56 protein-coding genes and 1 tRNA gene (1 of these 57 running past the window's edge) are annotated in these 55,805 nt (G+C 69.7%); 27 read left to right on the top strand and 30 right to left on the bottom strand.

All coding sequences use genetic code 11. The features are described from left to right. On the top strand, positions 1-770 hold the 3' portion of the coding sequence (locus WYM_RS08840; protein ID WP_019180472.1) for a TIGR03943 family putative permease subunit. 112 nt of this gene lie to the left of the window's left edge; only the last 770 of its 882 coding nucleotides appear in the window; its start codon lies beyond the left edge, outside the window; it ends in the stop codon at positions 768-770. Continuing rightward, complete coding sequence (locus WYM_RS08835) at positions 760-2,196, top strand: hypothetical protein (RefSeq protein ID WP_019180471.1); 1,437 nt, start codon at positions 760-762, stop codon at positions 2,194-2,196. The genes WYM_RS08840 and WYM_RS08835 overlap by 11 nt, the downstream gene beginning before the upstream one ends. On the opposite strand, the gene WYM_RS08830 is transcribed toward WYM_RS08835, so the two are convergent. Further along, positions 2,153-3,871, bottom strand: coding sequence for an MFS transporter (locus WYM_RS08830; protein WP_019180470.1), 1,719 nt, complete (start codon positions 3,869-3,871; stop codon positions 2,153-2,155). The two genes, WYM_RS08835 and WYM_RS08830, sit on opposite strands and share 44 nt — an antisense overlap. 75 nt (positions 3,872-3,946) lie before the next feature. On the opposite strand from WYM_RS08830, the gene WYM_RS08825 reads away from it, so the two are divergent. The 4 genes from WYM_RS08825 (at position 3,947) to rpsN (ending at position 5,704) form a co-directional block, all read left to right on the top strand. After that, complete coding sequence (locus WYM_RS08825) at positions 3,947-4,633, top strand: DNA-3-methyladenine glycosylase (RefSeq protein ID WP_019180469.1); 687 nt, start codon at positions 3,947-3,949, stop codon at positions 4,631-4,633. Between the two features lie 354 nt (positions 4,634-4,987). After that, positions 4,988-5,224 carry a 50S ribosomal protein L28 gene (gene rpmB, locus WYM_RS08820; protein WP_019180468.1) on the top strand — a complete coding sequence of 79 codons (237 nt, stop codon included), beginning with the start codon at positions 4,988-4,990 and terminating at the stop codon, positions 5,222-5,224. Further along, a complete protein-coding gene (gene rpmG / locus WYM_RS08815; protein WP_005051772.1) occupies positions 5,224-5,394 on the top strand; it encodes a 50S ribosomal protein L33 in 171 nt (56 codons plus the stop codon). The genes rpmB and rpmG overlap by 1 nt, the downstream gene beginning before the upstream one ends. Before the next feature lie 4 nt (positions 5,395-5,398). Continuing rightward, positions 5,399-5,704: a 30S ribosomal protein S14 gene (rpsN, locus tag WYM_RS08810; RefSeq protein WP_019180467.1), complete on the top strand. Its 306-nt coding sequence runs from the start codon at positions 5,399-5,401 to the stop codon at positions 5,702-5,704. 109 nt (positions 5,705-5,813) lie between these two features. On the opposite strand, the gene WYM_RS19745 is transcribed toward rpsN, so the two are convergent. Further along, on the bottom strand, positions 5,814-6,707 hold the full coding sequence (locus WYM_RS19745; protein ID WP_019180466.1) for a potassium channel family protein: 894 nt from the start codon (positions 6,705-6,707) through the stop codon (positions 5,814-5,816). Between the two features lie 162 nt (positions 6,708-6,869). Between WYM_RS19745 and WYM_RS08795 the strand changes: the two genes are divergently transcribed. After that, entirely contained in the window at positions 6,870-8,003 is a 1,134-nt protein-coding gene (locus WYM_RS08795; protein WP_019180465.1) for an alpha/beta hydrolase, read from the top strand. Positions 8,004-8,346: 343 nt separating this feature from the next. Here WYM_RS08795 and WYM_RS08790 read toward each other — a convergent pair whose 3' ends face one another. Beyond that, positions 8,347-9,183 (bottom strand): alpha/beta hydrolase, encoded by an 837-nt coding sequence (locus tag WYM_RS08790; protein WP_019180464.1) that lies wholly within the window; start codon positions 9,181-9,183, stop codon positions 8,347-8,349. A 143-nt stretch (positions 9,184-9,326) separates the two neighbouring features. On the opposite strand from WYM_RS08790, the gene WYM_RS08785 reads away from it, so the two are divergent. The 3 genes from WYM_RS08785 (at position 9,327) to WYM_RS08775 (ending at position 12,589) form a co-directional block, all read left to right on the top strand. Next, on the top strand, positions 9,327-9,923 hold the full coding sequence (locus WYM_RS08785) for a TetR/AcrR family transcriptional regulator (protein ID WP_019180463.1): 597 nt from the start codon (positions 9,327-9,329) through the stop codon (positions 9,921-9,923). A 208-nt stretch (positions 9,924-10,131) separates the two neighbouring features. Beyond that, entirely contained in the window at positions 10,132-10,419 is a 288-nt protein-coding gene (locus tag WYM_RS08780; RefSeq protein ID WP_019180462.1) for an HU family DNA-binding protein, read from the top strand. A 226-nt stretch (positions 10,420-10,645) separates the two neighbouring features. Next, positions 10,646-12,589: a cytochrome c oxidase assembly protein gene (locus WYM_RS08775; RefSeq protein WP_019180461.1), complete on the top strand. Its 1,944-nt coding sequence runs from the start codon at positions 10,646-10,648 to the stop codon at positions 12,587-12,589. A gap of 48 nt (positions 12,590-12,637) precedes the next feature. On the opposite strand, the gene WYM_RS08770 is transcribed toward WYM_RS08775, so the two are convergent. Then, on the bottom strand, positions 12,638-13,786 hold the full coding sequence (locus WYM_RS08770) for a hypothetical protein (protein WP_337479531.1): 1,149 nt from the start codon (positions 13,784-13,786) through the stop codon (positions 12,638-12,640). A 128-nt stretch (positions 13,787-13,914) separates the two neighbouring features. On the opposite strand from WYM_RS08770, the gene WYM_RS08765 reads away from it, so the two are divergent. Then, entirely contained in the window at positions 13,915-15,294 is a 1,380-nt protein-coding gene (locus tag WYM_RS08765) for an ATP-dependent DNA helicase (protein WP_019180459.1), read from the top strand. Positions 15,295-15,300: 6 nt separating this feature from the next. On the opposite strand, the gene WYM_RS08760 is transcribed toward WYM_RS08765, so the two are convergent. Both WYM_RS08760 and WYM_RS08755 read right to left on the bottom strand, forming a co-directional pair. Further along, the gene (locus tag WYM_RS08760) at positions 15,301-15,954 is read right to left on the bottom strand and encodes a heme oxygenase (biliverdin-producing) (protein WP_019180458.1); all 654 of its coding nucleotides are present in this window, start codon (positions 15,952-15,954) and stop codon (positions 15,301-15,303) included. Between the two features lie 50 nt (positions 15,955-16,004). Then, complete coding sequence (locus WYM_RS08755; RefSeq protein ID WP_019180457.1) at positions 16,005-16,352, bottom strand: DUF2470 domain-containing protein; 348 nt, start codon at positions 16,350-16,352, stop codon at positions 16,005-16,007. Between the two features lie 80 nt (positions 16,353-16,432). On the opposite strand from WYM_RS08755, the gene WYM_RS08750 reads away from it, so the two are divergent. From WYM_RS08750 to WYM_RS08725, 6 genes are all read left to right on the top strand, one after another. Beyond that, positions 16,433-17,701 (top strand): serine hydrolase domain-containing protein, encoded by a 1,269-nt coding sequence (locus tag WYM_RS08750; protein ID WP_019180456.1) that lies wholly within the window; start codon positions 16,433-16,435, stop codon positions 17,699-17,701. A 53-nt stretch (positions 17,702-17,754) separates the two neighbouring features. Beyond that, positions 17,755-18,201 (top strand): SRPBCC family protein, encoded by a 447-nt coding sequence (locus WYM_RS08745; protein WP_019180455.1) that lies wholly within the window; start codon positions 17,755-17,757, stop codon positions 18,199-18,201. Positions 18,202-18,271: 70 nt separating this feature from the next. After that, positions 18,272-19,255 carry a Gfo/Idh/MocA family protein gene (locus tag WYM_RS08740; protein ID WP_040569207.1) on the top strand — a complete coding sequence of 328 codons (984 nt, stop codon included), beginning with the start codon at positions 18,272-18,274 and terminating at the stop codon, positions 19,253-19,255. Positions 19,256-19,293: 38 nt separating this feature from the next. Further along, positions 19,294-20,193: a sugar kinase gene (locus tag WYM_RS19740; protein WP_019180453.1), complete on the top strand. Its 900-nt coding sequence runs from the start codon at positions 19,294-19,296 to the stop codon at positions 20,191-20,193. Beyond that, positions 20,190-20,813, top strand: coding sequence for a bifunctional 4-hydroxy-2-oxoglutarate aldolase/2-dehydro-3-deoxy-phosphogluconate aldolase (locus tag WYM_RS08730; protein WP_019180452.1), 624 nt, complete (start codon positions 20,190-20,192; stop codon positions 20,811-20,813). Before WYM_RS19740 ends, WYM_RS08730 begins: the two co-directional genes overlap by 4 nt. Positions 20,814-21,294: 481 nt before the next feature. Then, positions 21,295-23,424, top strand: a complete 2,130-nt coding sequence (locus tag WYM_RS08725) for a hypothetical protein (protein WP_237739365.1) — start codon at positions 21,295-21,297, stop codon at positions 23,422-23,424. Positions 23,425-23,524: 100 nt separating this feature from the next. Here WYM_RS08725 and WYM_RS08720 read toward each other — a convergent pair. The 7 genes from WYM_RS08720 to WYM_RS08690 form a co-directional block, all read right to left on the bottom strand. Continuing rightward, positions 23,525-23,598, bottom strand: a tRNA-Gly gene (locus WYM_RS08720). 98 nt (positions 23,599-23,696) lie between these two features. Further along, positions 23,697-24,425 carry an urease accessory protein UreD gene (locus WYM_RS19735; protein ID WP_157525027.1) on the bottom strand — a complete coding sequence of 243 codons (729 nt, stop codon included), beginning with the start codon at positions 24,423-24,425 and terminating at the stop codon, positions 23,697-23,699. A 4-nt stretch (positions 24,426-24,429) separates the two neighbouring features. Then, on the bottom strand, positions 24,430-25,218 hold the full coding sequence (gene ureG, locus WYM_RS08710) for an urease accessory protein UreG (RefSeq protein ID WP_019180449.1): 789 nt from the start codon (positions 25,216-25,218) through the stop codon (positions 24,430-24,432). Continuing rightward, positions 25,211-25,885, bottom strand: coding sequence for an urease accessory protein UreF (locus tag WYM_RS08705; RefSeq protein WP_019180448.1), 675 nt, complete (start codon positions 25,883-25,885; stop codon positions 25,211-25,213). The genes ureG and WYM_RS08705 overlap by 8 nt, the downstream gene beginning before the upstream one ends. Before the next feature lie 9 nt (positions 25,886-25,894). After that, positions 25,895-27,592: an urease subunit alpha gene (locus tag WYM_RS08700; protein ID WP_019180447.1), complete on the bottom strand. Its 1,698-nt coding sequence runs from the start codon at positions 27,590-27,592 to the stop codon at positions 25,895-25,897. Continuing rightward, entirely contained in the window at positions 27,579-27,929 is a 351-nt protein-coding gene (gene ureB, locus WYM_RS08695) for an urease subunit beta (RefSeq protein WP_019180446.1), read from the bottom strand. The genes WYM_RS08700 and ureB overlap by 14 nt, the downstream gene beginning before the upstream one ends. A gap of 9 nt (positions 27,930-27,938) precedes the next feature. Beyond that, positions 27,939-28,241: an urease subunit gamma gene (locus WYM_RS08690; protein WP_019180445.1), complete on the bottom strand. Its 303-nt coding sequence runs from the start codon at positions 28,239-28,241 to the stop codon at positions 27,939-27,941. Between the two features lie 441 nt (positions 28,242-28,682). On the opposite strand from WYM_RS08690, the gene urtA reads away from it, so the two are divergent. From urtA to WYM_RS08650, 8 genes are all read left to right on the top strand, one after another. After that, a complete protein-coding gene (urtA, locus tag WYM_RS08685) occupies positions 28,683-29,990 on the top strand; it encodes an urea ABC transporter substrate-binding protein (RefSeq protein ID WP_019180444.1) in 1,308 nt (435 codons plus the stop codon). 81 nt (positions 29,991-30,071) lie between these two features. Continuing rightward, positions 30,072-30,956, top strand: coding sequence for an urea ABC transporter permease subunit UrtB (urtB, locus tag WYM_RS08680; RefSeq protein WP_019180443.1), 885 nt, complete (start codon positions 30,072-30,074; stop codon positions 30,954-30,956). Continuing rightward, the gene (urtC, locus tag WYM_RS08675) at positions 30,953-32,062 is read left to right on the top strand and encodes an urea ABC transporter permease subunit UrtC (RefSeq protein WP_019180442.1); all 1,110 of its coding nucleotides are present in this window, start codon (positions 30,953-30,955) and stop codon (positions 32,060-32,062) included. The genes urtB and urtC overlap by 4 nt, the downstream gene beginning before the upstream one ends. Further along, complete coding sequence (urtD, locus tag WYM_RS08670) at positions 32,059-32,907, top strand: urea ABC transporter ATP-binding protein UrtD (protein WP_019180441.1); 849 nt, start codon at positions 32,059-32,061, stop codon at positions 32,905-32,907. Before urtC ends, urtD begins: the two co-directional genes overlap by 4 nt. Next, entirely contained in the window at positions 32,870-33,595 is a 726-nt protein-coding gene (locus WYM_RS08665) for an ATP-binding cassette domain-containing protein (RefSeq protein WP_237739364.1), read from the top strand. The genes urtD and WYM_RS08665 overlap by 38 nt, the downstream gene beginning before the upstream one ends. Positions 33,596-33,733: 138 nt before the next feature. Next, positions 33,734-35,440 carry a purine-cytosine permease family protein gene (locus tag WYM_RS08660; protein ID WP_192813730.1) on the top strand — a complete coding sequence of 569 codons (1,707 nt, stop codon included), beginning with the start codon at positions 33,734-33,736 and terminating at the stop codon, positions 35,438-35,440. After that, on the top strand, positions 35,440-36,033 hold the full coding sequence (locus WYM_RS08655) for a TetR/AcrR family transcriptional regulator (RefSeq protein ID WP_019180438.1): 594 nt from the start codon (positions 35,440-35,442) through the stop codon (positions 36,031-36,033). The genes WYM_RS08660 and WYM_RS08655 overlap by 1 nt, the downstream gene beginning before the upstream one ends. Positions 36,034-36,041: 8 nt before the next feature. Next, on the top strand, positions 36,042-36,620 hold the full coding sequence (locus WYM_RS08650; protein WP_157525024.1) for a TetR/AcrR family transcriptional regulator: 579 nt from the start codon (positions 36,042-36,044) through the stop codon (positions 36,618-36,620). Here WYM_RS08650 and WYM_RS08645 read toward each other — a convergent pair. Then, positions 36,606-38,219, bottom strand: coding sequence for a cytochrome b (locus WYM_RS08645; protein ID WP_237739362.1), 1,614 nt, complete (start codon positions 38,217-38,219; stop codon positions 36,606-36,608). The genes WYM_RS08650 and WYM_RS08645 overlap by 15 nt on opposite strands. Positions 38,220-38,345: 126 nt before the next feature. Here WYM_RS08645 and dcd point away from each other — a divergent pair, with 126 nt between their 5' ends. Then, the gene (gene dcd, locus WYM_RS08640; protein ID WP_019180435.1) at positions 38,346-38,951 is read left to right on the top strand and encodes a dCTP deaminase; all 606 of its coding nucleotides are present in this window, start codon (positions 38,346-38,348) and stop codon (positions 38,949-38,951) included. 55 nt (positions 38,952-39,006) lie between these two features. Here dcd and WYM_RS21085 read toward each other — a convergent pair whose 3' ends face one another. From WYM_RS21085 to WYM_RS08625, 3 genes are read right to left on the bottom strand one after another with little or no spacing between them, the layout of a single operon-like run. Then, positions 39,007-39,927 carry a hypothetical protein gene (locus WYM_RS21085; RefSeq protein WP_019180434.1) on the bottom strand — a complete coding sequence of 307 codons (921 nt, stop codon included), beginning with the start codon at positions 39,925-39,927 and terminating at the stop codon, positions 39,007-39,009. A 49-nt stretch (positions 39,928-39,976) separates the two neighbouring features. Continuing rightward, a complete protein-coding gene (locus tag WYM_RS08630; RefSeq protein ID WP_019180433.1) occupies positions 39,977-40,975 on the bottom strand; it encodes a magnesium and cobalt transport protein CorA in 999 nt (332 codons plus the stop codon). 52 nt (positions 40,976-41,027) lie between these two features. Continuing rightward, a complete protein-coding gene (locus WYM_RS08625) occupies positions 41,028-41,468 on the bottom strand; it encodes an ester cyclase (RefSeq protein ID WP_040569206.1) in 441 nt (146 codons plus the stop codon). 91 nt (positions 41,469-41,559) lie between these two features. On the opposite strand from WYM_RS08625, the gene WYM_RS08620 reads away from it, so the two are divergent. Next, positions 41,560-42,183: a TetR/AcrR family transcriptional regulator gene (locus WYM_RS08620; RefSeq protein ID WP_019180431.1), complete on the top strand. Its 624-nt coding sequence runs from the start codon at positions 41,560-41,562 to the stop codon at positions 42,181-42,183. 4 nt (positions 42,184-42,187) lie between these two features. On the opposite strand, the gene WYM_RS08615 is transcribed toward WYM_RS08620, so the two are convergent. The 13 genes from WYM_RS08615 to WYM_RS08555 form a co-directional block, all read right to left on the bottom strand. Continuing rightward, on the bottom strand, positions 42,188-43,168 hold the full coding sequence (locus WYM_RS08615; protein ID WP_019180430.1) for an NAD(P)/FAD-dependent oxidoreductase: 981 nt from the start codon (positions 43,166-43,168) through the stop codon (positions 42,188-42,190). Beyond that, a complete protein-coding gene (gene fdxA / locus WYM_RS08610; RefSeq protein WP_019180429.1) occupies positions 43,161-43,490 on the bottom strand; it encodes a ferredoxin in 330 nt (109 codons plus the stop codon). The genes WYM_RS08615 and fdxA overlap by 8 nt, the downstream gene beginning before the upstream one ends. Beyond that, entirely contained in the window at positions 43,487-44,890 is a 1,404-nt protein-coding gene (locus WYM_RS08605) for an FAD-dependent oxidoreductase (RefSeq protein ID WP_019180428.1), read from the bottom strand. Before WYM_RS08605 ends, fdxA begins: the two co-directional genes overlap by 4 nt. Next, entirely contained in the window at positions 44,887-45,840 is a 954-nt protein-coding gene (gene cobA / locus WYM_RS08600) for a uroporphyrinogen-III C-methyltransferase (RefSeq protein WP_019180427.1), read from the bottom strand. The genes WYM_RS08605 and cobA overlap by 4 nt, the downstream gene beginning before the upstream one ends. Next, a complete protein-coding gene (locus WYM_RS08595) occupies positions 45,837-46,784 on the bottom strand; it encodes an ABC transporter permease (RefSeq protein WP_019180426.1) in 948 nt (315 codons plus the stop codon). The genes cobA and WYM_RS08595 overlap by 4 nt, the downstream gene beginning before the upstream one ends. After that, on the bottom strand, positions 46,774-47,625 hold the full coding sequence (locus WYM_RS08590) for an ABC transporter ATP-binding protein (protein WP_019180425.1): 852 nt from the start codon (positions 47,623-47,625) through the stop codon (positions 46,774-46,776). The genes WYM_RS08595 and WYM_RS08590 overlap by 11 nt, the downstream gene beginning before the upstream one ends. 3 nt (positions 47,626-47,628) lie before the next feature. Then, positions 47,629-48,708 (bottom strand): ABC transporter substrate-binding protein, encoded by a 1,080-nt coding sequence (locus WYM_RS08585; RefSeq protein ID WP_019180424.1) that lies wholly within the window; start codon positions 48,706-48,708, stop codon positions 47,629-47,631. 53 nt (positions 48,709-48,761) lie between these two features. Next, positions 48,762-50,168: a sulfate adenylyltransferase subunit 1 gene (locus tag WYM_RS08580; protein ID WP_019180423.1), complete on the bottom strand. Its 1,407-nt coding sequence runs from the start codon at positions 50,166-50,168 to the stop codon at positions 48,762-48,764. Then, positions 50,168-51,154 (bottom strand): sulfate adenylyltransferase subunit CysD, encoded by a 987-nt coding sequence (gene cysD, locus WYM_RS08575; protein ID WP_019180422.1) that lies wholly within the window; start codon positions 51,152-51,154, stop codon positions 50,168-50,170. Before cysD ends, WYM_RS08580 begins: the two co-directional genes overlap by 1 nt. Beyond that, positions 51,151-51,894, bottom strand: coding sequence for a phosphoadenylyl-sulfate reductase (locus WYM_RS08570; RefSeq protein WP_019180421.1), 744 nt, complete (start codon positions 51,892-51,894; stop codon positions 51,151-51,153). The genes cysD and WYM_RS08570 overlap by 4 nt, the downstream gene beginning before the upstream one ends. Next, positions 51,891-53,642, bottom strand: coding sequence for a nitrite/sulfite reductase (locus WYM_RS08565; RefSeq protein WP_019180420.1), 1,752 nt, complete (start codon positions 53,640-53,642; stop codon positions 51,891-51,893). The genes WYM_RS08570 and WYM_RS08565 overlap by 4 nt, the downstream gene beginning before the upstream one ends. A gap of 158 nt (positions 53,643-53,800) precedes the next feature. Beyond that, positions 53,801-54,508, bottom strand: a complete 708-nt coding sequence (locus tag WYM_RS08560) for a CbiX/SirB N-terminal domain-containing protein (protein WP_019180419.1) — start codon at positions 54,506-54,508, stop codon at positions 53,801-53,803. A 182-nt stretch (positions 54,509-54,690) separates the two neighbouring features. Beyond that, a complete protein-coding gene (locus WYM_RS08555; protein ID WP_019180418.1) occupies positions 54,691-55,551 on the bottom strand; it encodes a MarR family winged helix-turn-helix transcriptional regulator in 861 nt (286 codons plus the stop codon). Positions 55,552-55,805 lie beyond the last annotated feature (254 nt).

Raw genomic sequence — 55,805 nt, 5'->3', positions numbered from 1 at the left:
ATCCCGACTCGACCTGGTTCGCCGTGTCGATGGCGGTGCTCGTGCTCGTGGGCACCGTCGCCTCGTTCGCGCTGCCCCTCGGCGCCGAGGCCGACCACGGGCATGACCACGGCCACGACCACGGTGGACAGGCGGACGTCGAGCCGGAAGCTCACAGAGTTCGCAGAATCGCGCCGATCTCGCCCGATTCGCCCGAAGGCCTGCGAGTTTCGCCCCATTCTGCGAAGTCTGTGAACGACCACGATCACGGCCACGAGCACCCGCGCCACCCGGCGGCCGTCCTCGCGACGGTGGTCGGCGGGGTGGCGGCATCCGGAGTCGTCGTCCTCACGCTCGTGCTGCCGCCGGCGTCGCTGTCGGCCGAGCTCGCGATGTCGCGCGACGTCGGCGCGACGCCGTTGTTCGGCGGAGCGGATGTCGTGACCCTGGCCTCGACCGGAGACACCTCGTCGTTCGGTGTGGGCGAGTGGTCCACCGCGTTCGCCACGGCCACCAGTCCCGACGCGTTCGACGGCGACACCGTCGAGCTGACGGGCTTCGTGACCCCGTCGGAGGACGGCGGATTCGACCTGACGCGCCTCGTCATCACGCACTGCGTGATCGATGCCCAGCCCGCGAGCATCCCCGTGGTCGGCGTCGCGCCCGCGCCCGCCACCGGCCAGTGGGTCACGATCACCGGCACGGTGCGCTCGTCGTCGGACGGCCGGCTGGCGATCGACGCCGCGGCGGTGCAGGCGATCTCGGAGCCCGAGGATCCGTATGAGTACTGAGCCTCGGCGCGTCGGCGGGCAGGAGCCGGTCTCGCGGCGCGCCCGCACCCGGCATCGCCGCGGCCGTCTCTTCGTGGCGAGCTTCGCGATCGTCGTAGGCGCGCTCGCCGTGCTCGGTCTCGCCGGCGCGGCGGCGAGCGTGGCTCAGGGGCCCCGGGTGACCGACGTCTCGGTCGATCCGGCCGCGGCGGCGGCGGCATCCGGATCCCGCCTCATCGTCACCACGTCCCAATCGCTGGCCGACGTCGCCCCGTCGCAGGTGACGATCACGCCCGCGACTCCGTTCGACGTCGACACCTCGGGGCGGAGCATCGGGGTGCGCTTCACGCTGCCGCTGTGGGACGACACCGAGTACACCGTCGAGATCGACGAGGTCGCCTCGCTCGGCGGTGGTCCGGACGCGTCATTGGTCGAAACCTTCCGCACGCCGCCGGCCGAGGTGTACCTCCTGCAGCGGGCCACCGACGACGGCGACGTCATCTACCGCACCGACCTCACCGGCGAGAACGCCGAGCCCGTCTTCACGCACCCTCACATCGAGGACTTCCGCGCGACCACGCAGCATCTGGTGGTGTCGGTGCGCACCGACGACGATCGCCCCGGGCTCATCGCCACCGACCTCGACGGCGGAGACGCCCGCGAGCTGCCGCTGCCGGGCGACGGGTTCATCTCGAATCTGCAGAGCGCCGACAGCGGCGAGCTCGTCGGGTACACGTTCTCGGATGCCGAGCTGACCGCGGAATCGGGACGTGAGAGCCGCCTCTACACCGCGTCGCTGAAGGACCCGGATGCCGCACCCGCCGAGATCTCGATCGAAGGCGCCGATCCGCGCGTGGCCGAATGGCGCTTCGTTCCCGACACCGACAGCCTGCTGCTGCTGCCCTTCGACGGCTCGCTGCTGCTGACCGGCTCGGGCGGCGACGGCGCCACCGCGCTGGGCGCCGCCATGACGATCGAGGGCATCGCCCGGGGGTCGAGCGAGGCGGTCGTCGACCGCGTCGAGCAGACGTCGACGATCGACCTCACCGACGCGAGCGAGGCTCCGCTCGTCGTCCCCGACACCGATCTCGGAGGCGTGAGCTCGGTGACTCCTCTGCCGGACGGCTCGACCATCCGCACCGCCGCGGTGCTGGAGGGCGACCTGCCGACCGGCCGCACGTCGGTCTCCCTCGTCGGCAGCGACGGCGAGACGCGGCTGCTCACTGAGATCGCCGACACCGATGCGGTGCTCCAGGTGTGCGTGTCGCCCAGCGCCCGCTACGCCGCGGTACTGGTCGCCCCCGACGCCGTGACGAACACCTACGACACGTATCAGCTGCCGCTGCCGGAGCAGCCGGAGACTCGCGTGCTTCAGATCTCGGACGGCGAGCCCGTCGTGGCGCTCACCGGCGCCGCGATCTCCTGGTGCCAGGTTCCCCCGAACTGACCGCACCCCCAGCCGGGGAGGAGTCGGGCGCGGCGACTGCGGACGACCCGTGATCCGCCGCGTCCGGGACGCCGGGCTGCGCGTCCGGGTCGGGAAGCCTGGACGGCAGCCCACGCGCAAGGAGCAGACCCAGGATCGTGAGCGCGAAGACGAGGAAGAGGGACTGCTGGAGCGATTCAACCTGCGCGTCGGCGTAGGTCTGGGCGACCTCTTCGGCGGCCGCGGGCGCGGCGCCGGCATCCGTCATCACCTCCTCGACCTGCTGCTGCGACAGGATCGGCGCGCCGGTCGAGGTCGCGAACACGACCTGATCGCGGACGTCGTCGGGGAGCGTCTCGCTCTGCGCGACGGCGGCCGTGAAGCCCGAGGTCAGCATGAGCACGAAGACCGAACCGACCACGGCGGTGCCGAAGGAGGAGCCGAGGTTCTGGAAGGTCCCCTGCAGTCCGCCGACCTCCGACGTGTCGGTGCTGTCCACCGCCGACATGTTGACGTTTCCGAGTTGCGAGGCGAGGAGTCCGAAGCCGGCTCCGACGACGAACATGCCGGTCGCGAATACCCAGCCGACCAGTTCGGGCTGCACCGCCGCGAAGACGATGAACACCCCCGCACCGAGGGTGAGCTGCCCGATGCGGCCGAGATGCCGCGCCGAGCGCACCGTCGCCAGGCGCGACCCGAGCATGGAGAACAGGATCAGGCCCACAGACAGCGGCAGGATCTTCAGACCCGTCTGCAGCGCGTCGTAGCCGAGGATCGTCTGCAGGTAGACCGGGACGACGAAGAACAGCGCCGCGATCGCGAAGTACTGAGCGAGGAACATCGTCAGGCCGCTGCGCAGGGCGGGGATGCGGAGCAAGCCGACCTTCAGCAAGGGGACCGCGCCGATCCGCTCGAGGTACTGCTGGCGTCGGACGAAGAGCCAGAGGACGACCAGCGCGAGAAGGATGAGGTACGCCACCGGGGAGATCCCGAATGGCGCGATCGTCGCCCCGGCGATGACGGGCGGATCCAGCGGGACGATCCACCCCCATGTCTTGCTCTGCAGGATCGAGTAGACGAGGATCGCCAGGCCCGCGGCGGACAGGATCACGCTGAGGAGGTCGATCTTGAGCGCGCGGTCGGCGGAGGTGTCTTTGATGCGGCCCGACAGGAGCAGCACGAGGAGCATGATGACCGCCTCGGCCACGAACACGTACCGCCACGAGGAGTAGGTGGTCAGAAGTCCGCCGATCAGCGGGCCGGCTGCCGCAGCGAACCCTGTGATGGCACCGAGCACCGCGAAGGCGATGACCCTCTCGCGTCCGGTGTAGTTGATCGCGGCGAGTGCGGCGATCGCGGGGATCACGAGGACCGCGCCGAGACCTTCGACGAGCGACCAGCCGACCATGAGCACGGTCAGGTTGGGGCTCAAAGCGGTGGTCAGCGAGCCGAGCCCGTAGATGACCGAGCCGATGCGGAAGGCGCGGCTGCGCCCCCATTTGTCTCCGATCTTTCCGCCGGTCAGCATGAAGGCCGCCATGGTGAGCGCGTAGAAGGTGATCGCCGCCTGCATGCCCGCGATGTCGGTGCCGAGGTCGGCGGCGACGGTCGAGATCGAGACGTTCATGACGGTGCTGTCGAGCACCATCACGAACTGCGAGACGCCGAGCAGGACGAGCACGAACCATCGCTTCATGGGCGAAGGCTACTCGCGCCCGTGCGGCGGCCGCATCGACCTGTTGACATGATCCTGCGTGCGTAAGCTCGCGACATGTCCGGATCCGAGTTCCGCGCTGCGACGCGCGCCGACCTGGCCGGGCTTCCGGCCGAGGTCGCCCCGCGTCTTCTCGGTGCGCATCTGACGACCGTGGTCGGGGGCGAGACCGTCACGGTGCGGCTCACCGAGGTCGAGGCCTATCACGGCCTCGGCACGGGCCCGGTGGCAGATCCCGGCTCGCACGCGCGCATGGGGCCGACCGCGCGCAACGCCACGATGTGGGGCGAACCGGGTCACCTGTACGTGTACCTCAGCCACGGCATCCACTCGTGCGTCAACGTCGTGTGCGGGCCCGCGGGGGTTGCCGGCGGTGTGCTGCTGCGCGGCGGCGAGATCGTCGCCGGAGCGGATGCCGCGGCGCGGCGCCGACCCGCCGCGAAGACGGCGCGCGACCTCGCACGCGGTCCGGGGCGCCTGGGCGACGCGGTGGGGCTGCGGCATCCGGTGCACGACGGCATCGACGCGGTCACCGGAGCGGCGCACCACGGCGCCGTCGCCCGACTCGACCTGCGATCCCAGCCGATCGCCGAGATCGCCGTCGGCCCGCGGGTCGGGGTGGCGGGGATCGCGGGAACCGCGGCTTTTCCCTGGCGGTTCTGGATACCGGGCGATCCCACGGTGTCGGCCTTCCGCTGGGGCCGCGGTGCGGCCCCAGCGGGTCCTATGCACGAGGACGTCTAGGCGCGGACCTCACCACCAGCCCAAGAACCAGTACACCCATCCTGCGAACTCGTTGGCGACGGACTGAAACCAATCCCACATGGTGCCCCCTTCGACGGTCCAGATGACCGTTAAGCGCAGACTCTACGCGCGGGGGCGTGATGTTGTCACTGATCGTCGCTCACGGAGCGGGGGTCGGGTGGCGTTCCCGTGCTAGACTTACTGTTTGTCTGCGCGCACTCCAGCACGCAGTTCGTACTCTCCCTTCACAGCCAGGCCGCTTTCGGGCGGTCCCTGAGTCTGTCGCAGGGCGGGGTGCAGACAAGGGATCTTGGGTGTGGCCGTCCGGTCGCACGGTACTAAGGAGACATCACTATGGCAGCAGTGTGCCAGGTGACTGGAGCAGTTCCCGGCTTCGGTCACAACATCTCGCACTCGCACCGCCGGACGAAGCGCCGCTTCGACCCGAACGTGCAGAAGAAGACCTATTTCGTGCCGTCACTGGGCCGCAACATCAAGCTCAACGTGTCGGCCAAGGGCATCAAGGTGATTGACGCGCGCGGCATCGAGTCCGTCGTCAAGGACCTTCTCGCGAAGGGTGTGAAGCTCTGATGGCGAAGAAGGCTCAGGACGTTCGTCCGATCATCAAGCTGCGTTCCACCGCGGGCACGGGTTACACCTACGTCACGCGCAAGAACCGCCGCAACAACCCCGACCGCATCGTGCTCAAGAAGTACGACCCGGTCATCCGCAAGCACGTCGAATTCCGAGAGGAGCGCTGATCTCATGGCCAAGAAGAGCAAGATCGCGCGCAACGAGCAGCGCAAGGTGATCGTCGATCGCTACGCTGCCAAGCGCGCCGAGCTGAAGAAGGCGCTCGTCTCGCCGACCTCCACCGACGAGGAGCGCGAAGCCGCTCGCGTGGGCCTGCAGAAGCTGCCCCGCAACGCCTCGCCCGTCCGCGTCCGTTCGCGCGACGTCATCGACGGACGCCCCCGCGGTGTCCTCACGAAGTTCGGCATCTCGCGTGTCCGCTTCCGTGACATGGCGCACCGTGGCGAACTGCCCGGCGTGACCAAGTCGTCCTGGTGAGCATTCTCGGTCGCTGACCTTCGACAGGCTCAGGGACCGAGCAGTAGCACGAGCAGGAAGGCCCGGAGTTCCTCGGAACTCCGGGCCTTGTGCTGTTCCGGGGTCGCGACTACTGCGGACGAGACCCGGCGGCAGCGCGCCGGTGATGCGCGTGACCCGTCGCCGCGTTCGCGAACACGTCGGCGGCTGAATCGCCGGCCAGGTGAGGGTACTGACTGCGCAGCACGCGCGCCAGCTCCTCGATCACGTGGGACAGTGCCCGGCCCTCTGCCCGCACATCGGCGCTCTTCGACTCGAGCGCCGATCCTTGCAGCTCCAGCGCGTACTGCAATGCGCGAGGCGCCGAGAGCGTCTCATCCTTCTCGGCGAAGTAGAAGATCTCGGTGTTCTGCACGAGGTCGGCGGTCACCTCGGCGAGCGAGCGGGCTGTCGCGCGCGTGACGGAAGCGGCGCGCTCGGTGGTGAGCGATGCGAGATCGGCGGTGACTCCCGCCTCGTGCAGGCTGGTGAGATCGATGGCGAATGCTCGCCGGCGTGAGAGTGCGGGGTAGAGCTGCATGAACCACGAGACCGAGGCCGAGAGCAGCGCGAAGCCGGTCAGCGCTTCCAACGGTGACAGCACGCGGATCAGCGGATCGACCGGTACGACGTCACCCAGGCCCAGCGTGGTGAGGGCGACGAGCGAGAACGTCAGCGCCTCGGTGAACGGGGGGTAGTCGGCGGGGTCCACATTCGAATAGGCGAATCCCTCGGGGATGTGCGGCAGGTAGATGAGCGCCCATCCGGCGGTCGTCAGCGTGAGCCAGACGGCGATCGTGGTGAGGACGATGAGCGGCCCACTGACATTTCCCAGTCTCGGTCCCGATCGGGTGAATCTCCACACGGTGCGGAAGATCAGGGTGCTCAGCCGTCCCGTCGCCGTCGGTCGCAGCAGCGTCTGGAACACATCGTTGAGGGCGACCAGCACCAGTGCGATGCCCGCGATCGTGCTGACGGCGCCCATGCCGCCACAGTAGCCGTGCCACCGAGGCAGCGGCAGTGCGACATCGCCTGATTGACGCACTGGCCGCGACGCAGCGCTCGCACAAACCTGCCGCGGTGACAAGCGGCACCGGCGCGGGCGGAGGTGCTTCGTAGACTCGAAGCCTCGAGTGGGGGGTGAGCCATGCCGCTGGATCCGATCTTCGAGGAGCGCCTGCGGGTGCACCGGAAGTACCTGATCGACCGGGCGCTGGGCAGCGTCCGCGCGCGCCTGACCGCGCTGTGGCCCTTCGGCCGTCCCGCAGGACCTGCCGAGGTCGCCGAGAAGGCTCCCCCTGCAGCGACGCCGGCCGCCGAGACTTCGCCGGCAGGCGCCGGGCCCGCTCTCGGGCCGCGCGCCCGGGCGCGCGCGAAGCACCGCAAGGCCGCGCTCGCGTGGGATCGGCGGGAACTGAAGACCGTGGGCACGCGTGGCCCTGCCGTCCGCACCGCCGAGCATCGGTTGGAGCCCGACGGCGTGCCGCCTTTTCGCGTGCGGATTTACTACCCCGAGCGGTCCGCTCAGAGTGACGGCGCCACGGAGAACGTCCTCCCGGTGCCGGCGGTGCTGGGCTTCTTCGGCGGTGCATTCCGCATCGGGGGCATCGACTATCCGACGACGGATGCCGCGTACCGGCGTCGTGCGCTCGACGCGGGCGTCGCGATCGTCGCCGTCGACTACGCCCTCGCGCCCGAGCACCGCTTTCCCGTCCCGGTCGAGCAGGCCTACGCCGCACTGGCCTGGCTGTTCGAGCGGGCCGCCGACGTCGGAGTCGATGCGTCACGCATCGGCGTGGCCGGCACATCGGCGGGCGCGAACATCGCCGCCGCCGTCACGCTGCTCAATCGCGACCGCGGGCGGCATCCGCTGCGGCTGCAGCTGCTCGAGGTCCCGGTCGTGGACCTCACCGGCGGGCGCCTGGATCTGAGCGCGACGCGGGCTCTCGGCATCCCGAGCCTCATCGCCCTGCGGGAGCTGCGCTCGGTGGCGAGCACGTACCTGCCGAAGCGGTCCGACGCGCGCGATCCGCTCGCGTCGCCGCTGCGCGCGCGGTCGCACGAGGGGCTCCCTCCGGCCGTGATCCTGACGGCGGAGTACGACCCGCTGCGGGGCGACGGCGACGCGTACGGTGCGGCACTGCGCAAGGGCGGAGTCGAGGCGAGCGTGGTGCGATACCAAGGTGTGACGCACGACACCCCGATCTTCACGGGCGTGCTGCCCGCCGCCCGGCGGTGGCACGACGACGTCGTCACGGCGCTGCGCCGGCTGCACGCCTGACGCTCCGCGCGGCGCCCGCTCCGCCCGGCGGAGTACTACGCCTCGGGCGGAGTCCTGCCCGCTCCGCCCGGCGGAGTACTACGCCTCGGGCGGAGAATGCGGACCGAGTCCTCCGCCATCGTTACGATTCCCCGCCCGGCGGACTCCATCTCCCCGGGCGGAGTGGCGTTCCGCCCCTACAGCCCGAGCACGCGAACGACGAAGGCTCGGAGCCCTCGTGGCTTCCCGGCCCCTGCGTCCACCGCGACACCGGCCGACACCACTCGACCGTCGAGCCATCACGCCGGTGCGTGGTGGCTCGACGGCGAAGTGGTTCCTCGCCGGCGCCGGGCGCGGCATCCGGCTACTTCGCCGCCCCCGTGCCGGCGACCGCGTGGCTGGTCGCCCACTCGAGGGCGTAGTCGGCGATCTCTTCCCAGCCGTCCTGGCTGACCAGGCGGTGCGTGCGGCCGGCGTACTGCTTGTACTCGACGATGGCGGGGCTGCCCGACGCGCGGTACTTCTTGACCAGCGCCCTGCCGATGGCCGGGGGAACGACGTGATCGATCTCGCCGGTGATGACGAGCAGCGGCGCGCGGTCGGTGCGGCCGTAGTCGACGCGGGTGACGCCGCTCTTCTCGTTGAGCACCGACGTGACGCCCTCGAAGAACACCCGGTTGTACGAGTTGACCGCGTACTCGTCCCACAGCCGATCGGACTCGGGGCGGCTCAGGTCGTTGCCGAAGGTGAAGTGGAAGTGGCGCTTGCTGAGGGGCTTGGCGCCGTGGATGCCGAAGGGGTTCGAGAGGATCGGCGTGCCCGTCCAGAGAGTCGACAGCGGCAGGGTGGTGACCCCGGCTGTCTGCCCGGGGGCGACTCCGACGTAGGCGACGCCCAGTCCGCGATCGGCGAGCATCTGGGTGAGGACTCCCCCGAAGGAGTGGCCGATGATGATCGGCTTCTGGGGCAGCGCGCGGATGATGCGCTCGTAGTTGTCGGCGATCTGCTTCAGGCCGATGCCCTTGAGTGCCTCGGGGTTGCGGCGGATGTCGGCGACCTCGCGGTCGTCGATGCCGGGCCACCCCGGGACGATGACGTCGTGGCCGGCGGCGCGGAAGCGCTCGGCCCAGGTGTCCCAGCTCTTCGGAGTCATCCAGAGGCCGTGAATGAGGACGATCGGGGTCTTGGCCGTGGTGTTCATTTCCTTCTCCTTGTGTGGGGTGCTGCGGTGCTGAGGTGCGGTGTATCCTGATAGTAGACCGAACGTTCTATCTATGCAAGAGCATTCCCAAGGATCACGAATTTCTCCAGGGATGCGACGATGGACGAGAAAGGAAACCCCTGATGGCAGTGACCAGCCCAACGACGGATGCCGCGGCCTCCCGCCCCTCACCCGCGCGGCAGCGCCTTCTCCAGGCCGCGACCGATCTCTTCTACAACGAGGGCATCCACTCGGTGGGCGTCGACCGCATCATCGAGGTGGCCGGCGTCACGCGGGCCACGATGTACAAGCAGTTCTCGGGCAAGGAGGGCCTCGTGCTCGCCTACCTGCAGGGCGAGGACCAGGGACTGCGTGCCCTGTTCGCGCAGGCCGCCCAGGTGTCGGACGACCCGGCGGTGCTCATCGACCTCGTGGTCGGCGGGATTGAGCACGACATCCGCGAGCGCCACACGCGCGGCTGCCCTTTCATCAACGCCGCGGCCGAGTATCCCGACGAGGGTCCGGTCCGGGCGCTCATCGCCGAGCATCGCGAGTGGTTCCGCGCGACCCTCGAGCAGCTGGCGAGCGCCGCCGGGCTCACGGAGCCCGCCGATGTCGCGGCGTCCCTCGTGCTCCTCCGCGACGCGGCGCTGGTCGGCGGCTATCTCGACGGCGAGGACCGCGTTGCGCCGGCCTTCGCGCGCACGGCGCGTGGCGTGATCTCGGCACATCGGGCGTGAGGGTGCGCTTCTCGGCCGTCACATCCGTCACATCCATCACATCTTTCACACGACACGCCGTGTCGATCGCTGAAAAACCCCGGAAATACGCGGAACTGTCGGCGTTGTCGGGTACATTCGGGACCGGTCGATCCGACCAGCCGGGGGGCGAAGCCGCCCGGTCCGAGCAATGACAAGACGGCGATCGTCGTCTTTGGAGGACAACCCCATGGCTGACAAGTCCATCACCAAGACCGAGCTCGTTGCGAGCATCGCGAGCGCGACCGGGCAGAGCCAGTCCGCCGTCTCGGGCGTGCTCGACTCCCTCTTCTCCACCGTCTCCGAGGCGGTCGCCAAGGGCAGCAAGGTCTCGATCCCCGGCTGGCTCTCGTTCGAGCAGGTCGCGACATCGGCTCGCACCGGCCGCAACCCGCAGACCGGCGAAGAGATCAAGATCCCCGCGGGCAAGCGCGTCAAGGTCACCGCGGGCTCGAAGCTCAAGGCTGCCGTCAAGTAATTCGCGAAGACCTTTCGAAGAGGGGGATGCCGCTACCCGCGGCATCCCCCTCTTCCTGTCTGCGAGCACCTCGCGGCCGCCGTCCGTGGCTCCGATCCGCGAACGGGTTCCTCCCGCCACGTAGGCTGGACGGGTGACTTCCGCCCCCACAATCGCCGGCCCTCGCGCGCGGCACAGCGGGACGGACGGCCCGCGCTCGGCCCGCGGGCTGAGGGCCGCGGGGCCCGTGATCCTCGTGCTCGCCGCGCTTGCCACGCTCGTCTGGGCGCTCGCGTTCGGCGGCGGTGCGGCACCTCTCGCGATCGGCGACCCCGGGCCGATCGCCCGGTGGGGGCTGCCGATCGCCAAGCTCTTCGTCAACCTGTCGGCGGCCGGCATGGTCGGCGTGCTCGTCACCGCGCTGTTCACGCTTCGCTCGGGCGACCGGGCGTTCGACGTGGCCCTCGACACCGCCTCCATCTCTGCCGCCGTCTTCACGATGGCCTCGGCCGCCACCGGGTTCCTCACGTTTATCGACGCCTTCAACCCGGCGATCGACGCGGGCCCGCAGTTCGGTGCCCAGCTGGGCCGCTTCCTGGTCGAGACCGAGGTAGGACGCACGTGGCTCATCACCACGATCGCCGGGGCGGCGCTCACTGTCCTCACGTTCGCGGTGCGGTCGTGGACGGCCACGCTCTTCGTGGCGATCCTCGCCGCGGCCACGCTCGTGCCGATGGGCACTCAGGGCCACTCCGGCGAGGAGGCGTTTCACCACGAGGCGATGACGGCGCTCATCCTGCACATCATCGCCGCCGCCGTGTGGCTGGGCGGGCTGCTGCTCATGGTGATCGTCCGTCCGCTGCAGACGCGAGACGAGCTTCCGGCGACGCTCGCGCGGTACTCGAGCATCGCCCTTGCCGCCTTCGTGGTGGTGGCGCTGTCGGGAACCGTCCGCGCCGCCATCGGGCTGCGGGAGTGGTCGGCGCTGCTGTCGCCCTACGGCGTCATCCTGGGCGTCAAGATCGTCGCGCTGGTCGCACTGGGCCTGTTCGGCGCCTGGTACCGAGCGCGACTGATCGGCCGGCTGCGCGAGGATGCGGCATCCCGCTCCTTCTGGACGCTCATCGCCTTCGAGCTGGTGCTCATGGGCCTGGCCAGCGGCGCCGCCGCGGCGCTCGCCCGCACGCCGCCGCCTTCTCCCGCCGCCCTGCCGTTCGTGGAGACCCCCGCCGAGCGGCTGACCGGCGCGCCGCTTCCCATCGAGCTCACACCCGACCGCTGGCTCACGGCCTGGAACGTCGACCTGCTCTGGGCGATCGTCGCGGGGTTCGCGGTGTTCTTCTACCTCGCCGGAGTCTGGCGACTGCGTCGCCGCGGCGACGCCTGGCCGGTCTACCGCGCCATCATGTGGGTCGCGGGATGGATGCTGCTGGTGTGGGTCACCGGCGGCGTCGTGAACGTCTACCAGGACTACCTCTTCAGCATGCACATGGTGGGGCACATGCTGCTCACCATGGCGATTCCGCTGCTGCTGGTGGCCGGCGCTCCGGTCACCCTCGCAGCCCGCGCCATCCGCAAGCGCGACGACGACACGCGCGGCGGTCGCGAGTGGATCCTGTGGGCCGTCCACTCGCCGGTGGCCCGGGTGCTGACGCATCCGTTCGTCGCGGCGGGCCTGTTCATCGGGTCGCTGTGGGTCTTCTACTACACCGACCTGTTCCGGTGGTCGCTCTACGACCACCTCGGCCACGAGTGGATGGTCGCGCACTTCCTCCTCACCGGCTACCTCTTCGTGCTCAGCCTCATCGGCATCGACCCGGTGCCCTACCGCCTGCCCTACCCCGGGCGACTTCTCCTCCTCATCGGCATCATGGCGATGCACGCCTTCTTCGGCATCGCGATCATGATGCAGGAGGGCCTCATGATTGCCGAGTGGTTCGGCTCGATGGGGCGCACGTGGGGCGCGTCACCGCTGGAGGACCAGTACATGGGGGGCGGCATCGCGTGGTCGATCGGCGAGATCCCGACGCTGATCCTCGCCATCACGGTGGCGATCCAGTGGAGCCGCAGCGACTCGCGTGAGACCAAGCGTCGCGATCGCCATGCCGACCGGACGGGGGATGCCGAGCTCGAGGCCTACAACGCCCGCCTGGCCGCCCTGGCCGAACAGGACGCCCGCACCGGGTCGTGAGGCCGAGCGCCGCTCAGGAGCTCCGGGGCGCGGCATCCGTCACCGGCGTTACTGCGTGTCGGGGCCGGTGACGACGATCGACGCCGTGCCGTCGGGGAGCACGGTGATCGTGCCCGTCACGATGAAGGGCAGGTCCTCGCTCACCGGGCGCACGCGGCCGTCGAAGAGCGAGCGGATGTCGACGTCGATGTGCGCGACAGCCTCGGTGGGAAGGATCTTCCAGCCCGCGCCCTCAGGGGCCACCGCGACCGTGGGCTGCTGGGCGATCGACCACTTCGGCAACGAGGCGATGCGCTCCTGCACGAAGTAGCCGAACGGGCACGCGGTGGGCTGCAGCACTTCTTGGGTGGTGCATTCGGTCAGGAACTGCTCGACCTTCTCCTGCACCACCGAGACGAAGTTCTCGGTCGCCTCGGCCTGCACCGGCACCGGGATCGCATGGAAGGGACGATCCGACAGCACGGCGACGCCGGGCGTGCTGGCGATGGGGGTGTCGACCGACACCGAATACAGTCCCGGCGAGAACACCAGCAGGGGCACGGGGGCGAGAGGGTCGGCATCCACGCCGTCGGGGGAGACCTGACGCTTGTCGATCGTGAAGCCGTTGACGGTGAACTCCATCGACCCCGTCACCTCGAGGTTCATGACCGCCAGCGGGCTGGTGGCGAAGCGCCACGTCGGGGCCGGACCGACCGACCCGCTCCGCTCGACCTCGAACGTCGTCGTGCGGTCGGAACCGCGCACGCCGTACTCGACGGTGACGCGCGTGACATCGCCGTCCTGCTCCTGCGAGACGACGCGCACATCGTCCACGGGCCCGAGGGCCGCGCTGCGCAGCAGCGCCCCGTCGGCGGTCGGGGGGAGCCCCGCCGCCTCGAGCTCGGCAGAGCTCACCGTCACTCCGGGAATGGCGAGGGCCTCGGCGGCCCTGCCGTCGGCGAGGAGGCCGACATAGCGCTCCACGAACGCGGTGGGCGAATAGAACTCGCGCTCGATCACCGCCCATGCGGCCGGAACGGCAGCCACGAGCAGCGCGCCGACGATGCCGAGCAGCGTGAGGTCGACGGCCAGACGGCCGCGCCCCAGCCTCTTGGGAGGGGGCTGGATCAGAGCGGTGCCGGACGACTGCGGGGTCGCCGGGGCGGCCGGAGGCGCCACAGCGCCGCCGGTGGCCGTGCCCACCGCCCCTTGGTCCACGCGACCAGTCTAGGAAGGCCGACCCGCGAAGCACCTGTGCGGGCGTAACGCGGCGCCGCGCCCGGGATTCGTCCACCGATGACGGCGAGGAGCACCGGGCGGCGGCATCGGCTCGTTAGCATGAATCGGTGAACACGCCCCCGCTGTCTGCCGAGCAGGAGGCGCTGTTCCGGCTCATCGAAGACACGCGCGAGCACGTCTTCGTGACGGGACGCGCCGGGACGGGCAAGTCGACCCTGCTGCAGCACCTCGCGTGGAACACCTCGAAGCAGATCGCGGTCTGCGCGCCGACCGGGGTCGCCGCGCTCAACGTCGAGGGCCAGACGATCCACTCGCTGTTCAAGCTCCCGCTAGGGATCATCGGCTCGCACGACGAAGCGCAGTCCGACGCCACGCGCAAGCTGCTCAATGCCATCGACACGCTCGTGATCGACGAGATCTCGATGGTCAACGCCGACCTGATGGACGCGATCGACCGCGCGCTGCGGCAGGCGCGGGGCAAGCGGGCCGAGCCGTTCGGCGGCGTGCAGATCGTCATGTTCGGCGACCCGTATCAGCTCGCCCCCGTGCCGCCTCGCGGCGACGAGCTGCGCTACGTGCGCGACCACTACCGATCCTTCTGGTTCTTCGATGCGAAGGTGTGGGTCGGCGAGAGCGCCGGCGACGGCATCCTCGACGTCGGCTCGTACGGTGCCGACCTGCACATCCGCGAGCTCGTCGACATCCACCGCCAGGCCGACCCGGCGTTCAAGGCCATGCTCAACGCGGTGCGCTACGGCCGGGTCACCGCCGACATCGCGCAGATCCTCAACGACACCGGGGCCCGGACGCCGCCCGACCCCGCCGACGGCGAGCATCCGATCATCACGCTGGCGACCCGGAACGACATCGTCAACAACATCAACCGGCGCCACCTGAACGAGCTCGTCGGACGCGAGCAGACGGCGAAGGCGGAGGTCAACGGAGACTTCGGGCGAGGGGATGCCGCATACCCGGCCGACATCGAGCTGAAGCTGAAGGTCGGGGCGCAGGTGATGTTCCTCCGCAACGACACCGGATCGTTCGGCGAGCCGCCTCGCTGGGTGAACGGAACGATCGGCACCGTCACCCGCATCGCCGGCGAGACGGTGAGGGTCGACGTGGAGGGCGAGGAGTTCGAGGTCGAGCCGGCGGTGTGGGAGAAGTACCGCTACGCCTACGACCCCGGCTCGAAGTCCCTCTCACGCGACATCGTCGCCGAGTTCACGCAGTTCCCGCTGCGCCTGGCGTGGGCGGTCACGATCCACAAGTCGCAGGGAAAGACGTACGACCGCGCGATCGTCGACCTGGGATCGGGTGCGTTCGCGCCCGGGCAGACGTACGTCGCGCTGTCACGGCTGACCTCGCTCGACGGGCTCTACCTGTCGCGACCGCTCCGGCCGCGCGACATCCAGGTCGACCCCGACGTCCAGCGGTTCATGGCAGGAGTGCGGGCACAGGCATCCACCCCGGTCCTCCCGAAGGGCTGACGGGCGTCAGGCGACCTGCGCCGCCTTCGCCGCGGCGAGGTCGTCGAACAGCTCGGTGTTGAAGCGGTAGGCCAGCAGCACCTCGTCGATGACGCGCTCCTGCTCGTCGGCATCCCACGGCGCCGCGTCGAGCTGCTCGCGGTAGACGTCCTTGAAGGCCTTCGGGTCGGCGATGTCGTCGAAGATGTAGAACCCGATGCCGTTGGTCTCGAAGCCGAAGCGGCGCGCCATGAGCCGGCCGATGAACTGCCCGCCCGACAGATCGCCGAGATAGCGCGTGTAGTGGTGGGCCACGAAGCCGCCGGCCCACGTCGCGCCGACCTGATCGATGCGGTCGACGTAGCGCCGCGTGGTCGGAAGCGGCTCGATCCGCTCGCGCCAGTCGGGCCCGACGAGGTACTCGAGGTCGGCCTCGAGCGCCGGGAGGCGGGTCAGGTTGTCGGTGATGAAGACCTGGGCGACGGGATCGTTGCGCATCTGGGCGGCGGTGCGCTCGAGGGCCTCGTAGATGAACCAGTGCTGCGCCACCAGTGCGACGTAGTCCTCGCGGGTGCCCTCGCCCTTCATGAGGTCGGCCATGAAGCCGGCGCCCTCGCTCGACGAGTGGGCGCGGCTCGAGCGCTCGCGGAGCGCGGTCGAGAACGGGATCGGGTCGCTCATGGGCTCAGTGTAGCGAAGAGTTAGGTGCGCCTTACCTGGAGTTTCCGGTGTCAGGCGTGGGGACGCGGCTCGACGCCCAGTCGCCGGCACGCCTCGTCGTACAGCGCGACGATCTCTCGGCGGACGTGGGGACGCTCCGAGATCGGTCCGCCGGGCCACGGCACGACGACGGCGGTGGTGCTGCCGTCGGCGAGCGTCGCGGTCCAGCTTCCCGCAGCGCCGTCGAAGCCGGTCATCGTCGCCGACACGATCGCGCCCGCCCCGCCGGCATCGCCGCTGAACGCGCGGGCGATGAGCAGATTGTCGTCGCCATGGTCGCCGTTCATGTGGCCGAGCACACCGGCGAGCACGGCGTCGTCGAAGATGTGGACGCGGTCCGCCGGGAAAGAACTGGTCATCCTCATACACTACGGATCGCCGGTCGGCGGACACGACCGCCGTGTGTTTGAATTCATTGCAGATCATCGGGGGGTGGGGGATGCGCCGCAGCACCAGACGAGACCGCGCCATCGCGGTCGTTTCGGGTGCCGTCGCCAGCCTTCTCGCTCTCGCCGGCTGCTCCTTCGATCAGCACGTCGAGGTCGACACGCCCACGCAGGCGGAGGCCTCGCTCCCTGAAGAGACGGTCACGCAGCTGCAGGATGCCGTCACGCAGGCCATGGGCTTCACCGGGTCTTCGGGCGCCATCGTCGGGGTGTGGGCGCCGTGGAGCGGCAGCTGGATCACGGGGCTCGGCACCGAGCTGCCGGACGGCTCGGGCGAGGTGACTCCCGAGCTGCAGTTCCGCGCCGGCAAGGTGACGCGCGCCATGACGTGCGACATCCTGTACAAGGTCGCCGCAGAGGGCCTCGTGAAGCTCGACGACAGTGTCGCCGAGTACGTCGCGGGCGTTCCGGACCTCGCCGAGGTCAGCCTTGCAGAGCTCTGCGACGGCACGTCGGGCATCGGATCGTTCGCCGGTCAGCTGTACTCGTCATGGCTGACCAATCCTGCGCGGAAGTGGGACCCGCGCTACCTCGCCAGCTTCGGCCTGGGCCAGCCACGCGACACCGAGCCGGGCGTGGCGTACCGGGACTCCGACGCGGGCTACGTCCTGCTCGGCCTCGCACTCGAGCGGGCCACCGGCCGCTCGGCCGCCCAGCTCATCGACGCGTACATCGCCGATCCGCTCGACCTCTCGGCGACCAGGCTCGCGGCGCTCGACGCCGAGTCCGCCCTTGACGGTGGGCAGTCGATGCCCGGGCCCGAGGGCGCCCTGGACTGCGCGCAGCGCCTCGACCTGACCGCTGCGTCGTCGACGATGGGCTTCACCGACGCCGGTGTCGTCACCGACATCGACGACCTGGGCCGGTACGCTCAGGCCCTCGCCACCGGCGCTCTCGTGCAGAACGAGGACCGTTTCGCGGAACCGCTGCCCCCCGCGCCCGACGCCCCGTCGTGGTACACGATGGGCGGCGGAGCCGTGCAGGCAGGCTCGCTCGTCGGGCAGTTCGGCAAGATGCCCGGCTACATCACGGCCGCCTTCTCCGACCCCGAGACCGGGCTCACGGTCGCCGTGGTGCTGAACAACTCCGCCGCCGACGGCTCGGTCGGCGCGTACCTCGCGTGGCAGCTCGCGGCTATCGCGTCGAAGGCTCCGGCGGCCGAGGGGCAGACGACGCCCGAGGCGGGGCTGCCCTGGACGCCTGAGCAGTACCGCGACGCCATCGCCGCCGCGGCGGTGTGCACGCCTCCGGCACCGCAGTAACCCGGGCAACAGGCTCACGCGCCTCCGCGGGTGGGTGATGAGATGATCGGCGGGTGCCCTCCGTCCTCCGCCTCGTGACGCGCACCGACCTGTCTGCAGAGGCCCTGTTCGACGCGTCGCTCAACATCGATGCGCACGTCAGCTCGATGGCGGGCTCGCGCGAGAAGGCGATCGCCGGGGTGACGACCGGGATGATCGGTCTCGGACAGACGGTGACCTGGCGAGCGAAGCACTTCGGCGTCTGGTTCACGATGACCTCGCGCATCGCCGAGCTCGACCGTCCGCGCCGATTCGTCGACGAACAGGTGAGCGGACCCTTCCGGGTCTTCCATCACGTGCACGAGTTCGAGTCGGATGCCGCGGGAACCCGCATGATCGACGAGATCACGGTCGGATCGCCGCTGTTCGGAGCGCTGGTCGAGCGGCTCGTGCTCGTGCCGTACCTGCGCCGGCTGATCCGCCGGCGCAACGCGAACCTCGTGGCATCGCTGGGCGGCTGAGGCTGGGCGGCTGAGGCGGGGCGGCTGAAGGGCGGCGGCTGAAGTGCGGCGGCGCTGATACGTTCGGGGCGTGCAGCGTACGAGATGGGCCGTGCTCGGTCCGGGAGCGATCAGCAGGGACTTCGTCGCAGGGTTGCAGAGCTCCGCGTACGGCACCCTTCATGCCGTGGGCAGCTCGTCCGCCGAGCGGGCCGCGGCCTTCGCCGCAGAGCACGGCGCCGCGGCATCCGGAACGTACGACGAGGTGCTGGCACGAGACGATGTCGATGCCGTCTACATCGGCACCGTCCACACCACCCACGCCGACCTCGCGATCCGCGCGCTCGAGGCCGGCAAGGCGGTGCTGTGCGAGAAGCCGGCGAGCCCGACTGCCGACGAGGTCGAGCGCATCCTCGCCGCAGCGGTGCGGGCCCAGCGACCCTTTCTCGAGGCCTTCAAGACCCGGTTCGGTCCGTTCGCCGCGGCCGTGAACGACCTCGTCTCCGGCGGCGAGCTCGGCGCGGTGCAGCGGGTCGAGGCGGCCTTCGGCTTCGCCGCCGGATCGCGGGAGGGGCGGCTGTTCGACCCCGCGCTCGCGGGCGGAGCGATCCTCGACGTCGGCTGCTACCCGGTGGCGCTGGCCGTGCAGCTCGCGGGAGCGGCCGGCGAGCCGATCGACTCCCCGGTCGTGGGCGCAGTCGAGGCCGATCTCGTGTCGGGCGTCGACGGCTCGGCGACCGCCGACGTCGAGTTCGGCGGCTTGATCGCGCCGGTGGCCACCTCGGTCGTGCGGCAGCTGCCGGGCTCGGCGCTCGTGCGATTCTCCGAGGGCGAGGTCTTCCTGCCCGACGCGTGGGGCGAGCGCGCCGCGAGCGCATCGACGCTGATCGTCCGGCGCGGCGGCGACGAGCGCGTGATCGAGGTGCCCGTCGTGCAGCCGATGGCGGCCGAGGCGGATGCGCTCTCGCTCGCGCTCGCCGAGGAGCGGCTCCAGGTGCCCGAGATGCCGTGGGCGCACACCCGTGCCATCGCCCGGGTGCTGACCGACTGGCGGGCCGCCGCGCTGGCAGGCTGATCCGGTGGCGCTTCGCCGACCGCTCTAGGCTGACGTCGATGCCTCCACCGCCGAAGACGCTGCTCGCCATCGGAGAGACCATGGCGATGGTCGTTCCCGTCGCCGCCGAACCGGTCGTCGACGCCGAAGCCTTCCTGCTCGACGCCGGCGGCGCCGAATCGAACGTCGCAGCCCATGTCGCGGCGCTCGGGCACCGCGCGCGGTGGTTCAGCCGACTCGGAGACGATGCGCTCGGCCGACGCGTGTCCGCGCAGCTCGCGCGTCGCGGCGTCGACGTGTCGACGGTCATCTTCGACGGGGCGCGTCCGACGGGCCTGTACGTCAAGGACCCGGGCAACGGCGTGCTGTACTACCGCCGCGGCTCGGCGGCGTCCGCACTCGCCGAGTCGGACGCCGAGGCCGTGTCGTTCGGGGGAGTGGACCTGCTCCACGTCTCGGGAATCACGGCCGCGATCTCGGCATCCGCCTCTGCCTTTCTGCGCCGCGTGATCCAGCGCGCCGGCGAGCACGGCGTGCCGGTGTCGTTCGACGTCAACCATCGGGCGCCGCTGTGGGGCGCCGCGACCGCTGCGCCGCAGCTGCTCGAGCTCGCCCGTGGCGCCGACATCGTGTTCACCGGTCTCGACGAGGCGCACAGCCTCTGGGGGACGGATGCCGCCGCTGACGTCCGCGCTCTGCTCCCGGGCGTCGCGGAGCTCGTGGTCAAGGACGGCGACGTGGGCGCGACGGCCTTCATCGGCGAGCTCTCGGTGTTCGAGCCGGCACTGGACGTGGACGTGGTCGAGGCGGTCGGGGCGGGGGATGCCTTCGCCGGTGGTTACCTTGCCGGGCTGCTGTCGGGGGCGCCTGTGGACGAACGGCTTCGCGCCGGTCACGCTCGCGCCGCACGGGCGCTGCAGACGACGACGGACTCGATCGATGAGGGGGCGGTTGCATGACCACGGCAGCAGATGACTGGTTCGAGACGGCGTTCGCGGGAGTCCCGCTCATGGCGATCCTGCGCGGGATGGGCGTCGATCGGTCGGTGCGACTGTCCGAGACCGCATGGGACCTCGGCATCGACTCCGTAGAGGTGCCGCTGCAGACGGATGAGGACGAACGCGCGCTGCGCGAGGTCGTCCGGCAGGCGGCCCAGCAGGGCAAGAGCGTCGGGGCCGGCACGATCATCTCGCCCGCCCACGTGGCGCAGGCGGTCGAGGCGGGAGCCGCCTATCTCGTCTCGCCCGGCCTCGATCCCGCGGTCGTGCGAGCGGCCCAGGATGCCGGCATCCCCATCCTTCCTGGAGTCTCGACGCCGACCGAGGTCCAGCTCGCCGTCGGGCTGGGCCTCACATGGCTCAAGGCCTTTCCCGCCACCTGGCTCGGCGCGGACTGGTTCGCGCACATCCGCGGGCCCTTTCCGCAGGTGCAGTTCGTCGCCACGGGCGGGGTGAACGCGTCGAACGTCGAGACGTTCCTCGATGCCGGTGTGCGGGTCGCCGCCGTGGGGTCGGCTCTCGAGGATCCTCGGCAGCTCGCGCGTCTCGCTGACGTGCTGCGGAGTCGCGGCGGGCGCTGAGGCGGGCCCGAGTCGCGCCGCGCTCTGGCTGCTACGTGGCGGTGGCCGCCAGGCGTCGAAGATTCCCCTTCGGGCAGACACTCTGCCCGAAGGGGCGTCCTTTCCGCCGTTGCCCCCGGCATCCAGGTCCCTCATGATGTGGACCGGGGGCGCCGCTGGGATCGGAGCGCGCATGCGGGATCGTCTGGCACGCGAGCGCGTGATCACTGCTGCGCGGCCGGCCGCGGGGCTGCGTCGGCAATCGAACGGACTCAGCGCGCAGAACGTGAACCGCCTGCAGCGCCTTGCAGGCAATAGGGCAGTCTCTGCGCTCATCCAGCAGCGCGAGACCCGCACACCCACGCAGACACCGCCGAGTGCGGTCCGGTCCCGCCCACCGGCACACACGTCCCTGCCGCCGGTCACGTTGCAGCGCGCGCCCCGCACCCCGATGCAGAAGCGGCCACCGATGGTCATGTCGTCCGACACATTCATCGCAACCATGCCGTCGCGAACGCTCTTCTTGCCCAAGACCGCGAAGAAGAACTGGGACATCCTCCAGCCGACGTTCGTGCCGCTGGCCGGTGGGACCTTCGTCGTCGACGGCATCCCGATCTCCTACGCGCTGGAGGGGTCCGCCGCGGCGAAGAGCTTCGCCAGCATGGTCTTCGGTCCCGGCACCCTCAGCGACATCCAGATCTACGTCACCGGCGAGGAGGCCGGCCGGCAGCGCAGCATCCGCGAGTTCCCCTATGAAGCGCTCATCCCGTTCATGCCACCGATCATCCCTGCGCGGCGCCTGCTCGATCGGCCGTGGGCTCGCGACCCGGAAGGCAGCTTCAGCGGCGATGCGATGCTTCGGTTCACCGCGAACGCATCGGCGGGCACGACCGCCAGCGCCCGCCTCAGCGCCGGCCTGGGATTGTTCGGCAACACCTTCGAAGCCGGGGCCTTCGCCGGGCTGAGCGGCTCGGCGCTCGCTTCGGCGGCGACTGTCGTCGACACCTACGTCACCCTCTCCTACGACGATGGATCGCTGTCGATGTCGGTCGTGCTCGACCTCGGCGCGGCCGTCGAGCTCGCGTTCAAACTCAACGCATTCGCGGGCGTGTGGGTCGAGCTCGGGTTCCCGGAGATCCCCGTCGTCAGCGACCTCATCCACGAGGTCTCGGATTGGCCGATCATCGGCTGGGCGGTTCCCGACTTCACCGAATGGCGGTGGCGCAAGGAGTACAAGAAGGAGTGGCCGCTGTTCGAGAAGACCTACAGCTGGGACATGTCGCAACGCTTCGAGGTCGGCACGGCGAGTGCTACCGGTTCACTACCGGATGCTGAGGGCTTCAGCATCGACCAGATCCTGCGCGACGCCGTGGCCGGCCAGAAGGCCGGCGACCTGAAGGACGACCCGGTCGGTCCCAACGAGGCGAAGCGCAACAGCGACACCGGAGCCGTTTCGGCCGCCAAGAGCGCGGCGCTCGCGCAGATCAGCTCGGCACAACGGTCGGCGGCGCGTGAGCTGCGCGCAAACACCCGGCTGTCGGCGGCCGCCAAGAAGGCCGCGGCAGGAGGTCCGTCGACCGCGTCGATCGGCGGTTCCGGTCCGCTCAAAGAGCTCGAGGAGCGCAAGGACAAACTCGAAGCAGCCGAGGCGAGCACGAGTGAATTGCGCGACCGCGCCGACGCGCTCGCGGAGCCGGCGCTCGCCGCCGACGGGGTAGAACGCAATCAGGCTCGTTCGGGCTATGACGCGATCGCGAAGAACGCCGACGCTCTCGGCGACGCCATCGACCGTGGCGAGCAGGGCTTCGCAGTCCCCGCGTCTGTCGAGCCCGTCGGAGCCGACTACGAAAAGATGCGTGAGGCGATGCACTCCGCATACGGGGCGTTCGACCAGTGCTTCGACCCCACCCGTACCGAGAAGCTGTATGCCGATGATCAGGTTCGGGCCTCGGGAACCGACCCCGACCTTGCCGAGTACCGCCACGCCGCGCACGAGCACCAGCGCGAGGCGCTCGCCCTATGGCGGCGCGTGCAAGAACTCGAAAAAGATCTCGAGAGGGCCCGCGACTGGTATGAACGCGGCGACCACGCGCTCGGAACGAAGGTCTTCGGTGAGCTCAGCGAAGCGGCTCGGGTCATCAAGGCCGACGCCGCGGCCCTCACAGCGGCGCGACCGACCGGAGACTGGGACGTGACGTACGTCGAGCTGTCGGACGAGCACCTGATGCTGAAGCCTCAGTACCGCGGCAAAGCGACCCGGTCGTACTTCTATCCGAAGGACTACTCCAGAGACACCAAGGACCGCATGATGCGCGAGATCGGCAGCTTCCGGACCGTCGCCGGGGTGGTCTACTGGAAATTCCGGGGGAAGCCCTCGCCGCGCGGAGACGACTGGTGGCTGCTCGACCACCCGAAGGAGGGTCCTTCCCTCGACCACACCAATCCGACCGTCGTCGCGCACTGGAACAGCATCGGGCGCAAGACGGATTACGCACCCCGCGACAGCTTCTATGACTTCGAAGGCGTCCCGGTCACTGTGGTCCCGAAGACACTCAACTCAAGCGCAGGGGGCAAGGAGAAGGGCAGAAACACACCGCGGGTCACGCGGGCTTTCCGTGGTGCGAAGATCTGAGGCCCGCATTCGACGCCGACCGCCGGGATGAATCCGAGCGATGCACGCGCCCGACCCGCGGCCGGGAAAATCTGTCACCTTGCGTGCGAAGTGACATCTGTGGAGGGGCTGACGGGAATCGAACCCGCGCTGTCTGCTTGGGAAGCAGAAGTTCTGCCATTGAACTACAGCCCCGAGTGCGGCACAGTCGTGCTCGCACACTCGTGGCGCCAAGACCGCGGCGCCACTCCGCCCAGCATACAAGCTGACCGCCGTGCGGCGCGTCAGCCGCGTCATCCTGATCGCGCGGCCCTCACCTCCTGCGTCCGAGTCCGCGCCTCCGCGCTCTGCGCCCACTCGTCGAACACCGGATCGAGCGGCGAGCCATGCGTGTGGTCCGACAGGTACCGCGCCATCGCCCCGGGGCGATCGAACTCCAGGTCTCCGGGACGCGTCGGTGGTCGGAAGCCGACGGCGACCACGGAATCCATCACCCTGTTGCCGCCCAGCACTCCCAACTCGGGGGCCGTGCCCTCGGCATCGAGCCGTTCGACAAGGACCGGCCCTCCTTCGTCGACGACGGTGAAAGCCGCGATCAATCGGCCGCCTTGCTCGCCGTGCCTGCCGAGGACCAGCGTCTCGCGGACGACCGCGCGCGCGTCGCACCCGAGCGAGAGGGACGTGCGGCGCTCGACGTCGGCTCCATCGGTGACGACGAACGGCAGACCGTCCCAGAGCAGCGTGCCGCCGGCCCCCACGCGAATGTCCAGGGTCCACCACGAGCGCGCCCCGCGGTACGCGACCGTGCCTCCGACATCCTGGATCTCCAGGGTGCACGCAGGACCGACGTCGATCTCCACGCGGACCTCGTCGCCGCCGAGCAGCACCATGCCCGCGGCGGCGACCGCAACGTGTGCGCGCGTGGCGTCACGAGAGATGAGCCGTGGGGCGAGTGTCCCGACGGCGAGCTCAACGTGAGCGCGCGGGTCGCCCGCGGTGACCGCCACCCGCGTTGAGGTCACTCCCTCATCCCGGCACGCCCGCGCGGGCGGGGGAGTGGTCGTGCCCGGAGTCCGAGACGTGCGCCTCATCGTCGGCGTGCGAGTGGACGTATCCGCCTTCCGGGTGCTCCTCGTCGGCGTGGAAGTGCGGCGCCATCGGGCCGGGATCTTGCGCGACGTGGGTGCCCGCACGATGACCAGCGAGGATCATGAGAACCCATTCGCGCAGCGCCGAGATCGAGGCCGCATCGTGGCGCGACAGGGCCAGCACCGCGCGGCCGTCCCGGGCCGCCTCGGCATCCCGCACCATCTGGGGCACGTCCACGCCGACATAGGGAGCGAGGTCGGTCTTGTTGACCACCAGGAGGTCGGCGCGGCCGATGCCCGGACCGCCCTTTCGAGCGACGTCGCCGCCTCCCGCGACATCGAGCACGAAGATCTGCGCATCGACGAGGGCGGGCGAGAAGGTCGCGGTGAGGTTGTCGCCGCCCGACTCGATGAGCACCACATCGAGGGGGGCGAAGTCGCGCTCGAGGTCTTCGGCGGCGAGGAGGTTGGTCGTGATGTCATCGCGGATCGCGGTGTGAGGGCACGCCCCGGTCTCGACTGCACGGATGCGCTCGGGGTCGAGCACACCGGCGGAGCGGAGGAATCGCGCATCCTCATCGGTGTAGATGTCGTTCGTGATGACGCCGAGCCGCAGCTCGGTGGCCAGCGCCCGGCACACCGTGGCGATGAGCGACGATTTGCCAGTGCCGACGGGGCCGGCCACGCCGAGTCGGAGTGCGCGAGAGTCGGTCGGATGGTCAGGCACGGAAGAGTCTCCTGTTCGTCACGGCGTGGGCTTCGGTCCACGCCTCGGATTGGGGGGCACTCGCCGCGGGAATCGCCTCGGGCGAGTCGAGTGCTGCGAGCTGTGAGATGAGGGGATCGACGACGGCGCATGCGTCCATGACGAGTCGCACACCCTCCACGGGATCACCGGGTTCCAGCTTGAGAAGTGCCGCGACGCCGCCGGCCATCTCGTCGTAGACCGCGACCCGGATCAACGTCTCGGCGTCGAGGCCGGCGTGCGCGGCGATGGCACCGAGCACGAGGGGCCTCGGGGGCGGAGTCGACGTTCCCTCGGTCAACGCGGCGATCGGCGGTGAGTGCGGCCAAAGGCGCTGCGCCAGTCGGAGGAGTCCGCGGCCGAGGTCTGTCGATGCCACGCGAGCGGCCCGACTCGGCGTGCGCGCCGCCCACGCGCGTTCGATGGGCGCATACGAGGAGCCGATCAGCCCGGCTCTCCGCGTCACGACCGCCGTCGCCGCATCGACGATCGTCGTCGTCCGTGCCCTCGCCTGCAGGAAGCCGCCGACGTCCGATCGCCCGAGTCCGCCCTGGAGGGCGGGCTCGACGCCTGCCGAGAACGCGTGCCCGCCCGAGGGGAGGCGCGCGTCGGCGAGCAGCATCGTGACGGTGTGTGCGGCGGAGTCCATGGAGCGATCTCAGAAGAGGTTGTAGAGCTGAGCGAGGGGGAGGGATGCCGCGGGTGCGGGTTCGACGTCTTCGCCGTCGATGGCGATCTCGAACGTGTCGGGGCGGATGCGGATAGACGGGAGGAGGTCGTTGTTCTTCATGTCGGCCTTGCCGATGTGACGCGTGGGCTCGACGGCGGCCAGTCGACGGCGCAGACCGAGCGTCTCGGCCAGTCCGTTGTCGAGGGCGGCAGGAGAGACGTACGTCACCGAGAGGTCGGCCCCGATCGTGTCACCGAACGACGGTCGCATCATCACGGGCTGGGGAGTCGGGATGGAGGCATTCGGGTCGCCGAGTGCGGCCCACGCGATTCCGCCGCCCTTGACGACGACAGCGGGACGGATGCCGAAGAACTTCGGATCCCACACCACGAGGTCGGCGAGCCTGCCCACCTCGACCGAACCGACGTCGTACGCGATCCCGTGGGCGATGGCGGGGTTGACCGTGTACTTCGCGACATAGCGGCGCGCGCGTTCGTTGTCTGCCGGCATCCCTCCGCCCAACGGGCCGCGTCGGTGCTTCATCACGTGCGCGACCTGCCAGGTGCGTGTGATCACCTCGCCGATCCGTCCCATCGCCTGTGCGTCCGACGAGGTCACCGACAGCGCTCCGATGTCGTGGAGGATGTCTTCCGCGGCGATCGTGGTGGCGCGGATGCGGGACTCCGCGAAGGCGAGGTCTTCTGGCACCGCGGGGTTGAGGTGATGGCAGACCATGAGCATGTCGAGATGCTCGGCCACGGTGTTGACCGTGTGCGGAAGGGTCGGGTTCGTCGACCCGGGAATCACATTGGGCAGACCGGCGATCGCGAGGATGTCCGGAGCGTGCCCGCCCCCGGCACCCTCGACGTGGAACGCGTGGATGGAGCGCCCGTCCATCGCCGCGATCGTCGACTCGACGAATCCCGCCTCGTTCAGCGAGTCCGAGTGCAGCGCGACCTGAAGACCCCATTCCTCGGCTGCACGGAGCGACGCGTCGATCGCCGCCGGCGACGAGCCCCAGTCCTCGTGCACCTTGTATCCTGCGGCGCCCGCCAGAGCCTGTTCCTGCAGCGCCGGCATCGACACCGTGTTGCCCTTGCCGAGGAGAAGGAGGTTCACGGGCAGGGGATCGAGCGCACGATGCATGGAGGCCAGATGCCACGCCCCCGGGGTGACGGTCGTCGCCTTCGACCCCTCGGAGGGGCCGGTGCCGCCACCCACGATCGTGGTGATGCCGGTGGCGAGCGCCTCGTGAACCTGCGAGGGCGAGAGCAGATGCACGTGCGAGTCGATGGCTCCCGGGGTGACGATGCGACCCTCACCGGAGATGACATCCGTGGAGGGGCCGATCACCATGTCGATGCCATCACTGACGTCAGGGTTGCCGGCATGCCCGATGCCGACGATGCGACCGTCGCGGATGCCGATATCGGCGCGGACGACGCCCCACCAGTCCAAGATGATGGCGTTGGTGATGACGGTGTCGAGGGCGCCGTCGGCGCGCGTCGTGGTCGCCTGAGCCATGGATTCCCGGATGGACTTGCCGCCTCCGAAGATCGCCTCCTCGCCGCCGACCGTGAGGTCGCGCTCGATCTGGATCCACAGATCGGTGTCGCCCAGGCGCACCTCGTCGCCGACGGTCGGGCCGTAGATCGCCGCGTACCGTGATCGGTCAAGCCAAACCATCGAGCTGCTCCTGTCCGTCCGCCTTGATCCGGATGCCGGGAACCCGTCGCGCCCCGCGCAGCGCGACGGCGTCGAGGACTCGGGATGCGCCCGGCTCGAACCGCTGCGACGTCCCGGACGGGATGTCGAGCCGGAACCCGTGGGCGAGAGCGCGGTCGAACTCCAGAGCCGCGTTCACGTCGGGAAGGTGGATGTGCGAACCGATCTGGATCGGTCGGTCCCCGGTGTTCACGAACACGAGTCGGACGCGTTCGGCGTCGGTTCGGTCGGCGTTGAGCTCGATGCGCCCCGGTCTGATCCGGAAGGCCCCAGGGCCGTGGGTGGAAGCGGATGCCACAGCGACTCCTCAGTCGATCGGGTGGTGGACGGTGACCAGCTTGCGGCCATCGGGGAACGTCGCCTCGACCTGCACGTCGGCGATCATCTCGGGGACGCCGGGCATTACCTGATCGCGCCGCAGGACGGTTCGCCCCTCCTGCATCAGCTCTGCCACACCACGACCCTCTCTGGCCCGCTCGATGACCCAGCACGACAGGAGAGCGACCGTCTCGGGGTGATTGAGGAGAACGCCCCTCTCGAGCCGGTCGCGGGCGACCATCGCAGCGACCGTGAGCAGGAGCTTCTCGGTTTCGGCGGGAGTGAAGTGCATTTCGTCCTCCGACGGGTGATGTCAGAAGTGTGCCATAGCGGGCGGCATCGACCGGTGGCCGTGACGGCCTGGCTCGCGCCTGCGACGTGGCTGTCCCCGGAAATACGGGCCAAGACCGCCGTCGGCCGTTCGACGATTTACAGAACCGGAACAATCGAGAAATGTCAGAGCAATGTCACGGTCTCATGCTGGCAACTACCGCAGCAGTCGGCGATCACCTTCCGCCGATCCATCACCGGCACGCGAGGCCCGAACCATCCGGCATCCAGACGCACCACCGGCCCACTCCCTGCTCCACAACTGATCACCGGATCAGCTCTCCGCCGCGTTCCCGGCACGCCTCCTCGGGCGTGCCCGGCGATGAGTGCCTTCGGTGTGCCTGCGGACCGCACCATCGACCCGAGAACGCACCACCCTGCATCACACAGAAACGGAGTCCCCATGACATCGACACGGACACGAAGGGCGCGCGGCCTGCTGGCCATCCCCGCCCTCGCGGCGGCGACGGCCCTCATTCTCGCCGGTTGCGGTTCCCGCGCCGGCGACGCCTCCACTCCGACCGGATCCAGTGCCGCCGCGTCCGAGAGCTGCATCGACACCTCCGGCGACACGATCAAGCTCGGCTTCCTCAACTCCCTGACCGGAGGCATGGCCATCTCGGAGCAGACCGTCTCGAACGTTCTGCACATGGCGGCCGACGAGATCAACGCGGACGGCGGCATCCTCGGCAAGCAGATCGAGTACATCCAGGAAGACGGCGCCACCGACTGGCCGACCTTCGCGGAGAAGACCGAGAAGCTGCTCACCCAGGACTGCGTCGCCGCCATCTTCGGCGGGTGGACCTCCTCGTCGCGCAAGGCGGTCAAGCCGGTCGTCGAGGAGCACAACGGTCTCTTCTTCTACCCGGTGCAGTACGAGGGTCTCGAGTCGTCGCCGAACATCTACTACACCGGCGCGACCACCAACCAGCAGATCATCCCCGCGATGGACTATCTCGCCTCTCAGGGCGTGGAGACGCTCTTCCTCGCCGGCTCGGACTACGTGTTCCCCCGCACCGCGAACGCCATCATCAAGCTCTACGCCGCCGAACTCGGCATCGAGATCGTCGGTGAGGAGTACGTGCCGCTCGACAAGGACGACTGGACCACCCAGGTCTCGAAGATCGTCGCGGCCGACCCCGACTTCGTCTTCAACACGATCAACGGCTCGTCGAATGTCGGCTTCATCAAGGCCTACTACGACGCCGGGCTCACCCCGGAGACGACCCCCATCATCTCGGTGTCGATCGCCGAGGAGGAGGCGCCGGCCATGGGGCACGAGGTCACGGGCAACTACGCGTCGTGGAACTACTTCCAGTCGCTCGAGACCCCGAACAACCCCGGCTTCATCGAGCGCTGGCAGGCCTACCCCGATAGCAGCGGAGTGACCTCCGACCCGATGGAGGCCGCCTACATCTCGCTGTACCTCTACAAGGCTCTGGCCGAGGCGGCCGGCTCGTTCGAGGTGGACGAGATCAACGCCGCCGCCGCGGCAGGCGGAATCACGGTGGACGCGCCGGAGGGCGTGGTCACGCTGGACGGCGAGAACCACCACATCTCGAAGCCCGGCAACATCGGCAGGATCAACGCCGACAACCAGTTCGACATCGTCTGGTCGTCCGACGGCTTCATCGAACCGGATCCGTACCTCGAGGGCTACGACTGGTTCCCGGCCGATGTCCGCGACGCGCTGGTGGCCGCCGCCGGCTGAGCCGCCGAGTGCGGGTCCCGCGCCGAGCGCTCGGGGCCCGCACTCCCCTCCCAATCCTCACCGCATAGAGAGCGACAGCACGTGGATGCACTCTTACCGCCGCTTCTGAACGGCACCGCGCTGGGTGCCCTTCTGCTGCTCGCGGCGCTCGGGCTCACCCTCACCTTCGGTCAGATGGGGGTGATCAACATGGCGCACGGGGAGTTCATCATGGCGGGCGCCTTCATCGCCTACCTGACCCAGCTCTTCGTCAGCTCCAGCAACATCTCGATCCTCCTGGCGCTGCCGCTCGCGTTCCTCGGTGCCGGCCTCCTCGGCCTCCTGCTCGAGGTCACCCTCATCCAATGGATGTATCGACGGCCACTCGACACGCTGCTGGTCACGGTCGGGGTGGCGCTCATCCTGCAGCAGATCGCGTTGCAGATCTTCCCGGCCCAGGGGGTCCCGGTCGAGGCCCCCGGATGGCTCGACGGCCAGATCAACGTCCTCGGCTACGCGTGGCCCCTTCGCCAGCTGTTCACCATCGTTCTCGCAGCCCTGTGCCTGGTCGCCCTGGCCGCCTGGCTGAAGTACTCGTCTTTCGGACGCCGGATCCGAGCGACCGTCCAGAACCGCGATCTGGCCGAGACCAGCGGCATCCCCACGCGCATCGTCGACCGGATCACCTTCTTCGTCGGATCCGGCCTCGCCGGAATCGCCGGCGTCGCCGCGTCCCTCATCGGGGGCACCAACTCTCAGATGGGCACGCAGTACATCATCCCGGCCTTCCTCGTCGTCGTCGCGGGCGGGGTCGGCCAGATCAAGGGCACTGTCATCGCCGCGTGGGCTCTGGGAATCGCGCTGTCGTTCTTCGCCGACTGGACGACCGGGAGCATGGCGCAAGTGCTCGCCTTCGTGCTCGTGGTCGTGTTCCTGCAATTTCGTCCACAGGGCCTCTTCACGGTCCGCACCCGGGGGTTGACATGACGAAACTCAAACCGTGGCTTCCGCTCATCGGCATCGCGGTGTTCGCCGTGCTGCTGCTGGTCGTCGCTCCGGCCTTCCTCTCCATGCACTGGCTCAACAACCTCGGCAAATACTGCTGCTGGGCGATCGCGGCGGTGGGGATCGGTCTGGCCTGGGGCCGGGGCGGAATGCTGGTCCTCGGTCAAGGGGTGTTCTTCGGCCTCGGCGCCTACGCCATGGCGATGCACCTCACGCTCGAGGGCACGGCGCCCGGCGGCCTTCCGGTCTTCATGATCCTGTACGACCCGTCGGCATCGCTTCCGCCCTTCTGGGAGCCGTTCCGCAGCGACGCCTTCACACTGGCGGCCATCGTGCTGCTCCCGGTGATCGTCGCGGGGGTTCTCGGCTACGCCCTGTTCAAGCGCCGGGTCAAGGGCGCGTACTTCGCCATCCTCTCGCAGGCGCTCGCTGTCGCGCTCGCCGTCCTGATCAGCTCGACGATCCGCGAGACCGGTGGCGACACCGGGCTGAGCGACTTCAAGTACTTCTTCGGGTTCGTCCTGAACGATGACGCGAACAAGGTCATGGTCTTCATGATCGCCGCCGCGCTGCTGATCGTGTGCCTGCTGGTCGTGTGGCAGCTCAACCGCAGCCGCTTCGGTGAACTGCTGATAGCAACCCGGGACGCGGAGGAGCGGGTGCGGTTTCTGGGCTACGACCCGGCGAACATCAAGCTGGTCGCCTACGTCGTCGCGGCGCTGATGGCCAGCATCGCGGGAGCGATGTTCGTGCCCATCGTGGGAATCATCACGCCCGCCGAGATCGGCGCCTCAGCCTCGATCCTGATGATCGCTGGTGTGGCGCTGGGCGGGCGTGCCTCACTGTTCGGTCCCGCTCTCGGAGCGATGGCGATCGGATGGGGTCAGTCGAGCCTCGGTTCCAGCTGGCCCGACGGGTGGATCTACATCCTCGGCCTGATCTTCATCCTCGTGACGCTCTTCCTTCCGATGGGCTTGTCGTCGCTGTTCAGCAAGGCCAGGAGCGCGCTATGGCGTCCACGCAACTCTTCCCTCACCGCCCCCGCCGTCCCCGCCTCGGCGCCGGTGCTCGAGGAGGTGAAGAAGTGACCGCGGCCACCGATTCACTCGTCGTCACGGATCTGCGTGTGGAGTTCGATGGATTCGTCGCCGTCGGCGGGGTCTCGTTCGACGCCCATCCCGGAGAGGTCCGATTCCTCATCGGACCCAACGGTGCCGGCAAGACGACCTGCATCGACGCGATCACGGGTCTGTCCAAGGGTTCCGGCTCTGTGAAGCTCGGCGACCAGGAGCTCCTGGGCAAGGCGGTCAACAAGATCGTCCGGCTCGGCGTTGGGCGCACCTTCCAGACCGCGACCGTCTTCGAACAGCTGTCGGTCCTGCAGAACCTCGACATCGCAGCGGGGCTCCACCGCTCGTCGTTCTCGCTGCTGCGTGCCCGGCGTGGCGTGGATCCTGCGATCGAGCGAGCGCTGGAAGAGACGGGACTCAGCGGCGAGCGTGAGACGCCGGCGGGAATCCTGTCGCACGGTCAGAAGCAATGGCTGGAGATCGGCATGATGCTCGTCCAGGAGCCTCGCGCGCTCCTGCTCGACGAGCCGGTCGCGGGGATGAGCCAGGACGAACGCACCGCCACGGGCGAGCTGCTGCAGCGCATCGCCCAGCGCCGGATCGTGCTGGTCGTCGAGCACGACATGGACTTCATGCGCCGGTACGCCTCGCGCGTCACCGTCCTGCATCAGGGCAAGGTGCTCTCGGAGGGCACCGTGGCGCAGGTGCAGGCCGACCCGAAAGTGCAGGAGGTCTACCTCGGCACGGCCGGTGCAGCCACCACGGCCGCCATGCTGGTCGTGGCCGACGCGGGCGCGGACGAGACGACCGCGGTGACGGATGCCGATGCCGACGTCGCTCTTTCCCAGGGAACGGGGGCCTGAGGTGCTCGAGCTGAACGACATCCACGCCGGCTACGGCCGCACGCTCGTGCTGCACGGTGTGACGCTGCCCCGCTCGGATACGGTGGTCGCCGTCCTCGGTCACAACGGCGCCGGCAAGTCGACGCTGCTGCGCGTGGCCATCGGACTCATCAAACCTCGCAGCGGCCACGTGATCTTCGACGGCGAGGACGTCACCTCGCTGCCGCCCAACAAACGCGTGGCGCGCGGAATGGCCTATGTGCCGCAGGGTCAGCAGTCGTTCTCACAGCTCACGACGATGGAGAACCTGCAGCTCGTGGCCGATGGCAGAAGAAGAGGCAAGGCGCTCATCGATCAGCAGCTGGCACGGTTCCCCGCCCTGGAGAAGTTCGCGACGCGCAAGGCCGGTCTGCTCTCGGGCGGCCAGCGGCAACAGCTCGCGATCGCGCGCGCGCTCATCACCGAGCCGAAGATGCTCATCCTCGACGAGCCGACCGAGGGCATCCAGCCCACGATCGTCGCCGAGATCGAGCACACCGTGATGCAGCTCGCGCACGAAGGCCTCTCGGTGCTGCTCGTCGAGCAGCACATCGGCTTCGCCCTCGAAGCCGCCGACAAGTACCTCGTGCTGGCGAGCGGCTTCGCGTCGAGCACGGGCGAGGGCGGAGCATCCGCCGCCGAGGGGGTGCGGCTCGCGATGGCGATCTAGCAGCCGGGGTCCCTCGCGAACCTCGAGCCGGACGGCTGCACAGAACGCTGTCTGCACGCAATGCGACTGAAACATGGTGCGGCGACAATGGGCCGGACGTGCGAGGCGCAGGGAGTGCGACGTGAGGTGCGGTTCACCGTGAGCAGGGCAGACAACGCGCGGGCAGCCGCCGAGGACAGCCTCGAGGACTATGCCTTCCGCTACGTCCCACGCACGTTCCGGCGCTGGAGCGCCGGGTCCGTCGGGGTCACCGCCCTCGGCTCGATCGCGTTCCTCGCCGACTTCTCCATCGGCGCGAGTGTCGGGATCGAGCACGGCACGAACAACGCCGTGCTCGGCATCCTGCTCGCGTCGGCCATCATCTTCATCGTCGGGCTGCCGATCGCGTATTACGCGGCGCGCTACAACCTCGACCTGGATCTCATCGCCCGAGGGTCGGGCTTCGGCTACTACGGCTCATCGATCACGACGGTGATCTTCGCCGGATTCACCTGCATCTTCTTCGCGCTCGAGGGTGCGATCATGGCGCAGGGGCTGCATATCGCCATCGGCATCCCGCTGTGGATCGGGTATCTCATCTCGACCGTCGTGGTCATCCCGATCGTGATCTACGGGATGCGCGCGCTCGAGCGTCTGCAGTTCTGGACGACGCCGTTGTGGCTCGCCCTCGCCCTGCTCCCCCTTCTCTGGGTGATCGTCTCCGATCCCGGTGCGGTCAGCGCCTTCGTCTCGTTCACGGGCGCCTCCGACGGCGACGTCAGCTTCGGTGCCATCGTCGCCAGCGCGGCGGTCTGCTTCGCGCTCACCCCGCAGCTGGCCGAGCAGATCGACGTGATCCGGGCGATGCCGCCGCGGACGAGGGCGAATCGACGGTCGTGGTGGGCGTCACTGCTCTTCGCCGGGCCCGGGTGGGTGCTGTTCAGTGGCGTGAAGCAGATCCTCGGCGTGTTCCTCGCCGTCTACCTCATCACGCGCGTCGATCCCGACCTGGGAGCGCGAGCGGCGGAGCCGGTGCGCCAATTCATCGCGCTCTACGAATCGATCATGCCCCCGTGGCTCGCGGTCGGGCTGGCGCTGATCCTCGTCGTCGTCGCTCAGGTGAAGATCAACGTCACCAACGCCTACTCGGGATCGCTCGCCTGGTCGAACGTCTACACCCGGCTGACGAAGACGTACCCCGGCAGGTCGATCTTCATCTTCTTCAACCTCGGCATCGCGCTGTGGTTGATGTGGATGGACGTCTTCAGCCTCATCAGCTTCGTGCTCAGCCTCTACGCGAATGTCGTGATGGCGTGGCTGGTCACGATCGCCGCCGACATCGTCATCAACAAGCATGTGCTGCGCATCGCACCGATCTACCCCGAGTTCCGGCGCGGCATGCTCTACGACTGGAACCCGGTGGGCCTGACATCGGTAGGGTTGGCGTCGTTCCTCTCGATCGCGGCGTTCGCCGGGCTGTTCGGCGAAGCACTGCGACCGTTCTCGGTGCTGATCGCCATCGGGGCCGCGGCCATCACCACCCCGCTCGCGGCGCTCGCCACCCGCGGTCGCTACTACCTCCGCCGGCGCACGGACGGGATCGCCTCCCCGATCCTCGACGTGGACGGCAATCCCTCGGGGGAGCGCCTTCGCTGCCACGTCACTGGCTACACGTTCGAGCGCCCGGATATGCTGGCCTCGGCCGAGCGCGGAGCTCTGGGGGAGACGCAGTATGTCTCGTCGCTCGCGCTGACGCTCGACGGTTCCGACCGTTACATGCTGCCTGCCGAGCCCGCGCCGTGGCCGGGGATGCCGACAGGATGGACCTCGGACGAGACCAGGCGGTCGAAGGGAAGGGGCGGATGATGGCCGATGCGGCCGACACTCCCACGGCGATCCTCGCGAGCGTCGCCGCGGCGCTGCGCGAGAGTCCGTTCGACGACATCACGTACCGCAGCCTGGGTGACGCCGTCGGCGTCTCGGAGCGCACGATCTACCGTCACTACCCCACGAGGTCGCATCTGCTGGAGGGTGTGGCGGGGTGGATCGAGTCGACGCAGTTTCCGCTGCCGCCCTTCGTCACGATCCGCCAGTTCGAGAATGCGGCGCGCGCTCGGTTTGTGGCCTTCGACGCGTCGCCGGCATTCGCATTCGTGTGCGCGCGCGCGGCATCCATCTCGCCGACAGCCGAGCCGGAACCCACGTTCTTCACCCGAGCGCTGGTGGCGATGCTGGCCACGAACCATCCGTCGCTGAATGACAGGGACCTCCGCCGGGTGGCGGCCGCCTTGCGCTATTTCGCGTCCGCCCCGTTCTGGGCTCGGATGCGGACGGGTTTCGAGATGAGCGCGCCCGAGATCGCGGACGTCTTCGAGCGCACTGTCGCACAGGTCCTGGGAGACCTGATCGCGAGCACGCCCGTCGACATGGACGGCCCGTCGCAGCAGAGCCGGAGGTGACGACTCCCGTGGCCGAATCCGACGCGCCGGCGACGAGCGACGTCAGCAGAACTCAAGAGGCGATCCTCGCCGCCTACACCGAGCTGATCGAAGAGCTGGGCACGGACGACGTGTCGTTTCGGCTCATCGCACGACGGGCGGGCGTCGGCGAGCGCACTGTGTTCCGCAACTACGCGACGAGGGTCGACCTGCTCCTCGCAACGGCGGCGTGGATCGAGAGCAGGATCTTCCCGCGGGACGACGCCCCCAGCATCTTCGATATGCCGCTCACGATCAGGGCCGCGATGGAGTCGTACGATCTTCGACCGGAGCTGGCTCATGTGGTGGCCGAGACGACGATGCGGGGGATCAGCGGTGCGGCGCCCAGCCCACGACGGGCGATGCTCGAGCAGATGATCGACGCCGAGATCCCTTCGCTGGGCGATGCCGAGCGCCGGTCCATCGTGGCGGCGCTGGCCCACCTCGACTCGGCGGCGACATGGGTCACCTATCGCCGGGAGATGAGGATGAACCGCAGCGACATCGCCGACGCCGCCGCATGGGCGGCGGAGGCAGTTCTGGATCCGATCCGCTCACGCGTCGGCTGAAACGCCGAGGGTCGCGACGGCCTCCTGCTGCTCCTCGGCGGATGCCGCCGCTCGGAGCGGTGCGGCCGGCAGCTCGATGCGGTCCTCGAAGAAGAAGCGCGACAGGCGCACCTGCGCGCGCTGCACCATTCCGACGCCCCCGTCGTGGTCGGGGTGAAGCTCCAGGGGCCGCGGCGGGTCGACGACGACGAGCCGTGCGCGCTCCTGCTCGCCGAGCGGCTGATGCCTCTCGACGTACTCGCCTCCGGGCAACCGGACGATGCGCCCCGTCTCGTACCCGTGCAGGAGCAGCTCCCGGTCCTTTCGCTGGAGCGCGAGACAGACCCGCTTGGCGACGGAGTATCCGAGCGCCGGCGCTGTGAGCAGCGCGATCTGGAAGAAGCCGATCACGTGCTCCAGAGCGACGAAGAAGTGGGTGGCGATGAGGTCCGCGCTGGCGGCGCCCCACAGGACGCCGTAGAACAGCATGCCCGCGATCCCGATGCCGGTGCGGGTGGGCTGGTTCCTCGGCCGGTCGAGCAGATGATGCTCTCGGCGGTCGCCGCCGGCCCACTCCTCGATGAAGGGGTAGACGAGCACGGCGAGGAGGTAGGCGGTGACGACGGCCAGGGGCAGGATGATGGCGAGCGTCCAGGTGCGGTCGAGCCACACCACCTCCCAGCCGGGCGGGACCAGCCGCAGCGCGCCGTCGAGAAAGCCGGTGTACCAGTCGGGCTGGCTGCCGGCGGACGCGTCGCCGGGCGAGGCCGGGCCGTACAGCCAGATCGGGTTCACCGTGACGGTGGCCGAGATGAGGACGATCAGCCCCGCCACGCTCATGAAGAGCCCGCCGGCGCGCGTCGCTGCCACCGGAAAGAGCGGGACCCCGACGACGTTGCTCTCCATTCGCCCGAATCCGGGGAACTGCGGCGGCGGCTGCCGCCACCCAGCGAACCCGCGCAGGGCCACGAGCACGATGAGGATGGCGGGGACGACAGCCGCATGAACCGGATAGAGGTGCTCGATGATCTCGCCGGGGTACTGCCCGCCGAAGAGCAGGAACGACACCTGCGTGCCGATGAAGGGGATGCCGATGGCGACCCCTTCGGTGATGCGCACGCCCGTGCCCGAGAGCATGTCGTCGGGAAGCGCATAGCCGCTCCAGCCGCCTACGAGACTCACGACGAAGATGAGGAAGAGGAGCACCCACAGGCCCCGCCGCGGCCGGCGGAAGGCGCCGGTGAAGAACGCGGCCAGCAGCTGCACGACGATGGCCGCCGGAAGGAGCAGCGCGGCCCAGTGATGCGCCTGCCGGATCAGGAGGCCGCCGGGGACGTCGAAGCTGATCCGCATGGTCGAGTCCAAGGCCTTCGAGACCGTGGCGCCGTGGAGAGGCCCGTAGCTTCCCGCGTAGGTCGTCGTGTCGCTCGATGGCGTGTAGAAGAACATCAGCATCAGACCCGTGACGATCACGACGACCAGGCAGGCGACCGTGACGACCCCGAACAGGTTCGACCAGTGGGTGGGCACCACGCGTCGCCGCAGCGCGCTCTCCATCTCGCCCACCCGCCAGCCGAAGACCGTCGCACCGCGAAGCCGCGCGCTGAGGCGATCGGTCACCGAGGTTCCGCCGCGGCGCCCGCCGGGTCGAGTCACGGTCGTACGCACTGCTCCTCCTCACTCGCCTGTAGATACGACGCCGCGGGCACGTGATTTGTGACAGGAACGCCCCGATAGGCTGGCCGGGTGCTGCTGAGCGACCGCGATATCCGACTCGAGATCGAGGCAGGGCGCATCGGGCTCGACCCGTGGGACCCCGCGATGGTGCAGCCCTCGAGCGTCGACGTGCGCCTCGACCGGTACTTCCGCCTGTTCGACAATCACAAGTACCCCTACATCGACCCGGCGGAGGACCAGCCCGAGCTGACGCGGCTGATCGAGGTCACACCCGACGAGCCGTTCATCCTCCACCCCGGAGAGTTCGCGCTGGGCTCGACGTTCGAGCTCGTCTCGCTTCCCGACGATGTCGCCGCCCGCCTCGAGGGCAAGTCCTCGCTCGGACGTCTCGGCCTGTTGACCCACTCCACCGCCGGGTTCATCGACCCGGGATTCTCGGGTCACGTCACCCTCGAGCTGTCGAACGTGGCGACGCTCCCCATCAAGCTCTGGCCCGGTATGAAGATCGGCCAGGTCTGCTACTTCCGGCTCTCGTCGCCCAGCGAGAACCCGTACGGCTCGGGCCCCTACGGCAATCGCTATCAGGGCCAGCGGGGACCGACGGCATCCCGCTCGTTCCAGAACTTCCACCGCACCGACGTGGGCTCACGAGACGCCGGGGCGCTCGGAGGCTGACGACGAGCGGATGCCGCACCCCGCCGCCAGAACGGTGGCCCGGGTGAGGTCGGTGCTACGGCTCCTCGGCGTAGACGTGCACCAGCCCGTCGCGCAGCACGAACTGCAGCGCCGTGCCCTCGGCGAACCTCTCGCGCAGCTCCTCCGGCCCACGCTCCGACACCAGAAGAGCGGCGGTGGGCGGGAAGCCGCCGGCCGCGCATCCGATCGTCGACATGAACCCCTGTCCGCCCGACTCGACGATGTACAGGCACTCCATGCCCTCGCCCGAGCCCCACCGCTGCGGCATCTGGACGGCGGTGAGGCCGAAATAGTCCTCGTAGAGCCGCGCGCCGTCGGGAGGCTCGCCCATCACGTTGTTCGGCCAGCCCTCGAGGTCGGTCTGCTGCAGCACCGCGACGCGCCCTTGGGCCTGCGTCGACCACACCGCGGCAGCGAGGCCGACCACCGCGACGACAGCGATCGCACCCATCCAGGCCACCGCCCGTCGCGTGCGCCACCACGGGCGCGATCGCGTGGTCGCGGCCTCTCCGACGGTCGGGGCATCGCCGGGACCTTCGGGCGCGGCATCGCTCACTCGGCTCGCCTGTGGATCCGCGTCATCGGGCGTGAGGTCGGCGGCGCCGGGGCGGGTGCGAGCGCGCGTGCCGTAAGCCCGATCCTCGGGGCTGTCGTCGGCCTCCTCGTCCGCGGCCGCGCGTTCGGCCGCGGCGTCGACGAAGGCGCCCAGGGACGGTGCTCCGCCCGCGCTGACCGCGGACGCAGCGAACGCGGGCGGTGCGGCATCCGTCACCATCGCGTCAGCCGGATCGAGGTCGACTTGCCGTGCCCCCGGCACCGCGGCCGTGGCGGACCGGGCGTCGTTCTCGAGCTCTCGCAGCCGCTCGAGCGCCGCGGGATCGCCGTCGATGTCGGCGTCCGGCCCGTACGCTCGCGCGCGAAGGGTCTGCAGCTCGTCGTCGAGTCCGTCAGGCATCTTTCCCCCTCCTCACATGATGCCTCTTGTTGAGGGGGTGGGAGGCGGGTCAGAGCCAGTGATGCCGCTTGAAGACGATGTAGAGCGTCGCCGACGTCGCGGCCATGAGCGCCAGCGCCATCGGGTAGCCCCACGGCCAGTCGAGCTCGGGCATGTACGTGAAGTTCATGCCGTAGATCGTGCCGACGAGCGTCGGGCCGAAGAGGATCGCGGCCCAGCCCGAGATCTTCTTGACCTGATCGTTCTGCGTGAGCGCCGTCTCGGTCTGGCGCTGCGTGACCAGCGTGGCGTTCACCGTCAGCGCGTTCTCGAGGATCGTGCGGAACGACGAGAGCCGTTCGTTCACCCGCAGTGTGTGGTCGAGCACGTCGCGCAGCGACCGCTGCAGCTCGATGTCGACGGCGTACTTGTCAGCCCCGCGAAGCAGTCCGTCGAGCATGCCCGCGAGCGGCTCGGTCGCGCGCTGGAACGAGATGACCTCCGACGACAGCTCGTAGATCCGGCGGGAGAGGCTGCGGTCGGTGTCGCCGAAGAGGACGTCCTCGATCTCGTCGATGTCGTTGCGCACGCCGTCGGCCACCGGCTCGTACTCGTCGACGACCTCGTCCAGGATCGCGTAGAGCACCGCCTCCGGCCCGAGCGCGAGCAGGTCGGGCTGCCCCTCGAGGCGACGACGCACCCGGGCGAGGTTGGGTGATTCGGCATGCCGGATCGTCACGACGAAGTCCGGCCCCACGAACACGTGCAGCTCGCCGAACTCGACTGTCTCGGTCTCGTCGATGTAGCGCGCGGGGCGGAGGACGGCGAACAGGATGTCGCCGTATCGCTCGAGCTTCGCCCGCTGATGTCCGCTCAGCGCATCCTCGACGCTGAGCGCGTGCAGCGAGAACTCCGCGGCGACCTGCGCGATCTCGTCGGGCGTGGGCCGGAACAGACCGATCCATGCAACGCCGCCCTGGGCGCGCATGTACTCGAACGTCTGCTCCAGGCTCGCGGGGTTCGTGATCCGCTTGCCGTCCACGTAGACGGCGTTGTCGATGATCGGCACCCGCTCAGTCTGACGGATGCCGCGGCCTCGGCCGTTCTCCGCTCCGGCGGCGTCAGGTCATCAGGCGTTCGAGCTGCCCGGTCTGGACGAGGATCGCGAATCGATCCGGCACGCCCCAGTGCTCGACGATCTTGCCGTCGCGGACCGTTGCGACATCGATCACTGTGAAATGGACGCGCGCGTCGCTCGGTGCTCCGATGAAGGGACCGGTGTTGGTGCCCATTCCCTCGGCCCGGATCCAGACCGTCGGTCCGACCTGTGCGACATCCGCGATCGTGAAGCGCAGGTCGGGCATCGCCGCATGCACGGTGACGATCCCGCGCTTGATCTTCTCGATCGCCGTCGGCCCTACTCCCGCCAGCCCGAACTGGTGCTCGATCACGTCGGGGGAGCAGAGCTCGTCGACGATATCGGGGTTTCCTGCCGCGAAGCCTTCGTGCAGCATCCGTTCGATCACGGCCGCCTCTGGCGAAAGGGTTGAGGGGTTCTCCATTTTCGTCCTCCTTGGTCGTCGTCTTTGATGACATAGAGTGTGCACTCACTGCAGTGATACTGCAGTGGATGCAGTGACTAGTCTCGACCTCATGAGTGAGAGCGTCAAGAGCCCCGGTTCGACGTACCGCCAGGTTCAGGCGGAGGCGACCCGGGTGCGGATCGCCGACGCCGCGCAGCTCCTCTTCGCACGGGATGGCTACGGAGCGACGAGCATGGAGGGCATCGCGAAGGAGGCCGGAGTCGGAACGCGCACCGTGTACGCGGCGTTCGCGGCGAAGCGCGAGATCCTCTCCGCGATCTGCGAGCGCTGGCTCGAGCGGGCGCGCGCTCGAGAGCTCGCGCGCGAGGTGCTTGAGGTAGCGGACCCGACGGAGCGCATCCGCCAGTCGGCGGGCTGGCTCACCACGCTGTATTCGACGGATTTCGACGTCGTCCGGATTCTCGACTCTGCATTGGACGAGGATCAGGCGACGCGCGATCTGCTCCACGCCAAGCTCCGCGGCCGCAACCGGGTCATGGACAGGCTGATCGCGTCGGTCGAGTCACAGCTGTCCGTGCCGGTCGACGAGGCCCAGTCGATCTTCCGGGCATACGCGGCTGCCGGTGTCTACGGCGAGCTGGTCGTCCATACCGGCTGGTCTCCGGCCCGGTTCAAGGAATGGCTTGCCGACACGCTCATCTTCCAGCTGACCGGCCCAACCCCGTCGCCCTGATCGCTCAGTGGGCGGTGCGCACGCCGATGAAGTCGTGAACGAGCACCGCAGCGGCGCGGGCGCCCTGGCCCGCGGCGACGATGAGCTGCTGCGGACCGGGGGACGCGGCATCCCCCGCGGCGTACAGCCCCGGCACCGACGTGCGTCCCGAGCGGTCGACCTCGAGGTTGCCGAACCGGTCGCGGGACACCTCGATGCCGTTCACGAAGTCGAGAGCGGGGTGCCAGTCCGGCCGCACGAAGCCGCCGTCGATCTCGACGCGGTCGCCGCCGGTCAAGCGGACGGCCGACACGGCGCCGCGGTCGCCCTCGAGGTCGTCGATGGGGCGTCGGTCGACGAAGATCCCGGATGCCGCGAGCTCCGCCTCCTCGACGGTCCCCACCGCGTCGGACCCGTTCGTGAAGACCGTGAGCCGGTCGGTCCAGCGGGCGATCAGCCGGGCTCGCGCGGCCAGATCAGGGGTCTCGCCGATCAGGGCGAGCGCCTTGTCCTGCAGCTCCCACGCGTCGCAGGCCGCGCAGCTGAAGATCGACATGCCGTAGAACGCGCGCAGGCTCGGGATCGCGGGGAGGGTCTCGCGCAGGCCGGTCGCGACCAGCACGGAGCGTGCCGCCACGGCGGGAGGAGTGCCGGCGCCCCGGCCCTGCAGCGCCGCGATGAAGCGCAGTCCGTTCCCGGAGTCCTTCTCGACCAGCGCCGTGACGACCGTGCGATCGAGCACCCGCACGTTCGGATACGCGGCGAGCTCGGCGCGCGCGAGCTTGCGCAACTCGAGGGGAGGGATGCCGTCGCGGGTGAGGAAGCCGTGTGAGCGGAGGGTCGCGGCGTTGCGGGGACGCCCCGCGTCGATCACGACCACAGACGCCCGCGCACGTCCCAGATTGAGCGCCGCCGACAGACCCGCCGGGCCGCCCCCGACGATCACCACGTCGACCTCGGTGGTGTCGACCGCGGCCACGCGGGTCTCGGCCGTGGTGTCAGTCATGGCCGTCTCCCTGCGGAGGGAGCGCGGCGATGATCGGGTGGTCCTTGGGGATCACGCCGGTCTTGGCCGCGCCGCCGGGCGAGCCGATGTCGTCGAAGAACTCGACGTTCGCCTTGTAGTAGTCCTGCCACTCGTCGGGCAGGTCGTCTTCGTAATAGATGGCCTCGACGGGGCAGACCGGCTCGCATGCGCCGCAGTCGACGCACTCGTCCGGGTGGATGTACAGCGACCGGTCGCCCTCGTAGATGCAGTCCACCGGGCACTCGTCGATGCACGCGCGGTCCTTCACGTCGACGCAGGGCAGCGCGATCACGTACGTCATGGAACCAACGCCCCCGAGCGCGAGACGCGCACCTGCTCGTCGCGGGGCACGACCTTCACACGCTCACGCGCGTGCTGGTGAGTGGCGCCCAGCTCGCGCTCGTGCGCGTCCAGGGCGAGCCAGCCGTCCCACGTGGTGAACTCCACGTCGCGCTCGGCGAGCAGCTCGAGCACGTCGCCGTCGACCGTGCGGGCTGGGAGCGCTCCTGCCTCGGCGTCGGCGACCAGGTGCGCGATCGTCTCCATCGCGTCGGACTTGGTGTGGCCGATGAGGCCTACGGGACCCCGCTTGATCCAGCCGGTCGCGTAAAGGCCCGGAACCAGAGGGGCCCCGATGTCGCCGGTGGTGTGGGAGTTGTTGACGCGGCCCTCGACGTTCGACACGACGCCCGCCTTCTCGTCGAACGGCGCGTCGATGACGGGTGTGCCGTAGTAGCCCACGGCACGGTAGACCTGCTGCACGGGGTACTCGCGGAACTCCCCGGTGCCGCGCACGGTCCCGTCACCCACCGGCTCAGTGCGCTCGAAGCGCAGGCCCTCGACCTTGCCTTCGCCGAGCACCTCGACCGGCGAGTGGTAGAAGTGCAGGTGCAGGCGGCGGCTCGCGCCGGTCGCCTCACGCGTGCGCCAGCTGTTCAGGATGCGCAGCATCACCTTGAGCTGATTGTTCGCCGGAGCCACGCCCTCGAGATAGGCGAAGTCCTCGTCGTGCACGATGATGTCGACGTCCGGAACCTCTCCGAGCTCTCGCAGCTCGATCGGCGTGAACTTGATGTCGGCGGGACCCCGCCGGCCGAAGACGTGCACGTCGGTGACGGCCGATGCCTCGAGCCCGGCCAGCACGTTGTCGGCGATCTCGGTCGAGCGCAGGTCGACGGCGTGCTTGGCGAGCATGCGGGCGACGTCGAGCGCGACATTGCCGTTGCCGATCACGGCGACCTCGCGCTGATCCAGCGACCACTCGGTCGGCACGTCGGGGTGGCCGTCGAACCACGCGACGAAGTCGGCGGCGCCGTGCGAGCCGGGCAGGTCGATGCCGGGGATGTCGAGCACGGCGTCGCGGATCGCGCCGGTGGCGAGGATCACCGCGTCGTAGCGCTCGTGCAGCTCGTCGAGCGAGATGTCGCGACCGACCTCGACGTTGCCGATGAAGCGCGTGGTGCCGGCATCGAGCATCTCGTGGAGCGAGCCCACGATCCCCTTGATGCGCGGGTGGTCGGGCGCGACGCCGTAGCGGATGAGGCCGTAGGGCGCGGGAAGCGACTCGAACAGGTCGATCGCGACGGAACCGCCGGCGGCCTGCACCGAGTTGGTGAGGATGCTGCCGGCGTAGATGCCCGCGGGGCCCGCGCCGACGATCGCGACGCGGAGGTTCTGGAGCGAGGAGGAGGAGGAGGTCACAGAGCGGTCTTTCCGTGGAGGGGCTCGGCCGGAACGGCGAGCGGGTCGTAGGAGTCGAGATCGAGGGTGGCCAGATCGGCCGGCGCGTAGGGGCTGAGCCGCACGACATCGCCGACGACCACGACGGCGGGGGAGCGGATGCCGCGCTCCGCCGCCTGGTGGGCGATCGTCGCGAGGGTTCCGACCGTGACCCGCTGGCGCGGTCCGAAGCCGTCTTCGACGACCGCGACCGGGCAGTCCGCGCCGCGCGCGCCGCGCGCGAGCGTGATCGCCGAGTGCGCCAGCGTGCCGACGCCCATCAGCAGCACGACGGTGTGGTCGCGGCCGCCGCCGAGCGCCTGGATCTGGTCGTGTCCCGTCGCAACGGTGAAGGCGGTCGCGACACCGCGATGGGTGAGCGGGATGCCGGCGATCGCGGGAACCGAGACGGCGCTGGTGATGCCGGGCACCACTTCGACGATCACGCCCGCCTCCTGGCAGGCGGCGAGCTCTTCGCCGCCGCGCCCGAAGATGTAGGGGTCGCCGCCCTTGAGCCGGACGACGGTCTTCCCCTCACCCGCGAGGTGGACGAGGAGCGCGTTGATGGCGTCCTGCGGCACGGCGTGGTGCCCTGGGCGCTTGCCCACGTCGACCACCTCGGCGCGCAGGGTCACACCGTCGGCCGCGAGTCCGTCGAGCACGGCCCGAGCGCCGAGCCTGTCGGCGACGATGACGTCGGCGGTCTCGAGCGCGCGCAGTCCCTTGATGGTCAGCAGGCCCGCGTCCCCGGGACCGGCCCCGACGAGCCAGACCTTGCCGGTCGGGGCGGCCGAGGCATCCGTTCCCGTCGGTCCGGAAATCGGACATTCGTTGATTTTCCGGATGCCGGGTGCCGAGGCATCCGGGAAGTCGCGCGATGTCCGGTTTCCGGATCCGGCGACGGGAGGGGTGGGGCGGTCGGGGTCGGTCATCGTGCACCTCCGGTGACGAGCAGGCCTCGGCGCTTGAGCATCCGCCGCTCGAGCGGCCCGAAGAAGAGCAGCTCGATGAGGATGCCGATCGCGAGGATGACGATGATGGTGCCGAGCACGCCGGCGAGGTCGGCCAGCTCGCGGCTCTGGTCGAGCATCGATCCGAGGCCGAAGCCGATGGTGCCCCCGGTGGCGATGATCTCGGCGGCCATGAGCGAGCGCCACGAGAACGCCCAGCCCTGCTTGAGGCCCGCGAGGTAGCCGGGAAGCGCGGCGGGAAGGATGACGGCGGTGGCGAGCTGCCAGCGGGAGGCGCCGAGCACCGTGCCCACGCGGCGCAGCTGCGGCGGCACCTGGTCGATGCCCGCGATGAGGCCGTTGACGATGGAGGGGATCGCGCCCATCAGGATCACGAAGTACACCGTCGCATCCGACAGGCCGAACCAGATGATGGCGGCGGGCACCCAGGCCACCGACGGCAGCACCTGCAGGCCCGAGATGATGGGGCCGACTGCGCGGCGGATCGGCCGCACCTCGGCCAGGAGCAGCCCGATCGGGGTTCCGACGACGATGGCGATGAGGAAGCCGACGACGCCGCGCTCGAGGCTCGTGGCCACGGCCTCCTGCAGGCGGCCGGCGTCCCACGCGTCGCCGAGGGCCGAGATGACGGCGAACGGCCCGGGCACGATGTCGGGCCGCGGCTGGGCGATCACGACGTAGAGCTGCCACGCTGCGATCAGCAGCACCAGGAAGACGATGGGCGGCACGACGCTCGCGGCGAAGCGGCGCCAGCGACTCGTGCCGGTGCTCGCATCGGTCTGGAGGCGGTCGAGCCCGGCTTCGAGCGAGCGAAGATCGTCGGATCGTCCGGACGTCGGTGCTTCGACGACCTCGGCAACCGATCCCTGAGCGTGTCGAAGGGTGGTGGAAGTGTCACGCGGCATTGCGGCGGATCTCCTTCCGGAGCTGGTCGGTGATCTCCACCGAGAGGGCGGCGACCTCGGGCGACTCGATGCGCCGGCCCGTGGTCTTGGCGATCGTCCACTCCTGGACGATGCGGCCGGGGCGGCTGCCCATGAGCACGACCCGCTGGCCGAGGCGCGCGGCCTCGCGGACGTTGTGGGTGACGAAGACGATGGTGCGGCCGGTCGCCCGCCACACGCGCTCCAGCTCTTCGTGGAGCAGGTCCCGCGTGATCGCGTCCAGCGCGGCGAACGGCTCATCCATGAGCAGCACCGGCCGGTCCTGCGCAAGGGCGCGGGCGAGGGCCACGCGCTGGCGCATGCCGCCCGAGAGCTCGTGCGGACGCTTCTCGGCGGCATCCGTGAGATTCACCGCGTCGAGCAGGGTGAGCGCCTTCTCGCGACGCTCGCCGCGAGGCACGCCGCGCAGTCGGAGCGCGAGCTCGACGTTGCGGCGCGCGGTCAGCCAAGGCATGAGCGCCGACTCCTGGAACATGACGGCCGATCCGGCCGCGGGGGTCTCGATGCTCCCGGCGCTCGGCCGGTCGAGCCCCGCGATGAGGTTCAGCAGCGTCGACTTGCCGCAGCCCGAGGCGCCCAGCAGGCACACGAACTCGCCGGGGGCGATGTCGAGCGACACGTCGTCGAGCACGACCGGGCCCGCGCCGAAGCGCTTGGAGACGCCATCGATGCGGACCGCGGGCGGTGCCGCCGGCGCGGGGACGCGCACCGGCGTGAACCCGTCGAAGCTCGGGCTCAGCGGCACGCCCACGACCGGGGCAGCCTGTGCTGCCCCGGACGCGGATGTCGAACGTGAGGTCATGCGTCAGTCCTCGCCCAGCCCGCCGGCCGAGACGGCCTCGGCTCCGTCGGCCTCGAGCAGTTCGTTGAGCAGGCGCAGGTCGAACAGGCCCTCGATCGAGCCCTCCTTCTGCGTGCCCGCGGTGATCCCGTTCTCGACGAGGGTCTCGAAGGTCTCGGCGTGCGGGTCGACCGAGAAGGTCACGTGCTCCAGGGCGCGCGTGATGACGGCGTCGGCCAGGGGCTTTCCGGTCTCGGCCTCGATCGCGCCATTGATGACACCGGGTGCCTCGTCGGGGTTCTCCGAGATCCACTGCACCGCGGCGCGGTGACCCTGGAGAAGGTCGGCGACGGCATCGGGGTGCTGCGCGAGGAACTCGGCGCGGACGAGGAGCACCGTGGTCGGGAACGCTCCGTCCTCCCACAGATCGGCCTCGTCGATCAGCACGTGCGCGCCGGCGTCCTCGATGAGACGCGAGACCCACGGCTCGGGCAGCCAGGCGCCGTCGAGCTCACCCTGCTGGAAGAGCGTCAGCGTCTGGGCGTTGTCGGTGGGCGTGATCTGCACGTCGCCGCCGCCGGAGGTGTCGGTCTCGAAGCCCTCGCCGGACAGCCACGTGCGCAGCGACACGTCCTGGGTGTTGCCGAGCTGCGGGGTGGCGAGCGTCGTTCCCTCGAGGTCGGACGGGTCGTCGATTCCCTCGCGCACCACCAGCGCCGCTCCGCCGGTCGCGGCGCCGGCGACGATGCGGGCGGACTGCCCGCCGGACTGGATGAAGGTGTTGATCGACGGGTTCGGCCCGATGTAGGTCGCGTCGATCGCCCCCGCCGAGAGCGCCTCGATGGCGGCCGGCCCGGCGTTGAAGACCTGCGTGGTCACCTCGACGTCGCCGAGCGCGTCCTCGAAGAGACCCTCCTCGAGTCCCACCAGGGCCGGGGCATGCGTCACATTGGCGAAGTAGCCCAGGCGCAGCTCGTCGACCGGGGACGTCGAGGCTCCGGAGTCGCCTGCGCCGGGGTCGGCGGAGGCGGAGGCGCAGCCGGCCATCATGACGGCCACAAGTCCCAGGGTGGTGAGCGTCGTCGCAGTGCGGATGTTGTTCACGGTGTCGCCTCCTTCGTATGAGCGGTGTGTGCGGGTGGAGCGGTGCGCCGGATTCAGCGCACGATGCCGGCGGCGAGCGTCGCGCCGTCGGACGGATGGATGACGAGGAACGAGCCCCCGTGGCGGCTGGTGCGGTACGGCTCCAGCGGCAGGTCCGCCGCCAGCCGGATCCTCACGCGGCCGATGTCGTTGGTCTCCAACGTCTGCGCGGGCTCGTGCGTCAGGGCGTCGAGGTCGTAGCGCGACTCGATCTGAGCGATGATCGCCTGCACCGTCGCGGTGCCGTGCTTGACCAGGACCCGGATGCCGGGGGTCAGCGCCCGCGCGTCGAGCTGGAACAGCTCGGCGTCGAACTCGCGCCGGGCTGCCGGCCGCGTGCCTGCCGCGACCACGAGAGCCCCGCGTGCGGTGTCGACGTCGTCGGCGAGCTCGACGGACACCGACTGCGGCGCCACCGCCTCGTCGACCTCGGCGCCCGCGACGCGGATGCCGGTCACGGTGGTGGCGATGCCGGAGGGGAAGATCTCGACCCGGTCGCCGACGCGGACCACACCGCTCGCGATGCGGCCCGCCACTGCGCGGTAGTCGCGCAGGCGCTCCGCCTCGCCGGAGTCGGCCGCGAGCTCGGGCGTCAGCCCACCCTGCGGGCGCAGCACGAGCTGGATCGGCAGGCGCAGCGGCTCGAGCTCCTGCTCGAGCTCGTCGGCGCCCGGGAGGGTCTCGAGCAGTTCGAGCAGTGCGGGTCCGTCGTACCAGGGTGTGCGCTCGGAGCGATCGACGATGTTGTCGCCCTCGAGCGCCGAGACCGGCAGCACGTGCAGGTCGTCGACGCCGAGCTCGGCAGCCACCGCGTGGGCCTGCGTCGAGACGGCGGCGAAGGTCTCGCCCGAGAAGCCGGTGAGGTCGATTTTGTTGACCGCCACGATCACGTGCGGCACCCGCAGCAGCGCGACCACCGCGAGGTGGCGCCGCGTCTGCTCGACCACGCCCTTGCGGGCGTCCACGAGGACGACGACCGCGTCGGCCGTCGTCGCGCCGGTGACCATGTTGCGCGTGTACTGCACGTGGCCGGGGCAGTCGGCGAGCACGAACGAGCGGGCGCCCGTCGAGAAGTAGCGGTACGCGACGTCGATCGTGATGCCCTGCTCTCGCTCGGCGCGCAGGCCGTCGGTGAGGAGGGCGAAGTCGAACTCGCCGTGCGCGAAGCCGCGGTCGGCGGATGTGCGCGCGACCTGCTCGAGCTGGTCGGCGAGGATCGCCTTCGAGTCGTGCAGCAGGCGACCGACGAGGGTCGACTTGCCGTCGTCGACCGAGCCGGCCGTGGCGAAGCGGAATAGCGTGGGCTCGCCGGCGTCGTCGCGCACCGCCGCTCCGCGGTCACGAATGGCGACTTCGGCCGGCCCGGACCCGCGGAAAGTGACTGCGGAGCGGTCTTGGGTGAGGGATTCCAGAGCGGTCATCAGAAGTACCCGTCCTTCTTGCGGTCTTCCATCGCCGCTTCGCTGAGCCGGTCGTCGGCGCGGGTCGCCCCGCGCTCGGTGAGGGTGGAGACGGCGACCTCGGCGACGATCGACGCGAGGTCCGCGGCATCCGATTCCACCGCTCCGGTGCAGCTCATGTCGCCGACGGTGCGGTAGCGGACGGTGCGCACTTGCACCGTCTCGTTCTCGCGCGGCGGCGAGAACGGCCCGACCGGGCGCCACATGCCGTCGCGCTCGTAGACCTCGCGCTCGTGCGCGAAGTACAGCGGCGGAAGCGCGATGCCCTCGCGCTCGATGTAGCGCCACACGTCGAGCTCGGTCCAGTTCGAGATCGGGAACGCGCGCACGTGCTGGCCGGGGGTGTGGCGGCCGTTGTAGAGGCTCCACAGCTCCGGGCGCTGGTTGCGCGGATCCCACTGCCCGAACTCGTCGCGCAGCGAGATGATGCGCTCCTTGGCACGGGCCTTGTCTTCGTCGCGACGGGCTCCGCCGAAGACGGCGTCGTGACGGCCGGCGGCGATCGCGTCGAGCAGGGGAAGGGTCTGCAGCGGGTTGCGCGTGCCGTCGGCGCGCTCCTGCAGGCGGCCGTCGTCGATGTAGTCCTGCACCCGGGCGACGTCGAGGCGGATGCCGAGGCGCTCGACGGTCTCGTCGCGGAAGGCCAGCACCTCGGGGAAGTTGTGGCCGGTGTCCACGTGCAGCACCGGGAAGGGCACTCTGCCGGGCGCGAACGCCTTGGTGGCCAGGTGCAGCACGACGACGGAGTCCTTGCCGCCTGAGAAGAGCAGCACGGGGCGCTCGAACTCGGCGACGACCTCGCGGATGACGTGGATGGCCTCGGCCTCGAGCAGGTCCAGGGTCGAGAGCGTCCTCCTGGCGGGCCTTTCGACAGGCTCAGCGACCGGTCGCTGTGCTTCGACAGGCTGAGCAGCCGATCGGAGCGTGGTGGTGTCTGAGAGGGTCATACGTGGAGCCCGCATTCCGTCTTCGAGAGCCCGGCCCAGCGGCCGGATCGGGGATCTTCGCCGGGGGCGACCGGCTTCGTGCACGGCTCGCATCCGATGGAGGGGTAGCCGTTGGAAACGAGGAGGTTCACCGGCACCTGGTGCGCGCCGGCGTAGTCGAGCAGGTCGTCGAAGGTCCAGGCGGCGACGGGGTTGACCTTGACGAGCCCGTTGCGCTCGTCCCAGGTCACGAGGGGCGTGTTCGTGCGGGTGGGCGCCTCATCCCGGCGCACGCCGGTGAACCACAGCTCATACCCGCCGAGGGCGTCTTTGAGCGGACCGACCTTGCGGCGCTCGCAGCACAGCGCAGGGTCGCGGTCGTGGAGCTTGGCGCCGAACTCGGCGTCCTGCTCGGCCACGGTCTGCTGCGGCAGCACGTCGACGATGCGCACGTCGAGCACGCGGCCCACCTCGTCGCGCGTGTACCGCGTCTCTGCGAAGTGGTAGCCGGTGTCGAGGAAGAGCACGTCGACGCCCGGAAGCTGCTCGGCCACCAGGTGGGGCAGTGCGGCGTCGGCCATCGAGCAGGCGACGGCCGCGGCATCCGCCCCGAAGTGACGCGCGACCCACGCGATCACCTCGGCGGGCGACGCCTCGTGAGCGGTGAGGCTGCCGAGCTCGAGGTTGCCCTGCTCGGCGAGCGCCTGAAGCTCCTCGGGCGCGCGCTTGACGGCGACGCGGGGTGCGAGCGAGACGGTCATTGCAGGCTCTCCTCGTCGGCGCGGTGGGCCCACTGGGCGAAGGTCTCGTCGACGGCCGCGTCACGCTCTGCGAGGAAGCGCTTGACGACGCGGTCGACGTAGTCGGCGATGCCGTCGGCGGCGACCTTCAGGCCGCGCACGGTGCGGCCCAGGCCCGCCTCGTCGCGGTCGGCGTTCACGAGCCCGCCGCCGAGGTGCACCTGGTACCCCGGGACCTGCTCGCCGTCGATCGTGACGAGCTGGCCCTTGAGCCCGATGTCGGCGGTCTGGATGCGCGCGCAGGAGTTCGGGCAGCCGTTGACGTGGAGCGAGATCGGATGCGGGAGGTCGAAGGCCGCGAGGCGCTTTTCGAGATCGAGCACGGCCGCCGTCGCGTACGCCTTGGTCTCGACGATCGCGAGCTTGCAGAACTCGATGCCGGTGCACGCGATCGTGCCGCGGCGGATGAGGCTCGGACGTGCCGAGAGGCCGAGGGCGTCCAGTCCCGCGACGAGCGACTCGACCCGGTCCTCGGGGATGTCGAGGATCACGACCTTCTGGTGCGGGGTGGTGCGCAGTCTCGTCGAGCCGTGCGTCTCGATGAGATCGGCCAGCGCGGCGAGGTTCGGGCCCGAGACCCGGCCGACGATCGGCGTCGCGCCGACATAGAAGCGACCGTCCTTCTGGCGGTGGATGCCGACGTGGTCGCCCTGCGCGCGCGGCTTCGGCGCGGCGGGACCGTCGGGCAGCGCGTAGCCGAGGTACTCGTCCTGGAGCACCTGCCGGAACTTCTCGGCGCCCCACTCGGCGAGCAGGAACTTCAGGCGTGCCTTGTTGCGCAGGCGGCGGTAGCCGTAGTCCCGGAAGATCTGCGCCACGCCGTGCCAGGCATCCGCTACCCGGTCCGGGGAGACGAACACGCCCAGGCGCTCGGCCAGACGCGGGGTGGTCGACAGGCCGCCGCCGACCCACAGGTCGTAGCCGACTCCGAGCTCGGGGTGCTCGACCGCGACGAACGCGACGTCGTTGATCTCGTGGACCACGTCCTGGCTCGGATGGCCGGTGACGGCGGACTTGAACTTGCGCGGGAGGTTCGCCAGCGACTCGTCCCCGATGAACCGGCTGGTGATCTCGTCGATCTGAGGGGTCGGGTCGATGAGCTCGTCTGCCGCGATGCCGGCGACGGGCGAGCCGAGCACGACGCGCGGCACGTCGCCGCACGCCTCGGTGGTCTGCAGGCCCACGGCCTCGAGGCGGCGCCAGATCTCGGGGATGTCCTCGACCCGGATCCAGTGGAGCTGGATGTTCTGGCGATCGGTGAGGTCGGCGGTGTCGCGGCCGAACTCGGTCGAGATGCCGGCGATCACGCGAAGCTGCTCTGTGGTCAGCTGCCCGCCGTCGATGCGGACGCGCAGCATGAAGTACTCGTCTTCGAGCTCGTGGGGCTCGAGGGTCGCGGTGCGGCCGCCGTCGATGCCGGGCTTGCGCTGCGTGTACAGGCCCCACACGCGGAACCGGCCGTGAAGGTCTGTGGGATCGATCGAGGCGAAGCCGCCCTTCGAGTACACCTTCTCGATGCGATCGCGCACGCTCAGGCCGTTGTCGACCTGCTTCCACTCCTCGTTGCCGTTGAGCGGTGTCGTGCCGTCGATCTTCCACTGCCCATTGGGTTTGGATGACGCCGGCTTCGACGACGCGCGCGGCGGGCGCGCAGTGGCGCCGGCTGCGCGGGCCGCTGCGGGACGCGGTTCGATGTCGTTGATGGTCACGATGGCCTCCGGGTGATCCCGGGCGTCCCCGGGCAGGACCCTATCGGGTCCATTCCGTGAGGTTAGAAGCGCCCGGCGCCGCGACCTATCCGAGTGTCAAGGGGCGTTAACCGACGTAATGAGGCGTCACACAGTTGCGGGTGCGCCCGTTGCTGACCTCAGTCCGACAATGGCCGGGCGCCGACGTAGCGATCGATGACCAGTTCGACGAGCCCCGACATGGGCTCGTCGTCGTCCAGCAGCGGCCGCGCGACGGAGGCTCCGTCGGCGAGCTGTACGGCGAGGTCGTGGAAGTACCCGGGCGCGAGCAGGTAGTTCGCCACGACGACGCGGCCCCGCGTCCGGGTGCCTGCGTCGGTGACGGCGGTGCGGAGTCGCGGCTCGGCGGCGGCCAGGAAGCCGACGGTGACCCGGCGGCCGAGGCGCTGCGCGAGCATGTCGCCGATCGCGCGGCAGTCGTCGTTGGCGCGGTCGTCGCTCGAGCCCGCCACCGCGAGCACGACGGCGTCCTCCGCAGCGGGAGCGAGTGGCTCGAGGCGGGCGAGCAGCGCGTCGACGAGCCGCGGGTCGGGGCCGAGAGCGGGAGCGATCACCACGCCGTCATGGCCCTTCGACTGCTGCTTCAGGTCGACGCGCACGTGATACCCCGCCGACAGCAGGAGCGGCACGATCACCGTCGGCGCTCCTTCGGGGAGCGCGTCGAGGGATGCCGCGACATCCGGCTGCTGCACATCCACATGTCCGAGCCTCACCGTGACATCGGGCAGGCGCTGTGCGACCGCGGTCACGAGGGCGGACACGGCCGCCTGCCCGGCCGGTGACGACGTGCCGTGCGAGATCGCGACGAGGGCGGGGGTGGTGCTCACCCGCTCCATTGTGCTCGCCGCGTGTGGCGCGCGTGTTACGCCCGGCGGAGCGGGCGGCAGGTCGGTGCTCGAAGCGCGCCGAACGAGCCTGCACACCACGAAAGCGCCGAGACACCACGCGGGTGCGTGGTGTCTCGGCGCGAATGCGGCGTCAGCGGTGCAGAGGAGCAGACTGCTGGGGGTCAGGCGGCGCCCGCCTCCCGACCGCGGGCGAAACCCGCGTCGAAGCCGCGCTCGTACGCGCCCTGCGCTCCGCGCTCGCCGCCGCCGTGGTGCCCGCGACCGCCGTAACCGCCGTGGTGTTCGCCGCGCCCGTGACCGCGGTGGCCGGAGGGGCCGAAGCCGGCGTGGCGTCCGGCGTCTGCGACGCCGCGCCAGCCGTGGTGGCGGCATCCTTCGTCGTCCGCGTCGTGGTCGTGCCCCGCCGCGTCCCACGTTCCGGGCCGGCCGGGGTGACCCGGGCGGCCGGGCTCGAAGCCGTGGTGACGGTTCGGGCCGAAGCCGAAGCGGATCTCGGGGCGGAACGGTCGCGGACCCCCGAATCCGCGGAAGCCGCGTCGGCCCTTGGTGGGGTCGGTCTCGTCCCAGCCGAGCTCGCGGGCGATCGCCTCGAGCGACGACATGGTGGTCGCATAGGCCTCGGCGCCCACGGCGCCCACGACCCGGTCGCGGATGCCGTCGACGATCTTGCCGATGCGCTCCTTCTCGGTGCGACCGGTGTCGGTCAGGGTCCAGGTGCCGTCGCCGCGCTGCTCGACCCAGCCGCGCTCCTCGAGTGCGCGCAGGCGCTTGCCCTTGCGGGCGAGGCGCTCGCGGAGTCCGGGCGCGTCCACGTCGCCCGAGACGACGTTCAGCAGCATCCAGTCCCGGCGTGCCAGGCCTTCGGCCTCGAGGGCCGTGGCGAACTCGGAGGTCAGCAGTCCGTCGACCACGCGCAGCCAGTAGCCGAGCGGGCGCTGGTGGGTGGGCGAGGGCTCGGTGCTGCTGTGGTCGGTGATGTCGTCAGCGGTGTCGTCGGGGATGTTCTCGTCATCGATGTTCATGGGTTGTCCTTTCGGGGCGGCGGGAGCCGCAATATATGTCTAAGTGCATGTGCATGCAGTGTGACATGCAATCGGGATCCATGTCAAGTCGCATGTAAATTGGAACCATGCCGTCTCACCCCGACGATCCCGCCGATGCCATCGCCGCCGCCCTCGCGCGTCTGCGCGGACGGCGGATGCCGCGGCCACCGTGGGCTGACGGCCCCGCGCCGCACGGGGGATGGGGCCCTGGCGGCGGGCACGGGGGATTGCAT

Origin of the sequence: Microbacterium yannicii PS01, assembly GCF_000304335.1 — a bacterium.
GTDB lineage: Bacteria > Actinomycetota > Actinomycetes > Actinomycetales > Microbacteriaceae > Microbacterium > Microbacterium yannicii_A.
The sequence above is the reverse complement of the archived record's forward strand: the minus strand, read 5'-3'. Positions and strand labels throughout refer to the sequence as shown.

Excerpts from the sequence above, each read along its gene's own strand:
- WYM_RS08835 (WP_019180471.1), top strand. The coding sequence starts at position 760 with ATGAGTACTGAGCCTCGGCGCGTCGGCGGGCAGGAGCCGGTCTCGCGG.
- WYM_RS08830 (WP_019180470.1), bottom strand. The coding sequence starts at position 3,871 with ATGAAGCGATGGTTCGTGCTCGTCCTGCTCGGCGTCTCGCAGTTCGTG.
- WYM_RS08825 (WP_019180469.1), top strand. The coding sequence starts at position 3,947 with ATGTCCGGATCCGAGTTCCGCGCTGCGACGCGCGCCGACCTGGCCGGG.
- rpmB (WP_019180468.1), top strand. The coding sequence starts at position 4,988 with ATGGCAGCAGTGTGCCAGGTGACTGGAGCAGTTCCCGGCTTCGGTCAC.
- rpmG (WP_005051772.1), top strand. The coding sequence starts at position 5,224 with ATGGCGAAGAAGGCTCAGGACGTTCGTCCGATCATCAAGCTGCGTTCC.
- rpsN (WP_019180467.1), top strand. The coding sequence starts at position 5,399 with ATGGCCAAGAAGAGCAAGATCGCGCGCAACGAGCAGCGCAAGGTGATC.
- WYM_RS19745 (WP_019180466.1), bottom strand. The coding sequence starts at position 6,707 with ATGGGCGCCGTCAGCACGATCGCGGGCATCGCACTGGTGCTGGTCGCC.
- WYM_RS08795 (WP_019180465.1), top strand. The coding sequence starts at position 6,870 with ATGCCGCTGGATCCGATCTTCGAGGAGCGCCTGCGGGTGCACCGGAAG.
- WYM_RS08790 (WP_019180464.1), bottom strand. The coding sequence starts at position 9,183 with ATGAACACCACGGCCAAGACCCCGATCGTCCTCATTCACGGCCTCTGG.
- WYM_RS08785 (WP_019180463.1), top strand. The coding sequence starts at position 9,327 with ATGGCAGTGACCAGCCCAACGACGGATGCCGCGGCCTCCCGCCCCTCA.
- WYM_RS08780 (WP_019180462.1), top strand. The coding sequence starts at position 10,132 with ATGGCTGACAAGTCCATCACCAAGACCGAGCTCGTTGCGAGCATCGCG.
- WYM_RS08760 (WP_019180458.1), bottom strand. The coding sequence starts at position 15,954 with ATGAGCGACCCGATCCCGTTCTCGACCGCGCTCCGCGAGCGCTCGAGC.
- WYM_RS08755 (WP_019180457.1), bottom strand. The coding sequence starts at position 16,352 with ATGACCAGTTCTTTCCCGGCGGACCGCGTCCACATCTTCGACGACGCC.
- WYM_RS08750 (WP_019180456.1), top strand. The coding sequence starts at position 16,433 with ATGCGCCGCAGCACCAGACGAGACCGCGCCATCGCGGTCGTTTCGGGT.
- WYM_RS19740 (WP_019180453.1), top strand. The coding sequence starts at position 19,294 with ATGCCTCCACCGCCGAAGACGCTGCTCGCCATCGGAGAGACCATGGCG.
- WYM_RS08730 (WP_019180452.1), top strand. The coding sequence starts at position 20,190 with ATGACCACGGCAGCAGATGACTGGTTCGAGACGGCGTTCGCGGGAGTC.
- WYM_RS08725 (WP_237739365.1), top strand. The coding sequence starts at position 21,295 with ATGCCGTCGCGAACGCTCTTCTTGCCCAAGACCGCGAAGAAGAACTGG.
- WYM_RS08705 (WP_019180448.1), bottom strand. The coding sequence starts at position 25,885 with ATGGACTCCGCCGCACACACCGTCACGATGCTGCTCGCCGACGCGCGC.
- WYM_RS08700 (WP_019180447.1), bottom strand. The coding sequence starts at position 27,592 with ATGGTTTGGCTTGACCGATCACGGTACGCGGCGATCTACGGCCCGACC.
- WYM_RS08690 (WP_019180445.1), bottom strand. The coding sequence starts at position 28,241 with ATGCACTTCACTCCCGCCGAAACCGAGAAGCTCCTGCTCACGGTCGCT.
- urtA (WP_019180444.1), top strand. The coding sequence starts at position 28,683 with ATGACATCGACACGGACACGAAGGGCGCGCGGCCTGCTGGCCATCCCC.
- urtC (WP_019180442.1), top strand. The coding sequence starts at position 30,953 with ATGACGAAACTCAAACCGTGGCTTCCGCTCATCGGCATCGCGGTGTTC.
- WYM_RS08665 (WP_237739364.1), top strand. The coding sequence starts at position 32,870 with ATGCCGACGTCGCTCTTTCCCAGGGAACGGGGGCCTGAGGTGCTCGAG.
- WYM_RS08655 (WP_019180438.1), top strand. The coding sequence starts at position 35,440 with ATGGCCGATGCGGCCGACACTCCCACGGCGATCCTCGCGAGCGTCGCC.
- WYM_RS21085 (WP_019180434.1), bottom strand. The coding sequence starts at position 39,927 with ATGCCTGACGGACTCGACGACGAGCTGCAGACCCTTCGCGCGCGAGCG.
- WYM_RS08625 (WP_040569206.1), bottom strand. The coding sequence starts at position 41,468 with ATGGAGAACCCCTCAACCCTTTCGCCAGAGGCGGCCGTGATCGAACGG.
- WYM_RS08620 (WP_019180431.1), top strand. The coding sequence starts at position 41,560 with ATGAGTGAGAGCGTCAAGAGCCCCGGTTCGACGTACCGCCAGGTTCAG.
- WYM_RS08615 (WP_019180430.1), bottom strand. The coding sequence starts at position 43,168 with ATGACTGACACCACGGCCGAGACCCGCGTGGCCGCGGTCGACACCACC.
- fdxA (WP_019180429.1), bottom strand. The coding sequence starts at position 43,490 with ATGACGTACGTGATCGCGCTGCCCTGCGTCGACGTGAAGGACCGCGCG.
- cobA (WP_019180427.1), bottom strand. The coding sequence starts at position 45,840 with ATGACCGACCCCGACCGCCCCACCCCTCCCGTCGCCGGATCCGGAAAC.
- WYM_RS08595 (WP_019180426.1), bottom strand. The coding sequence starts at position 46,784 with ATGCCGCGTGACACTTCCACCACCCTTCGACACGCTCAGGGATCGGTT.
- WYM_RS08590 (WP_019180425.1), bottom strand. The coding sequence starts at position 47,625 with ATGACCTCACGTTCGACATCCGCGTCCGGGGCAGCACAGGCTGCCCCG.
- WYM_RS08580 (WP_019180423.1), bottom strand. The coding sequence starts at position 50,168 with ATGACCGCTCTGGAATCCCTCACCCAAGACCGCTCCGCAGTCACTTTC.
- cysD (WP_019180422.1), bottom strand. The coding sequence starts at position 51,154 with ATGACCCTCTCAGACACCACCACGCTCCGATCGGCTGCTCAGCCTGTC.
- WYM_RS08570 (WP_019180421.1), bottom strand. The coding sequence starts at position 51,894 with ATGACCGTCTCGCTCGCACCCCGCGTCGCCGTCAAGCGCGCGCCCGAG.
- WYM_RS08555 (WP_019180418.1), bottom strand. The coding sequence starts at position 55,551 with ATGAACATCGATGACGAGAACATCCCCGACGACACCGCTGACGACATC.